The 54,385-nt window shown below is 44.5% G+C and carries 65 protein-coding genes and 1 pseudogene (2 of these 66 running past the window's edge); 43 read left to right on the top strand and 23 right to left on the bottom strand.

The window, feature by feature from the left end:
* From ICN16_RS07795 to ICN16_RS07755, 9 genes are all read left to right on the top strand, one after another.
* Positions 1 to 771 carry the 3' portion of a glycosyltransferase gene (locus tag ICN16_RS07795; protein ID WP_216136322.1) on the top strand. 375 nt of this gene lie to the left of the window's left edge, so 771 of the gene's 1,146 nt are visible here — the last part of the coding sequence; its start codon lies beyond the left edge, outside the window; the stop codon is at positions 769 to 771.
* A gap of 144 nt (positions 772 to 915) precedes the next feature.
* Positions 916 to 1,770 carry a GHMP kinase gene (locus ICN16_RS07790; protein ID WP_216136320.1) on the top strand — a complete coding sequence of 285 codons (855 nt, stop codon included), beginning with the start codon at positions 916 to 918 and terminating at the stop codon, positions 1,768 to 1,770.
* A complete protein-coding gene (locus tag ICN16_RS07785; RefSeq protein ID WP_216136318.1) occupies positions 1,770 to 2,483 on the top strand; it encodes a nucleotidyltransferase family protein in 714 nt (237 codons plus the stop codon). The genes ICN16_RS07790 and ICN16_RS07785 overlap by 1 nt, the downstream gene beginning before the upstream one ends.
* Positions 2,480 to 3,079, top strand: coding sequence for an SIS domain-containing protein (locus tag ICN16_RS07780; RefSeq protein WP_216136316.1), 600 nt, complete (start codon positions 2,480 to 2,482; stop codon positions 3,077 to 3,079). Before ICN16_RS07785 ends, ICN16_RS07780 begins: the two co-directional genes overlap by 4 nt.
* A gap of 3 nt (positions 3,080 to 3,082) precedes the next feature.
* Positions 3,083 to 3,625, top strand: a complete 543-nt coding sequence (locus ICN16_RS07775; RefSeq protein WP_216136314.1) for an HAD family hydrolase — start codon at positions 3,083 to 3,085, stop codon at positions 3,623 to 3,625.
* Positions 3,626 to 4,342: a transaldolase gene (locus tag ICN16_RS07770; protein ID WP_216136311.1), complete on the top strand. Its 717-nt coding sequence runs from the start codon at positions 3,626 to 3,628 to the stop codon at positions 4,340 to 4,342.
* Between the two features lie 96 nt (positions 4,343 to 4,438).
* Positions 4,439 to 5,173 (top strand): FkbM family methyltransferase, encoded by a 735-nt coding sequence (locus tag ICN16_RS07765; protein WP_216136310.1) that lies wholly within the window; start codon positions 4,439 to 4,441, stop codon positions 5,171 to 5,173.
* Positions 5,174 to 5,203: 30 nt separating this feature from the next.
* Positions 5,204 to 6,463 (top strand): glycosyltransferase WbuB, encoded by a 1,260-nt coding sequence (locus ICN16_RS07760; protein WP_216136307.1) that lies wholly within the window; start codon positions 5,204 to 5,206, stop codon positions 6,461 to 6,463.
* A gap of 66 nt (positions 6,464 to 6,529) precedes the next feature.
* Positions 6,530 to 7,264: a sugar transferase gene (locus ICN16_RS07755; protein ID WP_216136303.1), complete on the top strand. Its 735-nt coding sequence runs from the start codon at positions 6,530 to 6,532 to the stop codon at positions 7,262 to 7,264.
* 30 nt (positions 7,265 to 7,294) lie between these two features.
* On the opposite strand, the gene ICN16_RS07750 is transcribed toward ICN16_RS07755, so the two are convergent.
* From ICN16_RS07750 to ICN16_RS07735, 4 genes are all read right to left on the bottom strand, one after another.
* Complete coding sequence (locus ICN16_RS07750) at positions 7,295 to 8,374, bottom strand: glycosyltransferase (RefSeq protein WP_216136301.1); 1,080 nt, start codon at positions 8,372 to 8,374, stop codon at positions 7,295 to 7,297.
* A gap of 84 nt (positions 8,375 to 8,458) precedes the next feature.
* Positions 8,459 to 9,487, bottom strand: a complete 1,029-nt coding sequence (locus tag ICN16_RS07745) for a calcium:proton antiporter (RefSeq protein ID WP_216136299.1) — start codon at positions 9,485 to 9,487, stop codon at positions 8,459 to 8,461.
* 238 nt (positions 9,488 to 9,725) lie between these two features.
* Positions 9,726 to 10,097 (bottom strand): hypothetical protein, encoded by a 372-nt coding sequence (locus tag ICN16_RS07740; RefSeq protein ID WP_216136297.1) that lies wholly within the window; start codon positions 10,095 to 10,097, stop codon positions 9,726 to 9,728.
* Positions 10,098 to 10,130: 33 nt separating this feature from the next.
* A complete protein-coding gene (locus ICN16_RS07735; RefSeq protein ID WP_216136295.1) occupies positions 10,131 to 10,358 on the bottom strand; it encodes a hypothetical protein in 228 nt (75 codons plus the stop codon).
* A 185-nt stretch (positions 10,359 to 10,543) separates the two neighbouring features.
* Between ICN16_RS07735 and ICN16_RS07730 the strand changes: the two genes are divergently transcribed.
* The 5 genes from ICN16_RS07730 (at position 10,544) to ICN16_RS07710 (ending at position 13,776) form a co-directional block, all read left to right on the top strand.
* A complete protein-coding gene (locus tag ICN16_RS07730) occupies positions 10,544 to 11,122 on the top strand; it encodes an HdeD family acid-resistance protein (RefSeq protein WP_216136293.1) in 579 nt (192 codons plus the stop codon).
* Between the two features lie 30 nt (positions 11,123 to 11,152).
* The gene (locus ICN16_RS07725) at positions 11,153 to 11,332 is read left to right on the top strand and encodes a hypothetical protein (RefSeq protein WP_216136290.1); all 180 of its coding nucleotides are present in this window, start codon (positions 11,153 to 11,155) and stop codon (positions 11,330 to 11,332) included.
* A 12-nt stretch (positions 11,333 to 11,344) separates the two neighbouring features.
* Positions 11,345 to 12,421: an acyltransferase gene (locus ICN16_RS07720; protein WP_216136287.1), complete on the top strand. Its 1,077-nt coding sequence runs from the start codon at positions 11,345 to 11,347 to the stop codon at positions 12,419 to 12,421.
* 291 nt (positions 12,422 to 12,712) lie between these two features.
* Complete coding sequence (locus ICN16_RS07715; protein WP_255533697.1) at positions 12,713 to 13,189, top strand: helix-turn-helix domain-containing protein; 477 nt, start codon at positions 12,713 to 12,715, stop codon at positions 13,187 to 13,189.
* Positions 13,190 to 13,191: 2 nt separating this feature from the next.
* Positions 13,192 to 13,776: a putative toxin-antitoxin system toxin component, PIN family gene (locus ICN16_RS07710; RefSeq protein ID WP_216136284.1), complete on the top strand. Its 585-nt coding sequence runs from the start codon at positions 13,192 to 13,194 to the stop codon at positions 13,774 to 13,776.
* 2 nt (positions 13,777 to 13,778) lie between these two features.
* Here ICN16_RS07710 and yjgA read toward each other — a convergent pair whose 3' ends face one another.
* The gene (gene yjgA, locus ICN16_RS07705; RefSeq protein ID WP_216136282.1) at positions 13,779 to 14,306 is read right to left on the bottom strand and encodes a ribosome biogenesis factor YjgA; all 528 of its coding nucleotides are present in this window, start codon (positions 14,304 to 14,306) and stop codon (positions 13,779 to 13,781) included.
* A 112-nt stretch (positions 14,307 to 14,418) separates the two neighbouring features.
* On the opposite strand from yjgA, the gene ICN16_RS07700 reads away from it, so the two are divergent.
* From ICN16_RS07700 to ICN16_RS07675, 6 genes are all read left to right on the top strand, one after another.
* Positions 14,419 to 16,062 (top strand): GMC family oxidoreductase, encoded by a 1,644-nt coding sequence (locus tag ICN16_RS07700; protein WP_216136280.1) that lies wholly within the window; start codon positions 14,419 to 14,421, stop codon positions 16,060 to 16,062.
* Positions 16,063 to 16,099: 37 nt separating this feature from the next.
* Positions 16,100 to 16,984, top strand: a complete 885-nt coding sequence (locus tag ICN16_RS07695) for an EamA family transporter (protein WP_216136876.1) — start codon at positions 16,100 to 16,102, stop codon at positions 16,982 to 16,984.
* 145 nt (positions 16,985 to 17,129) lie between these two features.
* Entirely contained in the window at positions 17,130 to 18,314 is a 1,185-nt protein-coding gene (locus ICN16_RS07690; RefSeq protein WP_216136278.1) for an ABC transporter substrate-binding protein, read from the top strand.
* Positions 18,315 to 18,455: 141 nt separating this feature from the next.
* The gene (locus ICN16_RS07685; protein WP_216136276.1) at positions 18,456 to 19,334 is read left to right on the top strand and encodes a branched-chain amino acid ABC transporter permease; all 879 of its coding nucleotides are present in this window, start codon (positions 18,456 to 18,458) and stop codon (positions 19,332 to 19,334) included.
* Complete coding sequence (locus ICN16_RS07680; RefSeq protein ID WP_216136274.1) at positions 19,334 to 21,262, top strand: ATP-binding cassette domain-containing protein; 1,929 nt, start codon at positions 19,334 to 19,336, stop codon at positions 21,260 to 21,262. Before ICN16_RS07685 ends, ICN16_RS07680 begins: the two co-directional genes overlap by 1 nt.
* 31 nt (positions 21,263 to 21,293) lie before the next feature.
* Positions 21,294 to 22,022 (top strand): ABC transporter ATP-binding protein, encoded by a 729-nt coding sequence (locus ICN16_RS07675; protein ID WP_216136270.1) that lies wholly within the window; start codon positions 21,294 to 21,296, stop codon positions 22,020 to 22,022.
* A gap of 79 nt (positions 22,023 to 22,101) precedes the next feature.
* Here the strand turns inward: ICN16_RS07675 and ICN16_RS07670 are convergent, their stop codons facing one another.
* Both ICN16_RS07670 and ICN16_RS07665 read right to left on the bottom strand, forming a co-directional pair.
* The gene (locus ICN16_RS07670) at positions 22,102 to 22,599 is read right to left on the bottom strand and encodes a hypothetical protein (protein WP_216136268.1); all 498 of its coding nucleotides are present in this window, start codon (positions 22,597 to 22,599) and stop codon (positions 22,102 to 22,104) included.
* A 59-nt stretch (positions 22,600 to 22,658) separates the two neighbouring features.
* Positions 22,659 to 23,483: a sulfite exporter TauE/SafE family protein gene (locus ICN16_RS07665; protein ID WP_216136266.1), complete on the bottom strand. Its 825-nt coding sequence runs from the start codon at positions 23,481 to 23,483 to the stop codon at positions 22,659 to 22,661.
* A gap of 66 nt (positions 23,484 to 23,549) precedes the next feature.
* On the opposite strand from ICN16_RS07665, the gene ICN16_RS07660 reads away from it, so the two are divergent.
* Genes ICN16_RS07660 through ICN16_RS07650 form a run of 3 tightly spaced genes read left to right on the top strand, consistent with a single transcriptional unit; the run spans position 23,550 to position 25,006 of the window.
* Complete coding sequence (locus tag ICN16_RS07660) at positions 23,550 to 24,422, top strand: MBL fold metallo-hydrolase (RefSeq protein ID WP_216136264.1); 873 nt, start codon at positions 23,550 to 23,552, stop codon at positions 24,420 to 24,422.
* 19 nt (positions 24,423 to 24,441) lie between these two features.
* Entirely contained in the window at positions 24,442 to 24,753 is a 312-nt protein-coding gene (locus ICN16_RS07655; RefSeq protein WP_216136873.1) for a metalloregulator ArsR/SmtB family transcription factor, read from the top strand.
* A gap of 40 nt (positions 24,754 to 24,793) precedes the next feature.
* On the top strand, positions 24,794 to 25,006 hold the full coding sequence (locus ICN16_RS07650) for a DUF2892 domain-containing protein (protein WP_216136262.1): 213 nt from the start codon (positions 24,794 to 24,796) through the stop codon (positions 25,004 to 25,006).
* Between the two features lie 60 nt (positions 25,007 to 25,066).
* On the opposite strand, the gene ICN16_RS07645 is transcribed toward ICN16_RS07650, so the two are convergent.
* The 5 genes from ICN16_RS07645 to ICN16_RS07625 all read right to left on the bottom strand — a co-directional run bounded on the left by ICN16_RS07645 (position 25,067) and on the right by ICN16_RS07625 (position 28,065).
* Complete coding sequence (locus ICN16_RS07645; protein WP_216136260.1) at positions 25,067 to 25,492, bottom strand: hypothetical protein; 426 nt, start codon at positions 25,490 to 25,492, stop codon at positions 25,067 to 25,069.
* Complete coding sequence (locus ICN16_RS07640; RefSeq protein WP_216136258.1) at positions 25,489 to 26,316, bottom strand: FAD:protein FMN transferase; 828 nt, start codon at positions 26,314 to 26,316, stop codon at positions 25,489 to 25,491. Before ICN16_RS07640 ends, ICN16_RS07645 begins: the two co-directional genes overlap by 4 nt.
* Positions 26,313 to 26,867 carry an FMN-binding protein gene (locus ICN16_RS07635; protein ID WP_216136255.1) on the bottom strand — a complete coding sequence of 185 codons (555 nt, stop codon included), beginning with the start codon at positions 26,865 to 26,867 and terminating at the stop codon, positions 26,313 to 26,315. The genes ICN16_RS07640 and ICN16_RS07635 overlap by 4 nt, the downstream gene beginning before the upstream one ends.
* Before the next feature lie 68 nt (positions 26,868 to 26,935).
* Positions 26,936 to 27,094, bottom strand: coding sequence for a hypothetical protein (locus tag ICN16_RS07630; RefSeq protein WP_216136253.1), 159 nt, complete (start codon positions 27,092 to 27,094; stop codon positions 26,936 to 26,938).
* A gap of 56 nt (positions 27,095 to 27,150) precedes the next feature.
* The gene (locus tag ICN16_RS07625) at positions 27,151 to 28,065 is read right to left on the bottom strand and encodes a DUF6662 family protein (RefSeq protein WP_216136250.1); all 915 of its coding nucleotides are present in this window, start codon (positions 28,063 to 28,065) and stop codon (positions 27,151 to 27,153) included.
* 135 nt (positions 28,066 to 28,200) lie between these two features.
* Here ICN16_RS07625 and ICN16_RS07620 point away from each other — a divergent pair, with 135 nt between their 5' ends.
* Entirely contained in the window at positions 28,201 to 28,440 is a 240-nt protein-coding gene (locus ICN16_RS07620) for a DUF3820 family protein (RefSeq protein WP_216136247.1), read from the top strand.
* A 4-nt stretch (positions 28,441 to 28,444) separates the two neighbouring features.
* Here the strand turns inward: ICN16_RS07620 and ICN16_RS07615 are convergent, their stop codons facing one another.
* On the bottom strand, positions 28,445 to 29,464 hold the full coding sequence (locus ICN16_RS07615) for a DNA/RNA non-specific endonuclease (protein ID WP_216136244.1): 1,020 nt from the start codon (positions 29,462 to 29,464) through the stop codon (positions 28,445 to 28,447).
* Positions 29,465 to 29,982: 518 nt separating this feature from the next.
* Here ICN16_RS07615 and ICN16_RS07610 point away from each other — a divergent pair.
* Positions 29,983 to 30,966, top strand: coding sequence for a transglycosylase SLT domain-containing protein (locus ICN16_RS07610; RefSeq protein ID WP_216136242.1), 984 nt, complete (start codon positions 29,983 to 29,985; stop codon positions 30,964 to 30,966).
* A 77-nt stretch (positions 30,967 to 31,043) separates the two neighbouring features.
* Here the strand turns inward: ICN16_RS07610 and ICN16_RS07605 are convergent, their stop codons facing one another.
* Positions 31,044 to 31,391, bottom strand: coding sequence for an FKBP-type peptidyl-prolyl cis-trans isomerase (locus ICN16_RS07605; protein WP_216136241.1), 348 nt, complete (start codon positions 31,389 to 31,391; stop codon positions 31,044 to 31,046).
* A 75-nt stretch (positions 31,392 to 31,466) separates the two neighbouring features.
* Between ICN16_RS07605 and ICN16_RS07600 the strand changes: the two genes are divergently transcribed.
* Positions 31,467 to 32,483: a DUF6352 family protein gene (locus ICN16_RS07600; RefSeq protein WP_216136240.1), complete on the top strand. Its 1,017-nt coding sequence runs from the start codon at positions 31,467 to 31,469 to the stop codon at positions 32,481 to 32,483.
* Here ICN16_RS07600 and ICN16_RS07595 read toward each other — a convergent pair.
* A complete protein-coding gene (locus ICN16_RS07595) occupies positions 32,480 to 33,682 on the bottom strand; it encodes an MFS transporter (RefSeq protein WP_216136239.1) in 1,203 nt (400 codons plus the stop codon). The genes ICN16_RS07600 and ICN16_RS07595 overlap by 4 nt on opposite strands.
* A 258-nt stretch (positions 33,683 to 33,940) precedes the next feature.
* Here ICN16_RS07595 and ICN16_RS07590 point away from each other — a divergent pair, with 258 nt between their 5' ends.
* The gene (locus ICN16_RS07590; protein WP_216136238.1) at positions 33,941 to 36,175 is read left to right on the top strand and encodes an NADP-dependent isocitrate dehydrogenase; all 2,235 of its coding nucleotides are present in this window, start codon (positions 33,941 to 33,943) and stop codon (positions 36,173 to 36,175) included.
* A gap of 68 nt (positions 36,176 to 36,243) precedes the next feature.
* Here ICN16_RS07590 and ICN16_RS07585 read toward each other — a convergent pair whose 3' ends face one another.
* A complete protein-coding gene (locus ICN16_RS07585) occupies positions 36,244 to 36,891 on the bottom strand; it encodes an energy-coupling factor ABC transporter permease (RefSeq protein ID WP_216136237.1) in 648 nt (215 codons plus the stop codon).
* A gap of 131 nt (positions 36,892 to 37,022) precedes the next feature.
* Here ICN16_RS07585 and msrP point away from each other — a divergent pair, with 131 nt between their 5' ends.
* From msrP to ICN16_RS07565, 4 genes are read left to right on the top strand one after another with little or no spacing between them, the layout of a single operon-like run.
* Entirely contained in the window at positions 37,023 to 38,018 is a 996-nt protein-coding gene (gene msrP, locus ICN16_RS07580) for a protein-methionine-sulfoxide reductase catalytic subunit MsrP (protein WP_370625634.1), read from the top strand.
* Positions 38,019 to 38,041: 23 nt separating this feature from the next.
* Positions 38,042 to 38,629 (top strand): protein-methionine-sulfoxide reductase heme-binding subunit MsrQ, encoded by a 588-nt coding sequence (gene msrQ, locus ICN16_RS07575; protein WP_216136235.1) that lies wholly within the window; start codon positions 38,042 to 38,044, stop codon positions 38,627 to 38,629.
* A 12-nt stretch (positions 38,630 to 38,641) separates the two neighbouring features.
* A complete protein-coding gene (locus ICN16_RS07570; protein WP_216136232.1) occupies positions 38,642 to 39,217 on the top strand; it encodes a lipocalin family protein in 576 nt (191 codons plus the stop codon).
* Between the two features lies 1 nt (position 39,218).
* Entirely contained in the window at positions 39,219 to 40,157 is a 939-nt protein-coding gene (locus ICN16_RS07565; protein ID WP_216136229.1) for an MBL fold metallo-hydrolase, read from the top strand.
* Between the two features lie 8 nt (positions 40,158 to 40,165).
* Here ICN16_RS07565 and ICN16_RS07560 read toward each other — a convergent pair whose 3' ends face one another.
* Complete coding sequence (locus ICN16_RS07560) at positions 40,166 to 40,999, bottom strand: hypothetical protein (RefSeq protein ID WP_255533696.1); 834 nt, start codon at positions 40,997 to 40,999, stop codon at positions 40,166 to 40,168.
* A 52-nt stretch (positions 41,000 to 41,051) separates the two neighbouring features.
* On the opposite strand from ICN16_RS07560, the gene ICN16_RS07555 reads away from it, so the two are divergent.
* Positions 41,052 to 41,822 (top strand): SDR family oxidoreductase, encoded by a 771-nt coding sequence (locus ICN16_RS07555; RefSeq protein ID WP_216136226.1) that lies wholly within the window; start codon positions 41,052 to 41,054, stop codon positions 41,820 to 41,822.
* A 6-nt stretch (positions 41,823 to 41,828) separates the two neighbouring features.
* Here ICN16_RS07555 and ICN16_RS07550 read toward each other — a convergent pair whose 3' ends face one another.
* Entirely contained in the window at positions 41,829 to 42,368 is a 540-nt protein-coding gene (locus ICN16_RS07550) for a DUF2889 domain-containing protein (protein ID WP_216136224.1), read from the bottom strand.
* A 101-nt stretch (positions 42,369 to 42,469) separates the two neighbouring features.
* On the opposite strand from ICN16_RS07550, the gene ICN16_RS07545 reads away from it, so the two are divergent.
* A complete protein-coding gene (locus tag ICN16_RS07545; RefSeq protein ID WP_216136222.1) occupies positions 42,470 to 43,204 on the top strand; it encodes a pseudouridine synthase in 735 nt (244 codons plus the stop codon).
* Complete coding sequence (locus ICN16_RS07540; RefSeq protein WP_216136220.1) at positions 43,188 to 43,499, top strand: 4a-hydroxytetrahydrobiopterin dehydratase; 312 nt, start codon at positions 43,188 to 43,190, stop codon at positions 43,497 to 43,499. Before ICN16_RS07545 ends, ICN16_RS07540 begins: the two co-directional genes overlap by 17 nt.
* A gap of 6 nt (positions 43,500 to 43,505) precedes the next feature.
* Here ICN16_RS07540 and ICN16_RS07535 read toward each other — a convergent pair whose 3' ends face one another.
* Genes ICN16_RS07535 through ICN16_RS07525 form a run of 3 tightly spaced genes read right to left on the bottom strand, consistent with a single transcriptional unit; the run spans position 43,506 to position 44,867 of the window.
* Positions 43,506 to 43,724, bottom strand: a complete 219-nt coding sequence (locus ICN16_RS07535) for a hypothetical protein (protein ID WP_046329638.1) — start codon at positions 43,722 to 43,724, stop codon at positions 43,506 to 43,508.
* 58 nt (positions 43,725 to 43,782) lie between these two features.
* Complete coding sequence (locus tag ICN16_RS07530; protein WP_216136218.1) at positions 43,783 to 44,325, bottom strand: isochorismatase family protein; 543 nt, start codon at positions 44,323 to 44,325, stop codon at positions 43,783 to 43,785.
* 11 nt (positions 44,326 to 44,336) lie between these two features.
* Positions 44,337 to 44,867, bottom strand: a complete 531-nt coding sequence (locus ICN16_RS07525; RefSeq protein WP_216136216.1) for a GNAT family N-acetyltransferase — start codon at positions 44,865 to 44,867, stop codon at positions 44,337 to 44,339.
* 71 nt (positions 44,868 to 44,938) lie between these two features.
* Here ICN16_RS07525 and ICN16_RS07520 point away from each other — a divergent pair, with 71 nt between their 5' ends.
* From ICN16_RS07520 to ICN16_RS07500, 5 genes are all read left to right on the top strand, one after another.
* A complete protein-coding gene (locus ICN16_RS07520; protein WP_216136214.1) occupies positions 44,939 to 46,306 on the top strand; it encodes an APC family permease in 1,368 nt (455 codons plus the stop codon).
* A 38-nt stretch (positions 46,307 to 46,344) separates the two neighbouring features.
* Positions 46,345 to 47,124, top strand: a complete 780-nt coding sequence (locus tag ICN16_RS07515; protein WP_216136212.1) for a sulfite exporter TauE/SafE family protein — start codon at positions 46,345 to 46,347, stop codon at positions 47,122 to 47,124.
* Positions 47,125 to 47,137: 13 nt separating this feature from the next.
* Complete coding sequence (locus ICN16_RS07510) at positions 47,138 to 47,455, top strand: hypothetical protein (RefSeq protein WP_216136210.1); 318 nt, start codon at positions 47,138 to 47,140, stop codon at positions 47,453 to 47,455.
* 49 nt (positions 47,456 to 47,504) lie between these two features.
* Positions 47,505 to 48,323 carry a peptidyl-prolyl cis-trans isomerase gene (locus ICN16_RS07505; protein WP_216136208.1) on the top strand — a complete coding sequence of 273 codons (819 nt, stop codon included), beginning with the start codon at positions 47,505 to 47,507 and terminating at the stop codon, positions 48,321 to 48,323.
* Positions 48,324 to 48,468: 145 nt separating this feature from the next.
* Positions 48,469 to 49,038: a phasin family protein gene (locus tag ICN16_RS07500; RefSeq protein WP_216136206.1), complete on the top strand. Its 570-nt coding sequence runs from the start codon at positions 48,469 to 48,471 to the stop codon at positions 49,036 to 49,038.
* Positions 49,039 to 49,043: 5 nt separating this feature from the next.
* Here ICN16_RS07500 and ICN16_RS07495 read toward each other — a convergent pair whose 3' ends face one another.
* On the bottom strand, positions 49,044 to 50,012 hold the full coding sequence (locus tag ICN16_RS07495; RefSeq protein ID WP_216136205.1) for a sodium-dependent bicarbonate transport family permease: 969 nt from the start codon (positions 50,010 to 50,012) through the stop codon (positions 49,044 to 49,046).
* 3 nt (positions 50,013 to 50,015) lie between these two features.
* Complete coding sequence (locus ICN16_RS07490; protein WP_216861907.1) at positions 50,016 to 50,888, bottom strand: LysR family transcriptional regulator; 873 nt, start codon at positions 50,886 to 50,888, stop codon at positions 50,016 to 50,018.
* Positions 50,889 to 51,007: 119 nt separating this feature from the next.
* Between ICN16_RS07490 and ICN16_RS09880 the strand changes: the two are divergent.
* The 4 genes and pseudogenes from ICN16_RS09880 to ICN16_RS07475 form a co-directional block, all read left to right on the top strand.
* A pseudogene (locus ICN16_RS09880) lies at positions 51,008 to 51,676 on the top strand (TerC family protein); the annotation flags it as partial.
* A gap of 51 nt (positions 51,677 to 51,727) precedes the next feature.
* Positions 51,728 to 52,279: a universal stress protein gene (locus ICN16_RS09875; RefSeq protein ID WP_370625633.1), complete on the top strand. Its 552-nt coding sequence runs from the start codon at positions 51,728 to 51,730 to the stop codon at positions 52,277 to 52,279.
* Between the two features lie 806 nt (positions 52,280 to 53,085).
* Positions 53,086 to 54,348, top strand: a complete 1,263-nt coding sequence (locus ICN16_RS07480) for a TolC family protein (RefSeq protein ID WP_216136202.1) — start codon at positions 53,086 to 53,088, stop codon at positions 54,346 to 54,348.
* Positions 54,348 to 54,385, top strand: partial view of an efflux RND transporter periplasmic adaptor subunit gene (locus tag ICN16_RS07475; RefSeq protein ID WP_216136200.1) — the beginning only. It continues 1,309 nt past the right edge of the window; the window shows 38 of its 1,347 coding nt (coding positions 1-38); the start codon lies at positions 54,348 to 54,350; its stop codon lies beyond the right edge, outside the window. The genes ICN16_RS07480 and ICN16_RS07475 overlap by 1 nt, the downstream gene beginning before the upstream one ends.

Genomic DNA, 54,385 nt, shown 5'->3' with positions numbered 1-54,385 from the left:
CCTATAAAACATCTTAAGAAGTGGCTTTATTGGCCTTGGGCTGAGTATGTAGTGCTAAAGAACGCAAGGGCAGTATTATTTACAAGCGAGGAGGAGCGATTGCTAGCTCGGAGCTCTTTTTGGCTATATCGTTGTAACGAAATGGTTGTTAATTTTGGTATCAAAGGATTTGTCTCTGATAGTTCTGAGCACATAAATTTTTTTTATAAGTCGTACCCCCACTTGCAAGATAAAAGAGTGATTTTATATTTAGGTAGACTACACTTAAAAAAAGGGTGCGACCTATTAATTGATGCATTTTCTAAAATTGTTCTTGCCGATAAAAATTTGCATTTAGTTTTTATCGGCAATGACCAAGATGGTTGGCGAAGTAAGTTGGAATCAAAAGTAGAGCAACTGGGTATTAACTCCTATGTTTCTTGGCTTGGCATGGTTGATGAGCAATTAAAATGGGGGGCTCTATTAGCTGCAGATGTTTTTATTCTTCCCTCCCACTCGGAAAACTTTGGGGCTTCTGTTGTCGAAGCTTTGAGCTGCTCAACTCCAGTATTAATTTCAAATAAAGTCAATATTTGGAGAGAAATAAAAAATTCAGAAGCAGGATTTGTTGAGAGTGACGATCTTGAGGGAACCGGTAGATTGCTCAATAAATGGCTTTCATTAAAAAATAATGAAAAAGATGAAATGATTAAACGTAGTAAAGAATGCTTTACTAAAAATTTTGAAATAACCTTAGCTGTTAAAAATTTGATAAATGCTATTGCTAAATAGCTTTAATGCAAAAATATGATAATTACTAGAGCGCCGTTACGCATTAGCCTGGGCGGTGGAGGCACTGATTTACCATCCTATTATGAGGCCCACGAAGGGTTTTTGATTGCTGGGGCAATTGATAAGTATGTTTATATTAATGTTATGCGACCATTTACCGAGGGAATCTACCTTAAATATAGCCAGCTGGAGTGTGCAAAGAGTATTTCTGAGGTGCGCCATCCAATTATCAGGGAGGCGCTGAATTTACTTGGGTTTCATACCCCTCAGGTAGAAATTACCAGTCTTGCCGACATACCATCTGGCACTGGTCTTGGGTCATCGGGGAGCTTTACTGTTGCATTACTAAAGGCACTTTATACCCATCGTAAACGCCATATCCATCAGGAGGAGTTGGCTGAACTGGCATGCCACATTGAGATTGATCGCCTTGGTGAGCCCATTGGCAAACAAGATCAGTATATTGCGGCAGTAGGCGGTCTAACTTGTTTTGCTTTTCATCGGGATGGGAGGGTAATCGCTACTCCATTAAAAGTTAGCATGGAAACCATGTTTGATCTTGAAGATAACTTACTTCTCTTTTTTACTGGTTTTTCAAGAAGCGCCAGTGGCATTTTAAAAGATCAAAAGGTCAAGTCGCAACAAAATGATACTGATATGATCGCAAATTTACATTATGTAAAGAATTTAGGTTATAAAAGTAAAGCGGCATTGGAAGAGGGGGATACCAAGTTATTTGGTGAACTTATGCATGAGCATTGGGAGCATAAGAAGCGTCGCTCAGGCGGCATGAGCAATCCCAAGATTGATGAGTGGTATCAATTAGCCATGAATAATGGCGCGATTGGCGGTAAGCTGGTTGGTGCAGGCGGAGGTGGTTTTTTGATGTTTATGGCACAAGACCGTACTCAGTTGCGTAAAGCGATGGCTAACGCTGGCTTAGAAGAGGTGCGTTTTAAATTCGATTTTGAAGGCGCCAAAGTCATGATGTCTTCCTAATGTTCTCGGTTGCAATATTAGCGGGTGGTTTGGCTACCCGCCTACGCCCTATAACTGAAGAAATCCCCAAGTCACTCATTGAGGTAGTTGGAAAACCTTTTATTTGCCATCAACTGGAATACCTTCGTAAACAGGGTATTAACTCGGTTGTTTTATGCATTGGATTTTTAGGTGAAATGATTCAAGAAGTTGTGGGTGATGGCTCTCGATGGGATATGCACGTTAGCTATTCACAAGATGGTTCAACCCTCCTGGGGACGGGAGGCGCACTCAGACAGGCTTTGCCATTGCTGGGGGAGCATTTTTTTGTTCTATACGGTGACTCTTATCTACCCATTGATTTTTCTGATGTGGAAAAAACCTATGCAGCTAGCGGCAAAAAGGGGCTAATGACCGTACTGAAGAATCAGAATCGCTGGGATAAAAGTAATGTGGAATTTGATGTCGGTCAGATTGCTGAATATAACAAGACTGTAATTCGACCTCAAATGCATTACATCGATTATGGTTTGGGTTTACTACAAAGTGCCGCACTACAAGCTTATCCTGCTAGACAGTCATTTGATCTTTCAAAAGTTTATAATGATCTATCTCTATCTGGCGAGTTAGCTGGCTACGAAGTTTTTGAGAGATTTTATGAAATTGGGTCTCGCCAAGGAATTGCGGATACTCAAGCCTATTTATTAGAAAAAACAGCAAGGGGTATTTTATGAGTTACGCAAAACAACATTTGAATGAAGCAGTTGAGATCATCGAAAAGATGGATGTGGACGTAATTGAAAAAATGGCAGATCTTTTAGCTCAAGTTAAAACAGAAGGTGGCCGAATCTTTTTTTTAGGCGTAGGGGGTAGCGCGGGAAATTGTTCGCATGCTGTAAATGATTTTCGGAAAATTGTTGGTATTGAATCTTATGCCCCCACAGATAACGTATCAGAGTTGACAGCGCGCACAAATGATGAGGGATGGGCTTCAATTTTTTTTGAATGGCTCAAAGTTAGCAAACTTACCTCTAAAGATATGCTGTTCATTTTTTCTGTTGGTGGCGGCAATCTAGAAAAGAATATTAGCCCTAATTTAGTTGAAGCTTTGAAGTATGCCAAATCTGTAAGTTCTAAAGTAATCGGGGTGGTGGGTCGTGATGGGGGGTATACCGCCCAAGTTGCTGATGCTTGCCTGATTGTTCCAACGGTGAATGCCGACAATGTGACCCCACATTCAGAAGCCTTTCAGGCAGTGGTTTGGCACCTCTTGGTTTCACACCCCAGGTTAAAAGCAAATCAAACTAAATGGGAGTCTACGGCTAAATAAGCTGTGGATATAAATTCATTGAAGCGCGCAGTTTTCTTAGATCGGGATGGTGTAATTAATCGGGCAATTGTGCGCGATGGCAAGCCCTATCCTCCAGCCTCTTTAGTAGAGTTAGAAATTTTGCCGGGGGTTCACGAGGCCCTCCAAAAACTTCATCATGCAAATTACTTATTGGTAGTGGTAACTAATCAACCCGATGTAGCGAGAGGCACCGTTAAGAGGGAAGATGTCGAGCTGATAAATGCTTTTTTATCGTCTCAATTGCCAATAGATGATTTTAAGACCTGCTATCACGATAGCGGTGATAAATGCAGTTGCAGGAAACCATTTCCCGGTGCATTACTTGAGGCAGCCCAAGAGCACAATATTGATTTGTCTAAAAGCTTTATGGTTGGGGATCGTTGGCGTGATGTCGAGGCAGGAGCTTCTGCTGGATGCAAAACTTTTTTCATCAACTATGGTTATGAGGAGCAAAAGCCAGATACGCCAGATTTTATTGTGACTTCTTTATTGGAAGTAAAAAAAATAATCCTTGGAGAGTTTTAAATGAAAAAAGTAGAAGAATTAAAGGTAAAGATTTTTGCTGACGGCGCTGATAAGGTGGGGATGCTTGAGATGTACAAAAAGTCTTTTGTGAAAGGCTTAACCACCAACCCCACATTAATGAAAAAGGCGGGCGTTACAGATTATCGAGCATTTTGTAAAGATATTCTCTCATCTATAAATGACAAGCCACTCTCGTTTGAGGTGTTCTCTGACGATTTTGCAGAAATGGAGCGTCAAGCGCTTGAGATAGCTAGTTGGGGTGATAACGTTTATGTGAAAATCCCTATTACTAATACTAAGCAAGAAACTTGTTATTCGCTAGTAGAAAAACTTGTAAATCAAAAAGTTAAATTAAACGTTACAGCGCTGATGACCCTTGATCAGGTGCGTAATGTGGTGGCAGCTCTTAATCCAAGTATTCCTAGTTATGTTTCAGTCTTTGCTGGCCGCATTGCTGATACTGGCTATGATCCAGTGCCCCTTATGACAACTGCTGTAGAAATATTGAAAGCTGCACCTGCGGCTGAGTTAATTTGGGCAAGCCCTCGAGAGTTATTAAATATATTCCAAGCGGATGAAATTGGTTGTCACGTTATTACGGTCACCAATGATATTCTAAAGAAATTATCTCTTGTTGGTTACGATTTAAATGAATATTCCTTGGATACCGTCAAGATGTTTTATGCTGATGCGGTAGCTGCTGGTTTTAAGCTTTGATTGATTCTGATTTTTGTGGGGTAAATCTAGAATCAATAGCAACCTAAAAAAATCTGAATAGATTTTTTTAGGTTTATCTGGGATTAATCAAAAAAAATGAGCTTCGATTTATATATCACTCGCATCAAAAAGGCTGTCCGGATTCTGATATATCCTAAGCTAGTGCTAGCATTTTTTAGACATGGAGTCTTTGCTGGCGCTGAGCATTACCCTGTTTTAAGTTCTGAGTTTAAGACTATTGTAGATGTAGGGGCCAACAAGGGGCAGTTCGCACTAGCATGTCGAGTGTGGGCTCCCAATGCGCGGATTATTTCCTTTGAGCCTTTAAAAATTCCCGCAAAGATATTTAAGACTTTATTTGACGGTGATGCTAAAGTCTCTTTATATGAAGTGGCGATCGGTCCACAAATTCAACGTTCAGTTATTCATATATCTGAGCATGAAGATTCTTCATCCTTGTTGCCTATTGGCCCAAATCAGATTGCGCTCTTTCCTGGCACTATAGAAAAAGGCATGGCTGAAGTTGATGTTGCTCCATTGTCCTCATGTTTGATGTCAGAGGAAATTAAATCTCCAGCAATGTTAAAGTTAGATGTGCAGGGATACGAAATGGAGGCCCTAAAAGGCTGTGAGTCATTAATCGAAAAATTTGATTTTATTTATTGTGAATGTTCATTCATTGAATTGTATTCAGGGCAAAAAATAGCTTATGAGGTTATTGAGTGGCTACATAAGCGGAAATTCATTTTTGTTGGAATATTCAATACAAGTTATGCCCCTTCAGGCCAAGCCATTCAAGCAGATTTCTTATTTAAGCAAGAAGTTATCTAGCCAGCAGCTGATACTTTAATATTTTTATAAATGAAAATAGTTATTCAATCTATTAATTTTCATCCTGAGCTTACTGGGATTGGTAAGTATGCTGGCGAAATGGCTCGCTGGCTTACGTCAAAGGGTCACGAAGTTCGCGTAATTACTGCCCCCCCTTATTATCCAAAATGGAAAATAAGCCCGGGGTATAAAAAATATTTCTGGAGTAGTGAGGTATGGTGCGGCGTTAAAGTTTACCGCTGTCCAGTTTGGGTTCCATTAAAGCCAAATGGGCTTACAAGAATATTCCATCTAGCTAGTTTTTCTCTTAGCAGTCTTCCAATTATGTTGTGGCAAATATTTTGGCGTTCAAATATCATTTTTACTATTGAACCACCATTATTTGCAGCACCAGCTGCGCTGGTGGCCTCTCGCATCAGTGGTGCTAGATCTATATTACATATTCAAGACTTTGAGGTTGATGCAGCATTTGATTTGGGATTGTTAAAGGGTGTACGACTTAAAAAATTAGTTCTCGGCATTGAGAAATTTATATTAAGACGATTTGATTTAGTCTGCACAATTTCTGGTCGAATGGTGGAAAGGGTTATCAGTAAAGGCTTAGTTGCTGAGAATATTTTTTTATTTCCAAACTGGGTAGATGCTCGGACTGAATTTAAAACTTCTCATCAGGATTATGTAATCAAGGCTACACCAGAATTTTCTTATCGAAAACACTTAAATCTTCCTCCAGACGGAGTTATAGCCATGTATTCAGGAAACATGGGTGCAAAGCAGGGGCTTGAAATATTGGGCCAGGTTGCTAGAAAATTTCAGTACGCCGATGAAAATTTACCTTTAGTACATTTTGTTTTTTGCGGTGATGGCATTGGTCGCGAAAAGTTGATTGAGCAATGCAAGGGTTTAAATTTTGTTCATTTTCTAGATTTGCAGCCAGCAGAAAATTTAGCTTGTTTCTTAGCGATGGCTGATATTCATCTACTGCCTCAGCGTGCTGATGCCTCTGATTTGGTAATGCCCAGTAAGTTAACGGGGATGATGGCAAGTGCAAGACCTATACTAGCTAGCGCACACAATGGAACTGAGTTAGCCAATGTAGTTCAGTGTTGCGGGTTGGTTGTTCCACCAGAGAATCCCCAATCTTTCTACGATGCCTTGTTGAGTTTGATTTCTGACAAGGATTTAAGGAATAGACTTGGGGTATCGGGATTTAAATATGCTATCAATAATTTAGATCGGGATCGTATATTACTAAGCTTTGAATCGAAGCTAAAGACGATTATTTCATAATACAGATCATTCCCTTTATTGCCCTGAAGTTATTTTAAATTAACATGAATAGAATTAATTTGATAAATGAGTAAGTTAACTGGAAATATTGCTGAACCATCGGAAGCTTTTCCATATAAACCTCCAACAGAAGAAATTCTTCTTAAATATCCACATTTATTTGAGCTAAGTGATCCACTCCCGACCCGTTTTTTTAAAGTTTTTTTTGATAAATTGGTAGCGCTATTTTTATTGCTAGCATCATTACCAATCTTTTTGATTCTTAAGCTTGCATTTGTAATTGAGGGTTGGATATTTCCCGAGAATAAAGGCCCAATGTTTTTTTACTACAACGGGGTCAGTGCAGGAAAGATAATTCCAAAATATAAAATTCGCTTGATTAAAGAAAAGTATATCGATCCAGAGGGAGCAAAGTGCCATGATTGGATCGCCTACTCAGCCGAGTGGACCCCCGACAGCCGTACTTATGTTGGACAATTCGTTAAAAAATTTTATTTGGATGAGTTACCACAATTTTGGAGTGTGCTAAAGGGCGACATGAGTATCGTGGGACCTAGACCATTATCCGTTCTTCATTATGAGCGCGATCGGTCACAAGGAAATGTAACGAGATTTTTACTTCGCGGTGGCCTCTTAGGGTTGGGGCATATCAATAAGGGCACATCTGAAATGGGTAACCCGGTTTATGAATATGAATACGTAGACCAATATCTTAAGAGATCTTCTTTTAGCTTGCTTTGCCTGGATCTTTGGGTGATTTGGAAAGGTATTTTAGTAATCGCTAAAGGCGGCGGTCATTGATTTTTTGATGCCTAATTTCATAGACATTTTTTAGATGCGCAGCCAATTTGGCGTTTTGAAAGTCACCATTTTTTTGTATAGCCACATGTAAGAAATTGTAAATAATATAAAGAATCCAATCAATGTCTGGGTTGATTGCCAAAATAATATCGCTGGAATTGTTGCAAGACTGCTCAGTATCCATAAATATGGTGATGTTCTTGAGTTAGCATTAAACCAATCCAATTCGGTATTGATGCGTGTTCTATTCAGAATACGTCTAAAAATGAGTGAGTGAAAATGAATTCCATCTGGGTGGCCCGGACTTTTTCCTTGATGAAATTTTCTGCGGTATATAGTGAATAAGGTTTCCATGATTGGGTATGCATTGACCATTAATGCAAACCATGGAGAAATTTCTGGATGACGACTTACCAATAGCACGCTTAGTATCGCTACCCAAAATCCAATCAGATAGGCGCCACCATCCCCCAAGAATATGAGCCCTCTAGGATAGTTAAGCACAAAGAATCCCAGAATTGCGCTGGCCATAGCAAAGCTCAAGAAGATAATGGTTGTATCCCCAAACTTGATGCCCATATATCCGAGTGCTAATAAGGTGATGATGCCCACCATGCTAGACAGCCCGTTAAACCCATCAATGATGTTGTAAGCATTAGCAAGCCCGGTGACGGCAAAGATAGTAAAAATCATTGCGATGACTGGCACGGTGAGCGCCAAATCAATACCAGGAATATCTAGCCTAGTGATTAGTGCATTCAAAAAGAGGGAGGCAAGCAACGCGCCAAAGGCAGTAAAAATAAGGCGAATGCGAACACTAACTTTTTTGGTGAGATCTTCTGTTAAACCAATGCCGAAAGCAGGCAGCGCACAAAACAATGTTAGGAATTTTTCATAACCTTGGGGGGTGATTTGATGGTTAATGGCAATGGATGCAAAAATACCTAAACCAATTGCTAAACCACCGATTCGGGGAACAGTTTTAGTATGAAATTTTTGTGGCCCATCAAAATCCTTGTCGCCGCTGATTGCCCCATGTAGTTTTTGGGTGCGAATAATGAGTATCGTGGAGATAAAAGAGGTAAAAAAGGCGAGCAATAAACTGATCATGATTTGATTATAAATAGTAATACTGTTTTCATTGTCAGTATTTCATGGCTTTAACGCTCCTTATTGAATCACTTGTGCGCCTCTTTAGGGCACCAAACTCAAGAAAAGATACTCAAAGAAAATAATCAAATGCACCACACCCTGCAGCAGGGTGGTTCTTCCAATGGCCAGTGTGAGTGCGCCAATAAAGAATGACAAGTACATTAGTGTCATATTTAAGCTGCTAATGCCAAGACTGATTGGTAAATCAAAGAAGATCGCAAATGCAGCTACCGTGGGAATAGTTAAGCCAATACTGGCTAGAGCTGATCCCAGTGCTAAATTTAGACTGCTTTGTAATCGATTGGCTCTAGCTGCTCGGATTGCTGCATATCCCTCAGGCATTAGAACCAGCATTGCAATGGCAATACCCACTACTGTTTTAGGTGCACCAACTGCTTTAACACCCGCCTCAATTGATGGGTTGAGTGCTTCAGCTAAGCCGACCACTATCGCAAGAGAAAGCAGCAGCAGAAAGACGCTGACACCAGTCTTGAGATTGCTGGGCTTGTCTGCATGAGCATCGCTATCAGTTTTTTGATCCTGGGCTTTTGGCAGGTAGTAGTCGCGATGACTCACTGTTTGAAAGAATATAAATGCGCCGTACAAAGCAAAAGAGGCGATACCCGCAAATGCAAGTTGACTCTTCGTGAAGTCTGGCCCTGGAGTGCTGATAGTGACTATGGGCATCACCAGAATAAAAGTTGCTAATGCTGTGAGGACTGCTAGCGCAGAATTTGTCCCCTCGTTGCGGAAAGTCATTTCATGATGCTTAAAGCCGCCCATAAAAATACACATACCAATGACGCCATTAACCACAATCATGACCGTAGCAAAGACGGCGTCACGAGCGATAAATTGTGAGCCTTCATGGCCAGCAAACATCATGGCAATAATGAGTGACACCTCAATAATGGTGACGCTGATAGCGAGCACTAAGGTGCCATATGGCTCACCGGTCTTATGGGCAATGACCTCTGCATGATGGACTGCAGATAAGACCGCCCCAATTAATGCGACAGCCATTAAGGTGATAAACCAAGTCTGGCTAAGTAAGGGGGCTAAAGATTGCATAAGTGAGGAATTCTTTTTGAATGGGGTGGCAATGACTGCTGAATATGGAGTGCTAGTGAGTCACTTACTTTACAGGGCTATTTTAAGGCGATTTGACTAGGGATTATTTAAAGTGGCTTGTTTTTGGCCCCATGAGGTCCTATATGAAAGATAGATTCTGGTTCATCATAGCGCCCGCCTCAAATGAATAAAGCCCCAATTAACTGGGGCTTTATTCATTTTTTAGCTTGGAAAATAGCTAGAAGCTAAATTCTCGATAGTGCCTATAGAGGTTAGCAATAGAAGCAAATCCTAAAACAACAATCAGCACAGCGAACAAGTAATCAATAGTGAGGTAGGTAAAGACTCCCGACTGTATTGCAACAGCTGCTGCAATAAAGGCGGTAATAGCACCAAAGACCACTAATTTGAAGTTCGGGATAAAGGCGCCCAGAGTGATTGCCACAAATAACAAAATGAGATCTGAAACTAATTGATCGGCAGTTTGAAAGATGCTGTTTGTGAACTCGGGGTTAGTTAGCTTACCCAATACTGCAAGCACCAGGATGCTAGCGAGCACTGCAAAATTCAGCTTGGCTTTATTGAAAATCGATTTGAGTTGATCGTTCATGCTTTGGCTTGAAGGGAATGAGATTGGTTCGGATTAGTAATTTGGGCTGCCGCTAAATACCAGGCTGATGCCAATCCACAAAAGGATAAAAGCAACCAGAATAGTGAAGCCAATTTTCTTCAGGAAATATTCCAGGCTATCCATGTAGGCCTCGTCATTACGACCAAAATACTGATCAAAGCGCTTCCATACCAAGCGGCCTACAACGAGGGGTAGCAACATGGCAACAATGCCAAGAACAACAGTTAGCGTGGTATCCATCTCAACTCAATACTTTCTTATGCTTGCGGCCAGTCGCCTGACCATATAAAAGAAGTAAGAATACCCGTTTTTCTTGGACAACTATTGGGCTTTAGGTGTTGTTTAGCCTGATTTATGCTCTAAAACCCTGAGATAATAGGGGTAATAGAGTTTTTCATAACCAATTCTTCTTCGAAAGCCTGCAAATGACTGATTTATCCATGACTCAAGTGAAAGAAATCCGTGCTGCCGTATTGGGCGCCGCTGCTAAAGTGCCTGGCGCTCTCATTGGTATGGGAGTGTTATTTATTGCGTTGGGAATGATTGGTATCGCTGGCCAAACACTATTTTCATTTGTGACAATTAATGTGCTGGGCGCATTCTTAATCTTTGGTGGTGCTGTGCAGTTTGCCCATGCGCTGAAGTCATCTGGCTGGAAGAGTGTCGGAATTCAGATGGTGTTGGCTGTTTTGTATATCGCTGCTGGCATCTACACTTGGGCCTTCCCAATCCCGGCTCTAGAGGCAATCACCTTATGGCTCGCCGCCATCTTTTTTGTGACCGGTTTCTTACGCTTGATCTCTGCATTTCAGCACCGTCATTTCCGTGAATGGTTCTGGTTGGTATTGTCATCTGCGATTTCTATCTTGATGGGCGTGCTCATCATGAACGGTTATCCAGAAAGCAGCTTGTGGTTGCCGGGCTTGTTAATTGCAATCGAATTGCTCTTGCAAGGTTGGTCATTATTGTTCTTGGGTCTAGCAGCACGCTCATTGACTAAGTAATCCTGAGATCTATTTAGGAATTTCATCACCATGACCATGAAAAAAACGGATCTCTACAAAAACCTGGCCCTGACGACCGCTCAGCGTTTGAAGAATTCCAAGAAAATACCCAAACCTGGGGCAGCTGAGAGTGTGGCTAAGACCAAAAAAGAGCTGGCTAGCAGTAATCCCATGCTTGCCTCTTTGATGGGTAAATCTAAATCTAAATAGTCACAACTCCTTTTGAAGCAAACTTCATCACTATTGTTGATAGACCTGCTGAAGGTCTTCGCTGCTTTAACCATCATCCTGCATCACCTGTCTAGTTATGGCCAAATAGCGATAGATGCGCGCTCAGTATTGCCGGGAGTAATGACTTTCTTGTTTGAGTACGGTCGATATGCCGTGCAAATCTTTTTGGTGATGGCGGGATACTTGGCAGCTCAGTCACTCACGCGATTTGCTAATGCAAAATTCAGTAGCCAGAATTTGCTGCGAGTCATTATCAATCGCTATCTTCGCCTGTTTGCACCTTATATTGCTGCTTTAGTTTTTACTATTCTCTGCGCTTGGATTGCACGCCATTGGGTGAATGATGAATTTGTTGGTGAGCAAGAGACGCTGAGCCAATTTCTAGCTCATCTCTTTTTTCTGCAGGGCATCCTAGGTCTTGATTCAATTTCAGCTGGCGCTTGGTACGTAGCGATAGATTGGCAACTATATTCAGTATTGGCAATACTACTATTTACCTTCTCCTCGTATCAAGCCTTGATTTGGCTGATCAGCATCGTTGCGGTGAGTTCTTTGTTGTACTTCAATCGCTCTGCCCAGTATGAGGCTTACTTCATCTACTTTATTGGCTCTTATGGTTTAGGCGTATTAGCTTATCTTGCCAAGAACTTTTCAGACAAGAAGATTCAAGGCTTAGCCAAGTTTGCGCTGATTGCTATCGGGGTGCTCATTGCGGTTTCCACATTGCAGCAAGTGTGGTTGCGTAACTTCTTAGCTTGGTTTGTAGCCTTACTATTGTTTGTATGGGGCAATACGACCTATCCTGATATCGGGCTCGCAGCGTCTAGATTGAAGGCATCAATATTGCGCGCAATTGCTTGGGCCAGCCCCCGCTCATACTGCGCCTTCTTAATTCACTTTGCCTTTATCTTGCTAGCGAATACGCTCTACATTGCCACTGGGATGCACGCTCATGAGAGTGGGTTGATTGCAATCAGTCTCATGCTGGGAGTTGTGGTGTGTAGCACGATTGCTGCTAGCTACATGTATCACTGGGTAGAGCTTCCTTCGACGAAGTTAAAAATTTAGAAGATTATTTTTTATATTTACCGGTTGAAAACCATTCAATATTTAGGTGAATTTCTTGATCTTCAAAAGGCGCATAATTCACGCACAACTCACCCAATAACCACTCGTTAGAACCGATTGCTTTTTGGGCGACAGACCACCTTCGGGTGGTTTTGTCTTTTGAGAAATGGATGGTTCGTGTAACCCTATCGTCATTACAGATATTTCAGTTATTTCTTTTATTTCACTTAATGGTTTAAAATAGCGCTACGTGTTAGCTGTATTAAATAAGTTCTGGGTGACGAGGTGCAAATGACAGTTTTAGATAAAAGCGTTGAAGAGCCAGTTTTGAGTGAGAGGGAATCGGTATTGGTCCGCTCAGCTCAGCGTTGCATTATGGCTGCCCTCGATCATTCAAGAGCGGGAAAAATTGCACTCTTATCGGATGCAAAAGCTGTCATAGATAAAGACACGCCAGTACTCGAGCTTCCACCAAAGGTATTGCGTTTTATTGCCAAAACCTTAGGTGCTATGGCTGAGGGTAAAACAATTTTGTTGATGCCTAAAGACCACGAGCTAACAACAGTGCAAGCAGCGCATTTATTGCAGGTCTCAAGACCATTCTTATCGAAGTTACTTAAAGAGGGAAAGATCCCTTTTCGTATGGTTGGCTCTCATCGAAGGGTGAGTCATGAAGATTTAATGGCTTACAAAGACAAAATGCGAGAAGCTCAAGAGCTTGCCATGCAGGACCTAACCAATCAATCCCAAGAGTTGGGTATTGAGTAAGAATGGCAGGGTCATCAAGATATATCGCCGTGCTCGATGCTTGCGTGATGTACCCAATTACAGTTACTAACGTTCTGGCCCAGCTGGCAGTTGATGGTTTGTACACTGCTAAATGGACTAGGCGAATAGATGTGGAGTGGGTAGGCGCCCTTCTGAAAAACTATCAAAACTTTTCTCAAGAGCAAGCATCCAGAAGATTGGATGCCTTGCACGCTGCGATTCCCGACTGGGAAATTGAAGAAGAACGCTATCTAGATTTAATAGAGATATTGGATCTACCTGACCCAAAGGATCGCCACGTTTTGGCCGCTGCAATAGCGGGGCATGCAGACTGCATTGTTACGTTTAATACAAAAGATTTTCCGTTTTTAGAAATGGAAAAGAGGGGGATAGAGGTTTTGCATCCAGATGATTTTATTTCTTTACAACTCACTCTGGAACCGGTTCTGGCGCTAACATCTATAAAACATATACGCGCGAGATTTAAAAATCCACCTAAGACGGCGCAAGAATTTATAGCGTTATTAGAACGAGTTGGTTTAGTAGGTTTTGCTGATAAGTTAAAAGACGCGGTAGAGTTAATCTAATTTTAAATACCCATATCTTTTAAGACGCGAAAGATTTCTCGATAAGCCTTAGGAGGTTTATTACTTTCTTTTTCTTTGCGGGCGTTACGGATGAGGGTGCGCATGTTCTGAATATCCATATCGGGATATTGCTCAATCATCTTGGTAAAGGTTTCATCATTCGCAATTAAGCGATCACGGTAAGACTCTAAATGGTGGAGCTTTGCAGTCTCTGCTTTGCTAACACCCTGAATTGCATCCAAACGCTTTTGAATAGCATCAAGCTCTTCTTCATCCAAGAAACGCATGAGTTTGCCAAGGTATTGCTTGTGTCGACGAATTGCCTCAAAACTCTTAATCTTGTTCGTTTCTGCAATAGCAGCCTTAATAGCCTCATCCAGGGGAATAGTCTTTAAAGCATCACTACTCAATGCTGCCAGAACCTCGGCCAGCTTTTGGCGCTCAGTCATCTGACGCTTTAGCTCGGATTTGCTTGGCCCCTCATCCAAATCTTCTTTCTTGGGGGTGCGGTTCTTTTCATTGACGTGCATGTGGCTATTTTAGACGGGTATTTGCTGTTTCTAGCTTAATTACCTAATTTCTTACTATCAGAAGATTTGGTAAATAATAGAGTTTAAAAATAGACATCTATAAATTAGAGACATGAGCACAACAAGTCATCCAAACACCTACGACTACATCATCATCGGCGCTGGTAGTGCTGGCTGCATGTTGGCCAAGCGTTTGACCGAGAATCCCGCTAAACGCGTACTCCTGATTGAGGCCGGCAAAAACGATAATTACATCTGGATACATGTGCCAGTGGGTTACTTGTATTGCATTGATAACCCAAGGGCCGATTGGCGTTTTAAGACTGCTGCAGAAAAAGGCTTAAATGGTCGCTCATTGCTGTATCCGCGTGGCAGGGTATTGGGCGGGTGCTCTTCAATTAACGGCATGATTTATATGCGCGGTCAGGTTGGTGACTACGACTCCTGGGTAGCCGCAACTGGCGATGACTCCTGGTCATGGCAAAACGCATTACGTCGCTATAAATCCTTTGAGGACTATCACGGTGATGCAAACCAATGGCATAGCAAGGGTGGCGAATGGACTGTGTCTAAGCAACGTTTGCGTTGGCCCATCATGGATATCTTTAGGGAGGCCGCAGTACAAGCTGGCATTCCTGCATCAGATGACTTTAACCAAGGCGATAACTTCGGAGTAGGTTACTTTGATGTGAGTCAGCGCAAAGGTTGGCGCCTTAATACCTCCAAAGCATTTTTGCGTGATGCTGCCAAGCGATCCAACCTCACTGTAGTTACTGAGGCCATGGTAAATAAATTATTAATTGATGATGTGACTAAAAATTGCTACGGCGTTCAATACAGCAAAGATGGCAAAACAGTTGATGTGCATTTAAGTAATAACAATGCCGGCACTCATGGCGAAGTTATTTTGAGTGCAGGCGCTATTGGTAGTGTGCAGGTCTTGGAGCGCTCAGGCATTGGTTCGGCCTCGCATTTAAATAAGCTAGGCATCCCCGTTATTGCCGATTTACCAGGCGTGGGCGAGAACTTGCAAGACCATTTGCAATTGCGCATGATTTATAAGGTCAATGGTATTAAGACTCTTAATACCAAGGCAAACTCTTTGCTGGGTAAGCTATTCATTGGCATGGAGTATGTATTTAAACGCTCTGGCCCGATGTCGATGGCCCCATCGCAATTAGGTGCTTTTGCCTATAGTTCGCCTGATCAAAAGTCTGCCAATGTGGAATATCACGTGCAACCGCTATCGCTAGAAAAGTTTGGCGAAGATTTACATTCTTTTAATGCGATTACAGCCAGCGTTTGTAATTTACGTCCTACATCCCGCGGTAGTGTGCACATCAACTCGATCGATCCAGAGGCGCCGCCAGTGATTGCGCCAAATTATTTATCGACCGATGAAGATCGCAAAGTAGCTGCTGACTCATTGCGTCTCACGCGCAAGATCGTGGAGAGTCCTGCACTCAAGCCCTACAGCCCTGATGAGTACAAGCCAGGTAAGCAATTTCAAACTGATGAAGAGCTTATTAAAGCCGCTGGCGATATTGGCACTACGATCTTTCATCCGGTGGGTACCTGCAAGATGGGGCGCGATGATGACCCAATGGCAGTGCTCGATTCTCAATTGCGCGTGAGAGGTGTTCATCATCTGCGCGTAGTAGATGCATCTGCAATGCCAACGATTACCTCTGGTAACACTGCAGCTCCCACCATGATGATTGCGCAACGCGCCGCTGAATTGCTCACCAGTGAGTAGATTGGAAAGTTCTCAAGGTGGTGAGTTGCACCAGCAGTTGCCAGCAAGTCATTTGCTGCTAGCCCTGGGAATTGTGGCGGTATGGGGTACGAACTTTGTCGTCATCAAAAATAGTCTGTCATCCTTTCCGCCGTTTTACTTTGCGGCATTGCGCTACATCTTCGTTTTATTGCCCTTGGTGTTTTTTATGCCTAAGCCAAAGGTAGCTTGGGGCAATCTCTGTATTTACGGATTAGCTACCGGAGTGGGGCAATTCGGCGTCATGTACTACGCTGTGAATAGTCAGATTTCTCCGGGGCTAGCCTCATTGGTAGTTCAGACCCAAGTATTTTTTACGATTGGCTTTGCCATGCTATTTGCCAAAGAGGGTCTCAAGCGCTATCAGGCAGTCGCAGTCGGCATTGCTTTGCTTGGCCTTGTAATTATTGCGCTGCACACAGACTCCACGACCACTTTCTTGGGTTTAGCACTCGTGGTCTTTGCGGGCCTCTCCTGGGGGATTGCCAATACAGTGAGTCGCCAGGCGGGCTCAATCAATATGTTGTCTTACGTGGTGTGGGCCAGCGCATTCTCCATTCCGCCATTAGCGCTGATTGCGTTGATCTTTGAGGGTGGTACTGCCCATTTATGGCAGGTGACCCTAGCCGCTCCTCTGGGGGCGTGGGTTGGCGTCCTGTGGCAGTCTTGGGCGAATACCTTATTTGGCTATGCCGCATGGGGCTGGTTGCTGTCAAAACATCCCGCCGCGCTGGTAGCGCCAGCACCTTTACTGGTGCCCATCTTTGGAATGGGGGCATCCGCCTACTTTTTGGGCGAGGCTTTACCACCCTGGAAAGTCGAGGCTGCCAGCTTGGTGATTGCCGGCCTCATCATCAATCTCTTCTGGCCCAGCCTACAAGCTCAAGTTCGTAAGTTTTTTTAAAACGACTTATATCTTTCAGGGCTAATGTAAAACCCTAATACAAAGCTCTTTTTTTGCCCCTACATTGACTGTAAGATGATTGTTCGTTTCAAGTCGTACCTAAAAAAGAATTTATTTAATTAGCATTTTTAGTCATGGAGACTTTATGAATATTCGTCATCACATTTTTGCTGTAGCTGCTGCGGCAATGTTAACAACTGGCGCTTACGCTGCCGATATCAAATTAGGTGTTTCAGGCCCGTTCACTGGCGGCTCTGCCTCTATGGGTGTGAGTATGCGTGATGGTGTGCGCTTAGCTGCAAAAGAAATCAATGCTGCTGGTGGTATCAACGGCAACAAAATTGTTTTGGTTGAGCGCGATGACGAAGCTAAAAACGAGCGCGGTGTACAAATCGCTCAAGAATTGATTAACAACGAAAAAGTGGTTGCTACTCTCGGTTATATCAACACTGGTGTTGCCTTGGCTTCACAGCGCTTCTATCAAGATGCGAAGATTCCAGTAATGAACAACGTTGCTACTGGTTCAATCTTGACTAAGCAATTCCCTAACGCACCTGAAAACTATGTTTTCCGTAATGCTGCCCCTGACAATATCCAAGCACCATTGATTGCTAAAGAAGCGGTTGAGAAGCGTGGCTTGAAGAAGGTGGCAATCTTGGCTGACTCTACAAACTACGGTCAGTTGGGTCGTGAAGACTTAGAGAAGGCATTGAAGGGCTATGGCGTAACACCAGTGGCAGTTGAGAAATTCAACATTGGTGACGTTGATATGACTTCACAATTGCTCAAAGCAAAAAATGCTGGTGCTGATGTGATTTTGACTTACGCAATTGGACCTGAGTTGGCACAAATTGCTAACGGTATGGCGAAGTTGGGTTGGAAGAAGCCAATGATCGGTTCATGGACATTGTCTATGGCTAGCTTCATTGATACAGCTGGTAAGAATGGTAACGGCGCAACAATGCCACAAACTTACATTCAAACTCCATCTACAACTGCTAAGCGTAAAGCTTTCCAAGCAGCTTACTTGGCCGAGTTCAAGCCTAAGAACAACAACATTGCATCTCCAGTTTCTGCAGCACAAGGATATGACTCTGTTTACCTCTTGGCCGCAGCGATCAAGCAAGCAAACAGCACAGAGGGACCAAAGATTGTTGCAGCATTGCAAGATCTGAAGACTCCAGTTGATGGTGTTGTGATTACTTACAACAAGCCATTCTCAGCAACTGATCACGACGCTATCAAGATGAAAGACGTAGTGATGGGCGTAGTTGAAAATGGTCGCGTTGAGTTCTTGAATGCTGAGGACGCAACTCCGAAGAAGAAGTAATTCAGAGTTACTAGCAGGCAAGCTTTTATCTTTATTGCACTGCAACATTAGAAAAACAAAACGCCGCCCAAAAAGCGGCGTTTTGCTTACAATGTCGGATTCGTTAATAAAACTGTTTTAAGTATCTTTTAGGCCAAAAAAATGGACATGCTTGCACAAATCCTCTCAAGCGGTATCGCGGTGGGGATGATCTATGCGGTAATCGCTTTCGGTTTCCAGCTAACTTTTGCCACATCAGGCACTTTGAACTTCGGTCAAGGTGAAGCGCTGATGTTGGGTGCTCTAGTAGGTTTAACCTGCGTAGACACTTTCGGTATGAACTATTGGGTCATGATCCCCGTAGTTTGCTTATTTGGAATGTTGCAGGGTGGCTTTGTTGAGCTCATCGGTGTGCGTCCAGCTATCAAGATTAAATCTGAGTTTGGTTGGATTATGTCCACTATCGCACTCGGTATTATTTTCAAGAACGTCGCTGAAAATATCTGGGGTCGTGATGCATTGCCATTCCCATCACCATTGCCAATGGAGCCAATGGAATTCCTTGGAGCAAATATTTTGCCGATGGAAATTTTGGTAGTAGTTGGTGCTTTAGTAATGATGATGTTGGTAGAGTTTTTTAACCGTAAAACAATTTACGGCAAAGCGGTGGTTGCAACTGCAAACGATCGCGATGCAGCAGGCTTAATGGGTATCAACACTAGCGTGGTAATTACCTTCTCTTATGCGCTATCTTCTTTGACTGCAGCGTTTGCTGGTGTATTGATTGCGCCTCTCACTTTGACTGGTGCAAGTATGGGCGGAGCCTTGGGCTTAAAGGCTTTTGCGGTAGCGATTATTGGCGGCCTCTCAAGCGGTATGGGAATCATTGTGGGTGGTTTGATTCTGGGTATCGTTGAGACTGCAACCGGTTTCTATATTTCTACTGGCTATAAAGATGTGCCAGGTTTGATCTTGCTCTTGCTAGTGCTTGCATACAAACCATCCGGCCTCTTTGGTAAATCTGCAATTAAGAAAGTTTAATGATGAAGAAGTCCCTAATACCTCTATTAATTGCGATCGCGGCACTCTTTACCCTGCCGTTATTTATTCACAACCCTTATTACATTCACTTAGTTGAAACCATTCTGATCTACACCATTTTGTTATTTGGTTTGGATATTGTGGTGGGTTATGTGGGTCAGGTTTCTTTAGGTCACGCAGCACTATTTGGTATCGGTTCATATACTGCTGGTGTGCTGTACTTCCACTTTGGTTGGACTATTTGGGGAACACTACCTGCGTCTATCGTCGTGACTTCCATCTTTGGTGGCATCTTGGCATTGCCTGCGTTAAAGGTAATCGGACCTTATTTGGCGATGGTGACCTTGGCTTTCGGAACCATTGCTCAGATTCTCATTAACGAGATGACTTGGTTGACTGAAGGCCCATTGGGCATCAAGATTCCTAAGCCTGACTTAATGGGCGTGCCGATGACCAAGGCAGAGTACTTCTGGATGGTTGGCATTATCTTGATTATCTCCATGATCATCGTGGATCGTTTTGTGAAATCACAAATTGGCCGCGCTTTCGAAGCTTTGCGCGATAGTCCAATTGCTTGTGACTGTATGGGTGTCTCCGTATATCGCTTTAAAGTGATCGCGTTTGTGATTAGCGCTGGCTTTGCTGGTTTGGCTGGTTGCTTATATGCTTATTCAGAGCAATATATTTCACCAAACACTTATAACAACGAACTCGCTGTGTTGTTCTTGCTGGGCATCATCATGGGTGGTCGTAAGTCACGCCTTGGTGCAGTGATTGGTGCAGCCATCATTGTGTTGTTGCCAAAGCTTTTGGATGACATTAACTTATTCCGTATTGTTGCTTCGATCATTGCAGTCGTTGTAGTAATTGGTGCGGCAATGGCGCTATCCAAGAAGGTCACAACAGTAAGACGTGTAGCCGTTCCTATCGCTGGTGTTGTTGGTCTGGCAGGATTCTCATTCTGGCTCAATACGATTTCTGACTGGCGCCTTAGTATTTTCGGCTTCATGATTTTGTTGGTGGTGTACTACTTGCAAAACGGTATTGTTGGTTTTGCGAAGAGCTTCTACCAATCGATTCTTGGTAAGGCAAAAACCACTCGTGGTGGTGATATTGAGGTGGTTGATGATTCCATCAGCTTTATTAGCAAAGTCAGCGATCAAAATACCGGCGCTGAGCTCTTGAAGGTTGACTCTGTATTGATGCAGTTCGGTGGCTTGAAGGCATTGAACAATGTTGATCTGAGCATCAAGCGCGGTACGATTCATGGTTTGATCGGTCCTAACGGCTCTGGTAAGAGCACCATGATGAACGTGTTGACTGGTATTTATGTGCCTACCGCCGGTAACGTTCTCTATGCTGGCGAGAGCGTTGTTGGTAAGACGTCATCTGACATTGCTTTGTCAGGTATTGCACGTACCTTCCAAAACGTTCAGCTCTTCGGTGAAATGACAGCGATCCAAAATATTTTGGTTGGCTTGCACCACACCTTTAAATCGAACATGGTGGAGATTGCCTTAAATCTGCCACGTTACAAGAAAGAAGAGGCTGAAGCCCATGCTCGCGCAATGGCTCTCTTGAAGTTTGTTGGCTTAGATGACCTGGCAAATGAAGAGGCACGTAACTTGCCATACGGTAAGCAGCGCCTCCTGGAAATCGCCCGTGCCTTGGCATTGGATCCAGAGTTGCTCTTGTTGGATGAGCCGGCTGCTGGTTTGACAGCGCCTGATATTAAAGAGCTCTTGCGCATTATTCGTAAGATCCGCGATAGCGGTATTACATTCATCCTGATTGAACATCACATGGACGTGGTGATGTCAGTTTGCGATACCGTTTCTGTATTGGACTTCGGTCAGAAGATTGCAGAAGGTAAACCAGCTGAAGTTCAGGCAGACGAGAAGGTGATTCATGCCTACTTGGGTACTTAATCACTAGAACTATATTGAATCGGTAAATACCATGTTATCTATTAAGAATCTTGAAGCAGGCTACGGCAAAGTAAAAGTTCTGCACGGCATCAACATTGATGTTCCTAAGGGGCAAGTGATTACTTTGATCGGCTCAAACGGCGCTGGTAAAACAACTACCATGCGTGCTATTACTGGCATGATCAAGCCTACAGCGGGTGAAGTAACCTTGGGTGGCGAAAAAATTGATGGTTACGACTCTCATAAAATCGCCCGTTTAGGTTTAGCTCACAGCCCAGAAGGCCGTCGTGTCTTTACGACGATGTCAGTCAATGACAACCTTTTGTTAGGTGCATTCCCACGCTTTACAGGTAGCCGTCCAAAAGGCGATATTAAGAGCGATCTTGAGCGAGCTCTAGAAATGTTCCCTCGCTTAAAAGAGCGTCGCAACCAATTGGCCGGAACATTGTCAGGTGGTGAGCAGCAGATGTTAGCGATGGCTCGTGCCGTGATGTTGAATCCAGAGATCATTCTCTTGGATGAACCATCAATGGGTCTTGCACCAATTTTGGTTGAGGAAGTATTTAAGATTATTTCTAATCTCAAATCTCAAGGTGTAACGATGTTATTGGTTGAGCAGTTTGCTGCTGCAGCCCTCAACGTTGCTGATTACGGTTACGTGCTTGAGAACGGTAAGATCGCAACTCATGGCCCAGCGGATAAATTGATGCATGATCCAGCTGTAAAAGCAGCTTATTTAGGTGGAGCTGGTGGTCACTAAGATCTAGCAGCGCCCTGTATTTAAAAAGCCCTCGAAAGAGGGCTTTTTCTATTGAGTTGGAATAAATCTAGTCGGGTATCTAGCCCTTTAGTAGTGAGATTGCCTCACGAATGAGTAGGGCGCGATATCCCATATAAAAAGCGACGCCTACAAAGCCAATTAGAAATAGCTTGGGCACTAGGGCGCCATCAGCTACTAACTCTGAGTTGAGGAGCCCAAGGGCAACTGCCAAAAAGAAGAGGGCACCAAAGCCTAGAACAATCCAATTCTCATGCTTACTGACTTGCTGAGTCTGATTGGCATAAGCAAGCACCTGAAAGCCATTGCCCTTTTGATAGCCGGAGACTGTTATCGCATCGCCATTACTTACTACCATCGGCGTTGAGAATTTGGCTTCAATCGCGCGATCACCTAAATTGAATTGAGAGATAAAAAAGCGTTGGTAAGAAACGGATGAGTGATCGTGAGTAGGTTTTTCTGGGTTCACGTATTCCAAGCGCTCATTATTGAGATTGCTCACGGTTCCAGAAATGGCGCTCACCGAGCTGGTTAAAAAAGAACTGGGTTTTAGAGACATGAGTAGAGCTCCCAATAGTGCGAGAGAAAGAACCAAAAGAAGGGATGTGAGAGGGCGTTTCACGAATTCAAAATGAGAACGCCTTTAATTAGTAGGCTGATAGCAACTGCTAATGTAAAGATCGAGAAAATGAGCTGAGTATGCGGGCCACTTAATTTTTTACCTAATAGCATCCCAAGTAATAGTCCGCCCAATGCAGCAAGTGCGAATGGTGCAGCAACTGCAATATTTAAACCGCCACTGGCTGCCGAGAAAATTGCTCCACCGCCAGTAATGATAGCTAGTACCCCAAGCGAAGTGGCCACAATAGATTTGACTGGTAAGTCGGTATAGCGCTTGAGGGCTGGCACGATGATGAATCCGCCACCAACACCCAGTAATCCCGATAAAAACCCAGCCAGACTGCCAGCGAACATGAGGGCGCGCGCACAGGGTAGGGTCCATTGGAGTTTTCCAATAGCGGGGTTGATAAGACATGGAGGGGGTTTTCGGCTTTCTTCAGGAACGCCGTTGATCTGATTGCGAGCCTGGGTCAACAAGCGAATAGCAACATACAAGAGGATTAAGCTAAATACGATCTGCAAGGGCGCATTCGGAATCTGCGGTGCGATCCATAGTCCTAAGGGTGATAGCGCCAAGCCAAAGATCGCCATAAAACCTGCTGCCTTGTAGCGCAAAATCTTGTTCCTGAGGCCTAGGATGGCCCCAACGCTAGAAGCAAGGGCAACAGCACACAGTGCAATTGGGGCTGCTTCTGCAATCGGTAGTCCTAGAAAGAAGACCAGCAGGGGCACTGACAAAATCCCACCCCCGGCACCAGTGAGGCCCATAAGGACGCCCACTAGGATGCCTAGTGCTGGGCTGATGAGGGTTGAGTAGTCCATTGCAATTTATTTTAGATTAATATAGTATATAAATATATATTATATTTATTCAACTGAGAGAATATCTTGACTACAAAGCACACCCCTCTGATTAAAGACTTTTTTGATCCAGAAACCTGGACCTTCACCTATGTAGTCTATGAGGGTGATGGTAGCCCCTGCGTGATCATTGACTCTGTGCTGAACTATGACCCTAAATCAGGCAGAACTAGCACTAAATCAGCTGATGAGGTCATTGCCTTCGTTGCAGCTCATCAACTCAAGGTAAGTTGGATATTGGAAACCCACGCCCATGCAGATCATTTAACTGCTGCCCCTTACCTGCAAAGCCACTTGGGTGGCAAATTAGTGATTGGGGATCACATCACTAATGTCCAAACCGTATTTAAAGGCGTCTTCAATCTGGGCGATAGCTTTAAGGCAGATGGTGGGCAATTTGATCAACTGCTGAAAGAGGGTGAGTCACTTACCTTCGGAAATCTTTCCTTAAAAGCGCTCTTTGTGCCCGGCCATACTCCTGCTTGCATGGCTTATGAAATCGGCGATGTAATTTTTGTAGGTGATACCTTATTCATGCCGGATGTTGGCACAGCGCGCTGTGATTTTCCGGGTGGTGATGCGAAGACGCTCTATCGTTCGATTCAGAAGATCTTGTCTTACCCTGGTCAGACCAAGCTCTATATGTGCCATGACTATCCACCCAATGGCCGTCCTGCGAATTGCATGACTACGGTTGCTGATGAGAAGGCAAACAATATTCATGTGCATGATGGCGTGACTGAAGAGCAGTTTGTGCAGATGCGGACTGCACGAGACAAAACTTTGGAGATGCCAGTGCTGATCCTGCCGTCGATCCAGGTCAATATACGTGCTGGACACTTTCCTGAGCCAGATGCCAATGGCGTCGCATATTTAAAAATCCCATTAAACGCACTCTGATCAAGGAATGATGATGAATATGCCCATTACTAAGGCAGAGTTAAAGAAGATGCAATCATCGGCAGATGATGCTTGCAAACTGATGAAGGTCTTATCTAATCGGGATCGCATGATGCTCTTATGCGAAATTGGTCAGGCTGAAAAATGTGTGGGTGAGCTAGAGGCCGCGCTAGATTTACATCAACCAACTCTTTCACAGCAGCTCACGGTATTGCGTAAGGAGAAGCTTGTTAAAACACGTAGAGAAGGTAAGCAAATTTACTATTCCCTATCAAGTCAGGTGGCTGTATCCGTGATGAGTTTGCTATACAAGCATTACTGCAAAAAATAGCAGCAAGGAATTATTTAATCGTTTTTAAAGGGAGTTCAATATGAAATGTAACGTCGGTGGTATCGATCGTATTTTAAGAATCTCAGTAGGTATTGTGCTGGTTGCGCTTGCAGCCAACGGTATCGTAGGCTGGTGGGGCTGGCTTGGACTGATTCCTTTGGCAACTGGTATTTTCCGTTTCTGCCCAGCGTACCCATTATTGGGAATCAATTCTTGTGGAACATCTTGCGGCAAAGACTCTTGCTGTAAGTAAATCTTCTTTAGTTTGATGAAGGCGTATTGAGAAACACCGCTCAATGCGCCTTAATTGCATTTAGGGCGCCAACTTTTTGGCATAAATGCCATGCAGCAGAAAAATAGCGAAGAATGCGAGACCAACTAGCCAATGTGTAGTGATGACATTCTCTCGAATTTCTTCAGGACCGTAGTACAACAAAGCGCCTGATATCAATAAAGTAGCTAAAAAAACCAATTGGCTTAATCCGCTATACAGCTTTCTCTTAGACTTTAGGCCTGCCTTTAGGTGAAAAGGTAAGACTGAGCCCAATGCCAGCGTGGCTATCATCGCGGCAATGCCATGCCACATTAAAACGGAATGAGCCCCTAATATGGCGCGTTCAATATGAAACTCATGGCCAAGTAAATAGGCTGAGCCGGTAAGGGAGCAGCTCAACATGCCAATGAGGACAAAATTTCTTTGCCAGGCTGGCATCTTGCCAAGGCGACTGGTATTTTTCATGAGATGGGTGGGTTGGGAATTCTGATTGCTTGTGCAGAAAAATGACTTAAGCAGGGGTGCTGGGTATCTCCAGTAACGCTGACTAGCTTGGTTAATGCATCTGCGTAGACGCACTCATCAGCAATCACTGAGTAAGACTCTAAAAATTCAACATGATCTTGATTAATTGGGTTAACCATATAACTTTTTGCATCAGCGTCGCGCTTTGAAAAGTAGAGGCTGCTAGTCGCAATCGCACCCGCCCTCATGCTGCCAATCTGAATAAGTTCGTGGGGATTTGAAGGGCTGCGTATTTGAATGTCCTGAGCGAGATCCCCAAAAATGCGCATGTCACCCCCAGCATTAACGGATCCCGAATGAATGCCGTGATCAACTAAGACCTCTACTGCCTTATCTACTGCATAGCCTTTGGCAATGCCACCAAGATCAAGGCAGAGCGGGAGCTTGGATTGAACCAAGTTGGGCTCAATAAATCGGAGATCTTCAATGCCACCAAATGAGTGATTGCCTAAGCTGAAACACTTTGGAAGTAGACCTACCTCTACTAGTAGATGACCAACTCCGCAATTAAATATGCCTTGAGACTCAATCTGAATTTCTTGGGCAATAGTCAGCACTTTAGCCGTCCAGGAGTGAATGCGAATCGGCTCTAAATAAGACCTAGCATTGATTTGTGAAAGCTCACTGTCGGGGTTATGAAATCCCATCAGGGACTGAACCTGCTCAATGGCTGTGAATGCCATCTCTATTGCATGGAGTGAGTGCTTTCTATCTTCAGCTGAAATTTCAACAAAGGTACCTAAGAGGGGTTTGCAGCGAATCATTTTGCTTTGAGAGCTTCAGATTGTTTTTTGAGTGCAATGTCATACAACACTGCAACTCGCTTGACGCCATCGGTGAGATGTTTGCAGGAAAGGGTGGCGCCACCAATATTCTGTATATCTTGGTTCAGCTTAATAGGGTCTGCTGCCGTTTTGCCTACGAACTGCTTGCGCCACTGCACTTCAGCCACCTCATAGCCATAGGATTCGACATAGTCCAATATCTCAATTCCAGTGACTGTGCCAGATGGGCTGAGAGCCACCGCATATGTAATCATTTCATGCTTACCAACCACCTCATCTACGATGAACCAGCTGCCGTCAGATGCTTTCCAAATGCGATCACCTTGAAAGGGGTGACGAATGCTCGACGCAGAGCGCATTTTGTCCTGCAGCTCTTCTGTGATGATGATGGGATTTTTGATCAAAGCTTTGTTGGGGATGAGTATTTTTTGCGCCTGCTCAACAGATACATATATCTTCGCTTGTGCAACGATTGGTAGCGTTACTGCAGCTAGACCAACAATCAATAAGGGGTTGGGTTTCCAAAGCATATTGTTAATTTTGTGTTTGTGTTTGTGTTTTTGTTTGAGTGTGAGGGGCGTTTGAATAGGCCAATGTATTAGCTAGTGAGTAGTGCATTCGCTTCAAGGCAGAGATTGTCCAACTCTGCATTGCTTTCGTTTAACTGAGAGAGGGCATCAAACATCATTAAAGCCCGCTCTCTTGCAGTTGCACAGTGGGTAGACTGAAACTGAACTAGATGTATGAGTGCTGCCATTAATAAATTTTGCTTTTCCATAATTACCTTTAACTTAACGATTGAAGAGATTGGATTTAGTTCAGCGGGAAACCGACTTTGACAATGAATTCATTGACGGAGTGACTATCCCAAACGCGTGCATTGGAACACTCCGCCTCACCACCACCCATACAGGTTCCACCCTTCAGCTGATAGCGCCATGCACCAGTGACCCACCAATCTTTTGCGGCGTAGTGCATATTGGGTCCAACAAAGGTTGCGCGCTGCACTTGATTGCGTAAATTTAATTCTGAGTAGTCGTTATGGAAGCGTGCCTCGACACCGGCGGACCATTTGGGCGCAAATCGATAACTGGCGCCGACAAGGAAGTCGAGCATGGATTCGGGGACATTCCCATTCTCAATAAACTTCAAACGTTCATTGGCCACTACTACGTTACCTGCCAAGACCAGGCGGTCATCAATGAAATTGGATTGCAGTAGTAGGCGAGCCTCAATTTCATCTTTATTTCTCCCCCATGTTGGTTCCAGATAGAGTCCGACACCAACTGGAGATGTGACTGGATTAGTCAGTCGATAGATGGCCTCTAAAGATCCGCCTTCAATCCCGCTTTTTCTATATGCAGTAGCAGGGTCATGTCCCGAGGGGACTCCATAACCACCCGTACAAGTTGGGCTATCACCACAAGCTTCCGGGTTGGTGTAATTCTGATTTGCGCTGGTGTAGTAGGAGTTGATGTAGCCAGCAATTTGTAAATTATTGGTAAGCCCATATTCCAATTCAGTTCTAGCGGTCCAGGCATCGTAGGTGCCGGCTGCCTGCTGTTTATTGAGTTGTAAGCGCTGTTCAAATTCGACCTTTCCTTTAGGCTGAAGGTCGAGGGTGTAAATCCATCCAAATGCTCCTTCACCCGCATTGGCGAAAGAGAAGTGCAAGGCGGTGGCTAACAGGATGGTGAAGGCAATCAGTCGTTTGATGGTGAGTTTCATGGTGATGGGGGGCTGGTTAATAAAGGTAAATGAGAATGATTCGCAATATACAGTAAATGAGAATGATTCTCAATAGATAAATTGCCCCTATTAGATCTAGTGTTGAGGTTTGCCGAGCTTGTAAGATCCATACCTATGGATTCAGAAGCCCTCGTAAAGCTGGTAACAATAAAAATGCCTTTTGGTAAGCATGCTGGGCGTTCACTTGCGGACTTGCCAGGCAATTACTTGGCGTGGTTTGCTCGCGAAGGTTTTCCCAAGGGCGAGCTTGGTCAGCTACTAGAGTTGATGCACACCCTAGATCACAATGGATTACGAGGTTTGTTGGCGCCCATTCAGCGGGCCCATGGAATTACTCCCCGCACTCGGGGGTAGTAATTTATTTGGTGCGCACTATCGCAATGACGCGATTGCGTTCATAACTCACGCTGGGTGAGTCTGGCGGACTGCTTTGAGAGAGTGTGACCTGCAATGTACTTTTCGATCCAATCTCTTGAGCTAGGTTTTGGGCTAACTTCAGGTTGCGGTCGTATTGCAGTTCTATGCTGGCAACTCTTCCGGCCTTGATATTGGAAATGATTGCCGCCACCTTATCGGGTGAGTATTCATCAAAAAAGACTGGGTACCAAGCGCCGACCCGCTGTCTGGGTTCTGATGCGCCCTTTTCAGCTGGCTTGCCAGTTGCACTATTAGTCGCCTCTATCGGTAAATGAAAGTCGATTCCCGTCTTTTGAATCAGCTCGGCATACGAGATGGGTGCACTCATTTGCGCATCATTGGTGTTCTCAACCCAGTAAGCCCAAGCCAATTTTTTATTAGGGTCATAGACCAGCTTATACAAATGACTCGGAATGGTGACCTTGCTTTTGCCAATACTGCCGGCGTGACCAACTGACCCAGTAAAGACGTAGACATCACCTTGTGCGCGCTTGATATACATTCTCGTGGGTTCCTCAACCCGTTTTGACCAGATTCCCTGATTGTTTTGCCGGGCTTGCGGCATCATATTTGCCAAAGAGAAGGATTGCGCCATTCCCCGGTCTTGCGTCATGTCGCCTGCTGGTACGTTATGCCCGCGATCATAGCCGCTGCCACGATAGTCTGCCAGTAGGGCGCGTTCACTCAAGGGCAGTCTAGCTTCCTCATAAAACTGATTGGTGCGACGCGGGCGAGATGTCTGAAACTGCTCGCTATTTAATCTTTCTACCGTGTAGACCGGCTTTTTATCTAAAGGGGAGTAGTAGATCGCAAAATCATCAAAGCAAAGATCTCGCCCCACCTGGCTAGTACTGGGGATTTGCTGAGCTGGAAATAGATCCCTGCATTGATCAAAGAGGGCGGAGGCGCTCAGGGGAAGCCAAAGGGCGCTAATTAAGAGGAGTTTGGCTAGCGATCGCATTGCATCTCAGTGTAATGAGTGGCGAAACTAATGACTAAGATTTGGAACTTTTTAAGTTGATAAGTTAGCCCTAGGGCTAGTGTGTACACCACTTGAAAAGTTTTTTAGGAGCGGATTTGTGGGGTAGTGGGTTGTAAAAAAACGCTGGAGTGTCTGATGGTAGTGAGGGGCTGCAGAACACTACCGGTAGAAAATCCAAGCCATTGGAATACTAGATGTATGGGTCGGACAGCTCATTTGAAGTTGAAAAATAGTAAAAAAGTTGGAATTTCAACACTTTTTTATTATATGAAATAAGTCCCCACTAACTTCTTTAAGTTATTGAAATTAAAGGAGTAAATATCAAAATTAGGGATCGTCCTAGGGATCATCCTGATTTCAGGACCAATAAGTTATGGAAATAGAGTTCTTTATTCTTGACTTGATATAAGAACCTTCTTAGGATGGCTCATGTTTTTTACTTATTGCATCGCAGCATAAATCAGAAGTTTGGTTTTTGGTGTTCTGCAAGACCATGAATGATTAAATGTTTTTCTGCCAACTCGAGTGATCTGCAACTAGCTCAGCCAGCAACGGCTCATGCTAAAGAGTTGTTAGCTCACGCACTATCCCCAGTGTATCGGGTGATGAATGGCCTATTGATTGTGACTGTTTTCATGATCGTGGGACTCTGGCTCTCCGGTAATGGGACTCAAGCAGGTGCATTTGATTTAGCCCGTATTCTGGTTCCGGATGAAGCTCGCCACATGGTTTGGCAGAATGGTTTTGGGGTACTCGATCAGTATCAAGAGGAGGCCCCTAAGGCGCTAGCTGATAAAGAAATCGCTAATGTGATTTATGGCAAGGCTTCGGCTAGCTCCAATAGTGGTCTGACAAGCGCTAAGCAGCAAACTGTTGCCCTCTTGATGCCTTCAGTGGCCCATGCCCAGGTGAAGCCGATTTCTCATTTATCAGATCGCATCCCAACTTCAAAAATTGACCCTCAAGCACTTGACTCAAAGTTAATGGTGTCGATTCAGAATCAACGTGCTGTTGCTGACTTCTTTGAAAAAAAGTACAAGCTCGATCGTGCCAAGATTGAGGAATATGTTTCCAATACAGTCTTGATTGCAAAAGAGGTCAACATTGACCCAGTTCTCTTGCTTGCTGTCATTTCGGTTGAGTCAAACTTCAATCCGCTGATAAAAAGTCATGCTGGTGCTGAAGGTTTGATGCAGGTGATGACTGCGATTCATAAAGATAAATACGCTTTGTATGGCGGAGCTACTGATGCAGTTAAGCCTGAAGTCAATATTCGGGTAGGTGCGTATATCTTGAAATATTTGATTGCTACCAGCGGCTCATTGCGCAATGGCTTGAAATACTATGTTGGCGCTGCAAATGCGGAGAATGATGGCGGTTATGCTGACAAGGTGATGGCTGAAAGAAATCGTTTGATTGGCTTATGTCAGCCAGCAACGCAAAATAAATTAACGCTCAACGGTAAAGATTTACGCTCATAAGCGCTTCAGTTTTTTTACCGGTAAAAATAAAGGCCACTCATTGAGTGGCCTTATTACTTATGGATGCAGATGCGGCATTAATTCACTCCGTGTAGCTCCACATCGAATACCAATGTTGCATTTGGGGGAATCACGCCGCCAGCACCACGAGGGCCGTAACCCATCTCTGAAGGAATAATCAGGGTACGTTTGCCACCAATCTTCATGCCTTGTACGCCTTGATCCCAGCCTTTGATGACATGGCCTGCGCCCAAAGGAAAGCTAAACAGTTGACCGCGATCGAGGGAGCTATCAAACTTCTGACCTTTATGATCAGGCGCTTTATCGTCAAATAACCATCCGGTGTAATGTACGTCTACATGATTGCCGGCGGTCGCTTCTTTGCCATCACCAACAACGGTATCTATTTTTTGGAGTTCACTCACGTTTATCTTCCTCTTTGGCTGAAATTGAAGGGCTAGTATATTCTGAGCATAATCTTTTTGTTCGAGCAAACTCACATGACACACTTTTGGCCCCATTCTGCGTACCAAACCCTGACAGTGGGCTCGGACAATCAATTGCTGGTGACCGATGATTTTCTGCGCACTTACTTATTGCGACCAGAATTAAATCTTGTCCCTGAATCTTGCAATGCTGAACGTGCCCTGCATCAACGCTTGAGCGAGAATCCTCGAGCAGTCATTTCTGATCAAGATATTGCTGCAATGGCAGATCCAGATATTCAGGTGAACTATCAAGTTTGGCTTAGATACCGAACTAAATTGCTGGCAGCAAGCTCTTTAGAAAACTTTTATATGAGTTTATTTAAAGGTGAGGGTGTAGATGTTCCACCACTATTTATTGCTCAGCTGGCGCAAATATTTATTCGACATATCTTGGGTGATGATTGCGATCCCCTGGATGCGCGTATGGGAGAAATTTTCTTCCGGACTCAAAAGATCACTGTGCTGGAAGATGGCGTTGTCATGGGCGCGGATGATGAGGTGGTTACTCGCAATGCTCAGGCAGGTGAGACAGGCAATATTCTGGATCTTTTGAAGAGTAATTCGATGTCCATGCGCTCAATTGATTTAGATGTGCTGCATGAAGAAAATGCCGATCTCTACTGGGAGAAAAGCGAAGACTACGACTTTGCGGTGCAACTGAATTTTGGTCAGCCACCCATCAATCATTTTTGCCGTGTCCTTGAAAAATGGGTGCAACATTTTTTAGGTGCGCAGGTCCGTATTACGCCAATGCAGCAAATCAGTGACCCTAAATGGTCTTGGCATGTGGGCCTCGATGCTGCTGCAACTGAGATCTTGAATAAGCTTTACAACAAAGAGCCGGTGGATGCTGATGAGCTTGAGAAGGTCATTTGCTTATTCCGTTTGGACTTTATCGATGAGGCTGCCGTCACTCAATCTCAGGCCGGAAAACCGGTTTATATGGCCATTGCCATGAATGATGAAAAGCAGCTCAAGCTCAAACCGCAAAACTTACTTTTCAACCTGCCCTTAGCTAAGGTTTCTTAGGTCGCGGAAGAGGCGCTTGCCTTCTTGCGATTGGCGCCAAGCCAAATCAAAGCACCTGCTGTTACAGCAACAGGAACTATTGATCCGAGATTCAGGATATTCCAGCCCTGTGAGGTGATTAAAGCTCCCGAGCCAAATGAAGTGAAAGCCATAGTGCCAAACACAAAGAAGTTAATTGTGGCCTGAGCTTTATCACGTTCTTCAGGCCTATAAGCAGTCATCGCCAAAGAGGTGGAGCCCGTAAATAAGAAGTTCCATCCAACACCCAATAAAAATAGTGCAATTAAGAATTGGTGAAAGTCGACACCGGTTAGGGCTATAGCAATACAGAGCAGATTGAGGGCAACACCGACACCCATGATCTTGAGTGTGCCAAAGCGTTGAATGAGTGATCCGGTAAAAAATCCGGGCGCGAACATCCCAATCACGTGCCACTCTAAAACTAGAGCAGTATCAGAAAAGGGCAGGCCACAAATTTGCATTGCTAGTGGAGTTGCTGCCATGAGAAGGTTCATGACTCCGTAGCCCAATGAGGCGCCGATCACTGCCACCATAAAGACGGGTTGGCGAAGAATGGTCTTTAGATCTCTGCCATCTGAAAGAGCGTGCTGAGTTTTGAACTCCTCTGGAAAGTGGATGAACTGCATCACGATGATGCCGATAAAGCCGGCTATCGATAAAGTGAGATAGGCGCCCAAGAAGGCGGTATCAAAGAAGTCTTTGGTCCATGAGGCCAGGTTGGGCCCAATAACGGCCCCAAGAATTCCGCCAGCAAGCACCCAGGAGACCGCTTTATCTCTCTGGCTGGCAACCGTTAGCTCAGCAGCTGCAAATCGATAGAGTTGCCCATTTGCACTGTAATAGCCAGCAATAAAGGTACCGAGTACGAGGAGCCAAAAGTTTTTCGAAATGGCGGCATAGGCGCACAGGAGTGCTGAAAAGACTGCTACCAAGAGGCCCAACTGAAAAGATACCTTGCGACCAAAATAATTTTGGGTTTTAGCCACAATAGAGGTCGAAAAGGCTCCCCCTACAACATAGCCCATTACAGGCAAGGTGGCCATCCAAGCAACGGGGCTCAGACTAAGCCCAACTAGGCCATTAATGGCGATAAAGGTCACATTATTGGTTAAAAACAAGCCTTGGCAGAGGATCAACAGTACGAGGTTTTTGTTGAGTAAGGGGTGCTTGTTAGTCATGTATCGCAGTTTACGTTGTCAGCGGATGGGGGGGGGGGGGTTGGCTTGGTGGATTCCCTTAAATTGACCGACTTCAGCCAATTTGGTGCCTAAAAGCCCTTAAATCGCCGGGGTCGATGATTTAAAATAGCTGTCTCGGTCCAGTGCGAGAAGTTACACCCAAGACAGTCAAAAGCGCCTGAAGTGTTGCGTGCTGAATGCGAGAGTGGTTCGGTATAAGACCGGGCCCTAATATTTATCCATATCGAGGAAACATCAATGGCTTCAGAGAAATCAAAGATCATTTACACGCTGACAGACGAAGCGCCCTTATTGGCGACCTGTGCATTTTTACCAATCATTCGTACATTTACAGCGCCAGCTGGAGTACAGGTTGTAGAGAGCGACATTTCTGTTGCGGCACGTATCTTGGCAGAGTTCTCTGATTGCTTAACTGCTGAGCAGAAAGTTCCTGATAATTTGGCCGAGCTTGGCCGCATGACTTTATTGCCTGATACCAACATCATCAAGTTGCCGAATATCAGCGCTTCAGTTCCACAGTTACTTGCCGCTATTAAAGAGTTGCAATCTAAGGGTTACAAGATCCCTGATTTCCCAGAAGATCCTAAGGACGACGCTGAAAAATCAATCCGCACTCGTTACTCCAAGTGCTTGGGTAGTGCGGTAAACCCAGTATTGCGCGAAGGTAACTCAGATCGCCGTGCGCCTAATGCGGTTAAGCGTTATGCCCGTAAGAACCCACACTCGATGGGTGAGTGGAGCCAGGCTTCTCGTACGCACGTATCCCATATGCATGGTGGCGACTTCTACGCAGGTGAGAAGTCAATGACCATGACTAAGGCATGCGATGTGAAGATGGATTTGGTAACGAAGAGTGGCAAGACAATTGTTCTGAAGCCAAAAGTCTCTTTGCTTGCTGGTGAAATTATTGACAGCATGTACATGAGTAAGAAAGCACTCTGCGAGTTCTATGAAAAAGAAATCGAAGATGCTTACAAGACTGGCATGATGTTGTCCTTGCACGTCAAGGCAACCATGATGAAGGTGTCACACCCAATCGTGTTCGGTCACGCTGTCAAGATTTTCTACAAAGATGCATTTGAAAAGCATGGTAAGTTGTTTGAAGAGTTGGGCGTTAATCCAAACAACGGTATGAGCAGCTTGTATGACAAGATCAAAACTTTGCCAGAATCCAAGCGCGAAGAGATCATTCAAGATTTGCACGCCTGTCATGAGCATCGTCCAGCATTGGCGATGGTGGACTCCGCCAAGGGTATTACCAACTTGCATTCACCAAGCGATGTGATCGTGGATGCATCGATGCCGGCGATGATTCGTGTTGGTGGCAAGATGTGGGGTGCTGATGGCCGTTTGCATGACACGAAAGCAGTTATTCCAGAAAGTACTTTTGCCCGTATTTACCAAGAGATGATTAACTTCTGTAAGACTCACGGTAACTTCGATCCAAAAACCATGGGTACAGTGCCAAACGTGGGCTTAATGGCTCAGCAGGCAGAAGAGTACGGCTCACATGACAAGACTTTTGAGATCCCTGAAGCTGGTGTAGCCCGCATCGTTGCGGATGACGGCACAGTATTGCTCGAGCAGAATGTGGAAGAGGGCGATATCTGGCGTATGTGTCAGGTTAAAGATGCGCCGATTCGTGACTGGGTCAAGTTGGCAGTAAACCGTGCGCGTTTGTCTAATACTCCAGCAGTATTCTGGTTGGATGAGTACCGCCCACACGAAGCTGAATTGATTAAGAAGGTTCAAACCTATCTAAAAGATTACGACTTAACTGGTGTAGATATTCAAATCATGTCTCAGACCCGTGCAATGCGCTTTACATTAGAGCGTGTGATTCGTGGCAAAGATACGATCTCTGTGACAGGTAATATTTTGCGTGACTACCTCACTGATTTGTTCCCAATTATGGAGCTCGGTACCAGCGCCAAGATGTTGTCTATCGTGCCTTTGATGGCTGGTGGCGGCCTCTTCGAAACTGGCGCGGGTGGCTCCGCTCCTAAGCACGTTCAGCAGCTGGTTGAAGAGAACCATTTGCGTTGGGATTCTTTAGGTGAGTTCTTGGCTCTAGCTGTTTCCTTGGAAGATATTGGCGATAAAACCAATAATCCAAAAGTGAAGATCTTGGCGCGCACTTTGGATGAAGCTACCGGCACATTGTTGGATAACAATAAGTCACCATCACCACGTACTGGTGAGTTGGATAACCGCGGTAGTCAGTTCTACTTGGCGATGTACTGGGCTCAAGCCTTGGCTGCACAAACCGAAGACAAGGAGCTACAAGCTCACTTTGCTCCGATCGCAAAAGCCTTGACCGAGAACGAGCAAAAGATTATTGCTGAGCTCAAAGCAGTACAAGGTAAGCCAGCGGATATCGGTGGTTACTTTATGCCTGATCAAGCTAAGTTCAAAGCCGTGATGTGCCCAAGTACAACACTCAATGACATCTTGAAAAAAGCAGCTGCTTAAGCTGAGTTGGTTTCACAAAAAAGGCAAACCGTTTGGTTTGCCTTTTTTCTTATGCAAAGCTGAAATAGTTAAGCATTCATATACTGCTCTTCTTGATACGTGCTGACCCATTGCGGTCTGTATACGAGAAGAATGGCTAGCAACATTCCTGAAAGCGAACCCTCCATAAAGGATAGGACAATCAAACCCAAAAACCAGCCTAAGGGATCACTGGTTCCGAATGAGTTAATTTGAAAAATTTGCTGTAATCCATAAATGAGTAGACCAGTTGCAAAGGTGCTAATGAACCCTGCAAGATAGCCGTTGCCTAATATAAGAACAAATAGATGCTTTGGTAAAAATCGATCCACTGCTCGAATGACTAGATAGGCAAAGATTGCCGGAATCACGCTCACCATGATGTAGTGACTGGTGGCCTCTACCAAATCTCCGCTGAAAGTAAAAATACCCGCTAGGGAAACAATAAAGAGCAGAGTAATGGCGCTCCAGAATCCAAAAAGAGCCACTAGGAGAGATGCGCCAAAAAAGTGGAACGATAAATCAATGATATTTTGAAGATTGCTATTGGGCATATGGGCGCGAATATTCCAAGCAATAGCCAATAGGATGATGCAGCAAATAAAGAGGTTCCGGAGTCGGGGTTGTAAAAGTACGCCGCCCCGACTTTTAAAGATGCCTAACAAGAAAATGGCACATGCCAAGAAAATCCAAGCCATATTCATCTCTCAAGGGACTAAAACCATTATTTAACTGCGTAATATAGCCTTCAGCTATCAGATTTAACCCTATTATCTGGAGAGGCGTTCAGCAATAAATCTTTAGGCGTAGGAGAATGAACATATTCATCATGAAGTTTGACAATCATCAAAGAGATATTGATATGCCTAAAAATAACCCAAAGTTACTTTCTCAAGAAATCACGCCTAAGGCAGTTTTTGAGAATCGCCGCGAATTAATCAAGTCTGCAGCGGCGGGGGCATTTGGGTGTGCTTTAGCACCTTGGTTTTCTCGTGAAGCTGTGGCAGCAAATCCGCAGAAGTTGGCCGCCACTCCAAACCCTGCTTTTATGGCAAAAGATGAGCCCACCAGTTATAAGTATGTAACAACCTATAACAACTTCTATGAATTCGGGACCGACAAATCTGATCCCGCCACTTATGCCCATACCCTCCAAACAAAGCCATGGACGGTGAGTATCGAGGGTTTGGTAAAAAAACCTGTCACTCTCGATATCGATGCATTACTGAAGTTAGCCCCGATGGAAGAGCGTATTTATCGCATGCGTTGTGTCGAGGGTTGGTCCATGGTGATTCCATGGGACGGCTATTCCTTATCAAAGCTACTGAATTATGTGCAGCCACTAGGTTCGGCAAAGTATGTGGAATTTATTTCCTTGGCAGATAAAAAACAGATGCCGGGACTTGGGGACAATATTATTGATTGGCCCTATCGGGAAGGCTTGCGTTTAGATGAGGCAATGAATCCACTAACCCTGCTGACCTTTGGTCTCTATGGTGAGATGTTGCCAAAGCAAAACGGAGCTCCAGTGCGTATTGTGGTGCCTTGGAAGTATGGTTTTAAGAGTGCTAAGTCCATTATCAAAATTCGCGTAACGGAAGAGATGCCGAAAACCAGTTGGGGCAGAATTGCCCCTCGTGAATATGGCTTTTATTCCAACGTAAATCCTTTGGTCGATCACCCACGCTGGAGTCAGGCTACGGAGCGCCGGATTGGTGACTCTAAGGGGGTGTTTGCCCCGAAGATTAAAACGGAAATGTTTAACGGTTATGGCGATCAAGTCGCAAGTATGTATTCCGGGATGGATTTGAAGAAGTTTTATTAACGCCAGGCAATCGGTAAAGTTTGATGAAGTTATTGATTTTCTTGTTAGCACTGCTGCCGTTAGACCGCTTGATCTGGCTAGGCTTTACCGATGGTTTGAGTGCTAATCCAATTGAGTTCATCACTCGCTCGACAGGAACTTGGGCATTAGTCTTTTTATGTCTGACTTTGGCGATGACGCCATTACGTTTGCTGACAAATGCAACAGTATGGATTCGGTATCGCAGAATGTTGGGCCTCTTTAGCTTTTTCTATGCCTGTCTGCATTTTGGGATTTGGCTTTGGTTGGATCAAGACTTTGATCTAGCAGAGATGCTCAATGATGTGGTGAAGCGGCCATTTATTACCATGGGCTTCATTAGCCTTGTTTTATTGATCCCATTGGCTGTGACCTCCACGCACTGGGCCCAAAGAAAATTGGGTCGTCGGTGGGCTCAACTACATCGACTGATTTATTTTATTGCCTGTACCGTGATTCTCCATTATTGGTGGCATAAAGCAGGCAAGAATGATCTCGATACAGTGACAATCTATGCAATTATTTTGCTATTGCTGTTATCTTGTAGGATTCCTTATATTCGCAAGCTCTTAAGCAGGCGATCTACAATCTAATCCTATTCTCCTATGACTCTGTTTCCATATTCTCGCGCTTCACTCATTTCCATATTAGGCTTCCTGTTGATTTGTCTTGGGTCTATTCAGGCTCATGCTCAGCAAGGTGATCAGGCTGTCAAAACTATAGCTTCCTTAGATGTCCCTCGTTACCTGGGAACTTGGTATGAGATTGCTAAGTTTCCAAACTGGTTTCAGAAGAAATGCGTTTCGAATACCAAGGCTGTATATACCGCTAAACCTGATGGCAATCTGCGAGTGCTCAATAGCTGCAAAACTGCTGGTGGAGAGACTTCGGAAGCAGAGGGTTCAGCCCGCCAGATTGGCGCTAAGGACTCACCTAAGCTAGAAGTGCGTTTTGCTCCAGAGTGGCTTTCATTTTTACCAATGGTATGGGGTGATTACTGGGTGATTGATTTGGATTCGCAATATCAGGTGGCCGCAGTAAGTGATCCGAGGAGAGAGTACCTTTGGGTTTTGTCGAGAACGCCTCAACTTGATCCTAAAGTCTATGCTGATTTATTGCAGCGCCTAAAGCTGCAGCAGTTTGATATTCAAAAACTTGAGCCAACTATTCAGAAGAATTAAGATGCCTCAAAAGCGGATCGGCAGTTACTTGCTTCCACCTGGAATCGATATCTTTGAGCGGGGGTGGTTATCAGCAAATAATATTTTGCTCTTCGGCGAAGAGGATGTTTCCCTGGTTGATAGTGGGTACTGCGCTCATCAGCAGATGACTGTGGATTTAGTAGCTAATGCGCTCAAACAGCATGGCTTGAAAAAGCTGAATAAAGTAGTTAACACCCATCTTCATTCAGATCATTGCGGTGGTAATGCAGCTTTATCAGAAGCATTTGATTGTGCTATATGGATACCCGAAGCTGAGGCGCTTGCTGTACAGCATTGGGACGAGAATTTACTCAGCTTTCAGCAATTGGGACAAGAATGCCCGCGCTTTAGTTATAAAGCTCTCCTGATTCCTGGCGAGGAAATTGTATTGGGTCGCTATCGTTGGCAAATTCTTGCGGCACCTGGACATGACAATCATTCAATCATGCTGTATCAAGAACAGCATCGCATCTTAATCTCCGCGGACGCACTATGGGAAGAGGGCTTTGGGGTTATCTTCCCCGAGCTCTGGGGTGAGGGTGGCTTTGAAGAAGTGGCGCAGACCTTGGAGTTGATAGAGAGCATCTCGCCTGCCTTGGTTATTCCGGGGCATGGCAAGCCATTTACTGAAGTAAATAAGTCGATCGAAACCGCAAGATCTCGCCTCGACTATCTCTCAAGCGACGCCGATCGTAATGCCCGCCATGGTGCTAAGGTACTCCTCAAATACAAGCTTTTAGAGTGGCGTAGTCAGGAGATGGCAAAGGTTAAGCAATGGATTTCTGACACGCCAGTATTGAAAAATATTTCCAAGCAGCTCAATTTGGGTGACGAAGATTTTCAGATTTGGTTGGTGGAGGCTTTGGTTAAATCGAAAGCAGCGAACATTGAGAATGAGTGTCTAGTTAATCTTGACTAAGACGCCGTTCAGAAATTAAACGATAGCTTCCCGTAAAACGACCAGTCATAAACGGGATAACTCTGTACCACCTGTTTACTGGCGCCAACAGCAAATAGGAAGCTTTTATTGAGGCGGTGGGTCACCATGGCATCAAGTGGAACGAACCAGCCGCCCCCTCCACCAGTATTCCATACGGCTCCATTCTCATCCCACAATCGAAGTTGAGTGCTAGGTGAGAGATTAAATCCCAGTGTCGGGAAAATATTGAGATTGCGAACTAGGGGTGGTTGATTAGGGTTGTTCGCAAATGAATTACCTTTGGTATCAAATCCATACATGTATCTCAAAAGGGGTGAAAAGTCTGAGAGACGTGAATCACTTCCTTTGCTCGGTACATATACGGTACCAATCTGAGGGCCTGCCGCCCATTGCCCATAATTGCCAAATGGAAAAACGATTCGGCCACCCAATGTGCCTTCCCAGTTTTTCAGGACACCAGGATGATTTCCCCAAACGGTTAGCATCGTATTGCCGGCACTGTAAGTGCCAGTCTGATGTTGTGGAAGTTCGGGGCCGTAAGTTGAAACATAAGAGGTATCGAGTCGCATAGTGCCGCGCCACCGATCAAAGTGAAGGGGCTGGTAGTAACGCAACTTTAGGGTGTCGGCTTGAGTTTGCTCTCCAAACGTATCGTGGTAGCCCCAAAACTCAAGAATGCGCTGACTCGAGTACTGGTCTGATGCTGTCTCTAGGTTTAAGAATCCACCCGAGAACTTGCTTTCATCCGCCATCACCCCTCCCATGAATCCCAGAAGAATCAATGAAGTAAGTGGGCGGGTCAAAATACGCAACAATCTCATATACGCAGTAATATAAATGACTCAGTCAATTACAAACAATAAGCAGAAGATTATGGAACATACAGTTTTAGTGACCGGTGCCACAGCTGGCTTTGGAGAAGCAACCGCCAGACGATTTCTGGCAAATGGCCATCAAGTCATTGCCTTGGGTAGAAGGGTTGAGCGTTTAGAGGCTTTGAAAGCATCCTTGCCCGTAGAGCAACAGAAAAAATTACTCACCTTGGCTGTGGATGTTTGCGATAGTACAAGAGTTGATGACCTTGCGGCTTCCTTGCCTGCTGACTTTGCCAAAGTCACTGTACTGGTGAATAACGCTGGGTTGGCTTTGGGTCTGGAGCCGGCGCATCAAGCCTTCCTCTCTGACTGGGATCGGATGATTGATACCAATATTAAGGGCTTGGTCCATATGACACGCGCTTTCTTACCGGGAATGGTAGAGCGTAAATGCGGCCACGTCATTAACCTAGGTTCTGTAGCTGCAAACTACCCTTATCCAGGTGGAAATGTTTACGGCGGAACTAAAGCATTTGTGCAGCAATTTAGCTTAAACCTGAGAGCAGACTTAATTGGCACGCCAGTGCGAGTTACTTGTGTTGAACCGGGGATGTGTTCAGGTACAGAATTTTCCAACGTACGCTTTAAGGGTGATGACGATAAGGCGGGCAAGGTTTACAACGGCGTGAAAGCATTGAGCGCCGATGATGTTGCTGAAGCGATTTACTGGTCTGCTAACTTACCAAGTCATATGAATATTAATTTGCTAGAGCTGATGCCGGTGCAACAAGCTTTCAGCCCTTTCAATATTCACCGCGGTGAGTTTTAAGAAAAGTTAGACAGTCGGCTTCCATTTGTAAAACTTGGGATAGACACGCATAACTACTGGCCCATCAAAATCCCAGGATTTGCAGGTTCCTAAATAGAGTGGCGGCTTGTTGTCATCTGGATCAAATAGAGCTCCCGGGATGGACTGAAAAGCAGCTGTAGCAATATTGCTGAGCAGTTCGCGTAAATGCGTGCAGCCCTTAATGCCGCCAAGATGCTCATTGATAGTTTTACGCCAACCTTTGCCAAGGCGCGCTCCAATCAGCGCATCCATAGGTGGAATAACTTGAGGGCATTCTGGGTGAGGGTGGCTATCCATTGCGACCTCAATTGCTTGAATGACTAGTTCAGTGTTGACGGTAATGCGAACCCACATATCGTGAAAAGCTTGACCCGGCTCCCAGGTTTTTCCGCCTGTGGTGAAGGGGTGAAATTTGAAATCTCGTAAATGGGCTTCAATATCCCATAAACCGTCTTCTCGGGCATAGCCCTGAAAAGTAATTTCGCGGGTGTGAAGTGGGTTTCTCGGTACTGGGGCTGAGAGCATGGTGGTGGTAAGTTATTAATAATGAAGCGGTATGCCTCAATCATAACGACTTCATTTCACAGTCGCTCAGTCTATTGGCTTTGTAGTATTCTCGGCAAGATATGGCCAAACCAATCTCTCTCGAAAAAATATTATTTAGCCAAGGATTCGGCACCAGGCGCTATTGCAGCGATTTGGTCTATGCCGACCTAGTGAAAGTCAATGGTGTTTTGGCAGAAGACCCCGAAGAGCGCATTGCTACTGAGGGTTTGATGCTGAATGTAGAGGGCGAGGATTGGGAGTTTCATGAAAAAGCTTATATCGCCTTTAATAAGCCGCCAAACTATGAGTGTTCTCATAAAACTACGCATCATCCTAGTGTCTACAGTTTGTTACCAAAACCTTTTGTAGAGAGGGGCTTGCAGTGTGTCGGACGTTTGGATTTTGATACCACCGGCCTGATTTTGATTTCAGACGATGGCCAGTTTATTCACAAAATGACTACGCCAAAGAAAAATATTGGCAAGGTGTATGAGATCACTACTCCTGAGCCAATTACTCAGAAGCAAATGGATCACTTACTCAATGGCGTTGTTCTCGATGATGATCCAAAGCCCTGTTTTGCTACAGCATGTAAGCAGCTGGGCGAAGATATTTTGGCAATGACGATTGTTGAGGGCCGCTACCATCAAGTAAAGCGAATGATGGCTGCGGTAGGCAACCATGTAGCTAGGCTTCATCGGACTCAAATTGGACAATATGCCATGCCTACTGATTTAGCTGAGGGTGAGTGGCGCTGGCTCTATCCAGATGATTTGCAGAAGCTATCCAAGAGTGTGGATGCTCCCATTGTCTAAGCCGAAAATTCTTGCAAAGGATTTTGACTTTGCAGCAACATTGCCTGACTGGAGGGTGAATCTAGTGACTCAAGAGTTGGAGCGGGTATTTGTATTTGTAGATTTCAAGAGTGCATTTCAATTCATGACTCTGTGTGCAAACTTCGCTGAGGAGCTAGACCACCATCCGGATTGGTCTAATTCTTGGAATAAGGTATCTGTTCGCTTGAGCACCCATTCAATGAAGGCTTTGACTGAGCTCGATATCACCATGGCAAGCGCCATGGATCAATTCGCTCTACAAGTCTCGCCTTAGTTTGTCTTACTGAACTTCCTCGTCATCTTCATCTTCTGAAGTAATACTCATGAGGATGGTTGCTAGGAGGCCATAAACAACTTCAGTGGCGATCATGCCATCCTCATCAAGCTCATCAATCAGATCATTTAAGCAATCTTCAGTTGGCTCATTTAAGAGGGTCATGGCGCATTCGCACCCATAGTCAAAATCTTCGTCGTTTTGGGTTTGAGTGTCGTTCGTCATAAGAATCCTTTAAGTGATGCTGCAGAATAGCAAATAAAGTCTCACTAGCCCAGTCCTATTATTTCAGCAGAGCAAGAACTTCTTTGAAGACTGGATTTTGAGCGCTCTTTAGCCATTCAAATCCTAGCATTTCTGCTGTAATCAGTCTGGCGCCAGCCGACTCTAGTCGTTGCAGTGCGACTTGCTTATCGAGTGCTCGGCGTGAGCCAACCCCATCCACCACCACTGATACGTCATAGCCTTCATCGATGAGTTTGAGTGCTGTTTGCATTAAGCAAACATGGGTCTCGCATCCCATCAGAATGCATTGCCTTCGATGATCAGGGATCGCTGCTGTGAGGCCATCAGCACAGGCATTGAAATGCTCTTTGTCGATAGTTTGACTGCAAAAAGACCGAATGGAATCAATATTGCTTCCTAGGCTTTTTGGGCTTTGCTCTGTACCAATAATCGGGATCCCCATTAGTTTGGCGATCTTGGCGGTGCGAATACATTGATTGAGGACTCCCTCGCCGTGATCAATTGCAGGCATTAGGCGCCCTTGCAGATCAATCAAAATGAGAATGGATGAATCTGAATTAATTTGATTTGATGTTTTCATAGATATGGAGTTCACAGAAGGAGGCTAGCAGTCTTAAAGTCAGGGTCATCATCGAGGTTACTGATTTGAAATCCTAACTCAGAAACTAAATGCAACATTTTTATATTTTTGCTTAAAACGTACCCAAGCATTTCTTGCAATTGATTTTCTTTTGCATATGCAATCAGATCAAGCATCAAATGCGTCCCAATTCCATGAGTGGCATAACTATCACTGACGCTGAGTGAGAATTCGCAAACCTGCTCATTCGGTGGAGTTACGTAACGTGAAATACCAACAATCTCCTCAACGCCCGTTTGACTTTGGATGACTGCAACCAAAGCCATTTCTTTTGTATAGTCCAACTCTAAGATTTCATCTAAAAAGGCGTCTGGAAGCTTGGAGATGGCATGAGCAAATCTTAGGTAGCGGCTCTCAGGCGAGAGGTGATTGAATAGCTCAATAATTCGCTCTCGATCGTTGGGTTGGATTGGGCGAATGGCATAAGTTTTTCCATCGCCCAGGGGGTATACCTTTTGGGGATGCGTTGCCGATAGATTCATGGAGATTCACTCAATATAGCGCGATGGTTTAGGATACCCTCATTACTTACTTGTATAAAGCATGATTTGATATGTCCAAGCAACCAGAATTAGCAAAAAATACACTTGGCGGGCTCGAGTCTTTTGTAATGGGTATTGCTGGAACTGCGCCTGCTTTTAGTGTTGCCGTCACTACAGCAACCATCGTGTCCGCAGTTGGAGTTTTGTCAGTCGCTAGCGTTTTGTACTGCGGCCTCATCATGTTTGGCATTACCTTAGCTTTCATTCATTTGAGTAAGATCACGCCGAATGCTGGCGCTGCATACGCATGGGTGGGCTATGTATTTGGTCCTATCTGGGGGTATTTTGCTGGCTGGGGGCTCTTAATTGCTTCAGTGTTTTTTATGGTCTCAGCGACGATTCCGGCGGCCACTTCAACGCTCTTATTGCTTGCCCCCGCCTATACAGAGAATACTGAGGCAGTGGCTGGGGTTGCTGCCATCTGGTTGGCGCTGATCACTGCGGTGGTTACTCGCGGTATTAAGCATTCAAGTTATGTGCAAATTACATTTACTATTTTTGAGACGGCCATATTGCTTGCGCTCATCATCGGAGGCTTTATTCATTACTGGGATGTGCCGGCGCACCCGCCCTCAGTAATTTGGTTTTCACCATTTGAATTCTCCCCGCAATTATTTGCAACGGGAGCACTAACCGCCATCTTCTTTTTTTGGGGGTGGGATGTCACCATGAATTTGAGTGAGGAAAGTAAATCCAGCGCCAAGAAGGTTTCTGGAGCTGCCAGTACGGGCGCTTTTTGGTCAGTACTCAATATGATGCTGTTTTTTACGATCATGATTGTGGTGATATTGATTGTGCTGACTGATGCGGAAATTGCGAATGCAGATACCAATATCTTATTTGCTGTGGCTACTAAACTATTTCCAGAGCCTTGGAACTATTTGGCAGTCTTTTGTACGATCTTGAGTACTGTAGGCACTATCGAGACGCAAATTCTGCAATTTAGTCGAAGCCTGTTTTCCATGTCACGGGATGGAATGCTGCATTCTAGATATGCCAAAATTCATCCCGAATGGCAAACGCCTTGGACTGCAACCTTAGTCATTTGGGGTCTGGGAATGTTGCTACTATTTACCTCCTCCTATATGCCTTCGGTAAAAGTTATTCTATCGAGCTCAATTCTGGCAATTGGATTCCAAATTTGTTTCTATATGAGTCTGGCTGGATTTGCCTGTGCTTGGCACTATCGTGAAAAGATGCGCGCGGGGTTAGGGAGTGCTTTTGGATACGTGCTGTGGCCCCTGATGTCGGCGCTATTCATGGTATTTATAGCTCTGTACAGCATCCCCACCTTTGATTTACTAACGAATCTCATTGGCTTGGGTGGTCTTTTGATCGGCTTTATCCCACTAATATTCAATCGCAGACTGAAGCTCTAATATGAGTCTTCATTCATCTCGCATTTGGTAAACCTTTCATGATCTCTTTGGTTCAGGCATATGCCGACCACTCCTCAACCTTCTTTGTATTGGCCGCTATTAGCGTCTTAATCGTGGGGATCTCTAAAAGTGGGTTTGGTGCGGGCTTGGGGGTGCTGTCATTACCGCTCATGGCAAGTCAGTCCAGCATCAATGAGGCCCTTGCAATTTTGTTACCTCTCCTGATTGCGATTGATTTGGTAGGGTTACGCCGATTTCTCAAAAACGCAGATTGGCGAATATTGAAGCTGGTTTTATTGCCCGCCGCATTGGGAATGCTTTTGGGTTACCTCTTCTTTTCTGCCATCACCCCTAGAATACTTTCTCTTTCGATCGGTATCTTTACCTTACTTTTTTTGATCCAAAGCTTGGTGATGTCGCGTTTAGATCTGAAAGAGGCAAAACCATACCCATGGTTGGGAAGGCTGATGGGGGGTGTATCTGGGTTCACCTCTTTTGTTGCTCATATTGGCGGCCCCCCAATCACAATCTACATGCTCAGAGAGAAGGTCTCTCCAATTGTGTACACCTCTACCTTGGGAATATTTTTTACTCTCATTAATTTCGGGAAGTTGGTTCCCTATGCTTATCTCGATTTGCTGAATTTCAATCAACTGGCTACCTCAATTTTATTCTTGCCCTTGGTACCACTGGGTGTCTATCTCGGGTTTTATTTAGCTAAGAAGATTTCGGCTAAATGGTATTACCTCATTGTTCAATTTTTCTTATTGGTAGCAAGCATTAAATTAATAGCTGATGGCTTGCTAGCCTCAACATAAACAAGAAAGAGTTATGCATATTTCAAATCAGCGCAAAACGATCAATGTCTTTTCTTTGATCTTCAGTATTACCATCTCATTCGCTGCGATTGCGCAGACCTTCTCACCCTATACCCCCTCGCAGATACAGGAGTTTAATAATCAGCCTATTGCGCCGATAGAGACACCTGCGGGCCCAGTCTACTTAGAGACACCTCCTGTTATCCAGAAGCCAAAGGTACCTTTTGATTCTCGTTACATCAAAAATCCAGATGGTGAGGAACAGGCTGAAGCGCAGGGCGCTGAATCTGCCGCACCTTTTGAGCCAATCCCAGCAACCTTCACCTTTTAATAATGGCTAGCTGTTAAGATTTCTTCTACATTTTAGAAAAGAGTTATTCATGAAATCCCACTCCATTCGTTTACTTTCAGGCGCAGTGATGGCCTTGGCCTTGGTAACTGCAGCACACTCTCAGGATGCCTTGCCGCCTAATGCCGCCGCCTCTGTTAATGGATACATCATTTCCAATGATGCTGTGGAGCAAGGCATTCAAGCAGCCCTCTCTCAAGGTCAAAAAGATTCGCCAGAACTTCGTAAAGCAGTCTTGGGGAAGATGATTGAAATTTCTCTCTTATCTCAACAAGCCGATAGAGACGGGCTCGCAAATTCTGATAGGGCTAATACTCAGTTAGCTTTGATTCGTCAAAACTATTTAGCGGATTTAGAGCTTTCTACTTATATGTCGAAAAATCCAGTAAGCGATGCTGATATTCAGGCGGAGTACAACCGAGAAATTGCCTCATTGGGCCCTCAAGGCATGATTGTCGAATATAAGGTCAGTGATATTGTTGTGGCTACCGAATCTGATGCACAAGCTGCTCTAGCTAGAATTAAAAAAGGCGAGTCTTTCGATAAAGTGGCCAAGAGTATTTCATTAGCCCCAAATAAAGTTCAGGGTGGAGCGGTGGGCTGGGTGCAGGCAGGTGAAACCTTACCGCAAATATCTAGTGTTCTCACAACTCTTTCTAAGGGTCAAGTTTCTCCAGCGCCAATTCAAATGCCACAAGGTTGGTATTTAATCAAATTGGAGGATAAAAAATCCAGCAAGCCGCCGACTTATGAGCAGGCTAAGGCAGTCATTCGGAATGGCTTAATGCAGAAGAAGCAATTTGAGTTCTTATCCCAATTGCGTCAGGGTGCGAATATCGTCGTACGTTAAGCCAAGAGAAACCCATTTGGTTTGAAAAAGGGTGCCTGAGGGCGCCCTTTTGCATTTCTGTCGATCTCTAGTGGTATTTCTCTATCTCCATCTGGGTCATTCGGGAGTAGATTGAAAAAACTACTGATTAAATAAGGGAGCGCAGATGAGCAAGAATCCATTTGATTTAGGTGCCATGGCAAATCAGGCTAAAGGTATGAAGGCAGCTCAAGCGGTTGGCCAGGCAGCGCTGACCAGCGCTCAGGAGATTGCTCAATTAAACCAGCGCGCTGCGCAAGAACTCTCTACTCGTTTACAGGCCAAGGTTGCTGAGCTGATGAAAACCCAAGATCCTAAGGCTGCCTTTGATTATGTTCATGCGGAGGTCTTGCAAGATGCCGCCAAGGAAGTAGCCGAGTATCAAGCTCAACTTTTTCAAGCTCTAGCCAGTGGCAATAAAGAGTTGGCAAAAATTGCTGAGTCGATGATTAAAGACTCTCAGCATGACTTAATTCATTTTGTGAATGAAGCCACTCAAAATGCCCCGGCAGGAACTGAGCCGTATACCTCAGTATTCAAAACTTCATTTAATAATGCACTTCAAAATTTTGAGTTGATCCGCGCGGCAATGGCAGACTCATTTGTGAACTTTGAAAAGAGTGTAGAAAACATGAGTCAGTTTTCAGCCGTACAAAAAAATAATGCTACACAAAAGCCGAAAAAGAAATCAGGCTAAACGATTTACATGACCAGTTTTGCAATCATGGCGTATAGCGGAATACCTAAAATAATATTGAATGGGAAGGTAATGCCCAGCGACATGCCCATATAGAGAGCTGGATTCACCTCGGGTAGGGCGTGCCGTAAAACTGCTGGTACTGCAATATAAGAGGCGCTTGAAGCAAGAACCATCAGCAAAATGGTATTGCCAAGCGGCAGGCCAATCAGCTTGCAGAATATTAATGCAATGAGCGCGTGCGCAAGTGGGGACGCAATCGCATAGATGAGGGTGATAGGTGGTTTTCCATAAAGACCCTTCATATTTCTGGCTGCCATGAGCCCCATGTCTAATAGGAAAAATGCGAGCATTCCTTTGAAAAGATCAATAGAGAATGGCGCCATGAGTTTTTGACCTGCATCCCCACTTACCAAGCCAACTACCATCGATCCTAAAAGAAGGAGTTGTGCGCCATCGGTAAATGATTCATGCAGTATTTTTGAGATACCTGTTTGTTGATGCCCGGCTTGAGTTTGGGTTGTGTTTGTGGCTCTTGCCTTATTTGCCAAAACAATTGCAAAGATGACTGCTGGAGATTCCATGAGCGCCATGGCGGCGGCCATATGCCCACCATAGCTGACATTAAATTGATCTAAGTATTGCGTAGCCGTAATGAACGTGACCGCACTAACGGACCCATAGGTAGCGGCAATGGCTGCCGCATCATATGCATTTAATTTGGTTCTCAGAATTTGATAGCCAATGATAGGGATGAGGATTGCGAGGAATACAGCAAGACCAAGGCTGAGAGCAATCTCTAGTGTGAAACCAGATTTATGGAGGGCAAAGCCACCCTTGAGCCCTAATGCCATTAACAAGTAGAGCGATAGAAAACGCGCAATGGGTTGCGGAATTTCTAGGTTGGATTTAATGGCGCCAGCAAATGCACCAAATATAAAAAACAGAATTGCTGGATCTAGAAAATTTGTCATAGCCTAACGCTTAATGATTGCCTCTATCAGTGGGTGCTGAATTTTCTTCTCCGACCGAATGGCATAAAAATATTCGTAGATATCTTCACATTTACCAATCATTTCAATGTGATATGTGTCTTGCAAATCTTTCTTAATACTTTCTCCAGCTGGAAATACCCCAAGGCCGCTAGCTGCAAAGGTCTTTAGGAGGGCACTATCCTCAAACTCGCCTGCAATATTGGGATTAATTCCATTTTCAGCAAACCATTGATCGATCAAATGGCGGACCTTTGAGTGCGAGGTTGGCAGCAGAACGGGTAGTTCATTAAGGCAGGCAGGAAATGGTTTCTTGGACTGCTTCAATAGCTTCTTGGGACCAAACCAGGCAATCGATGACTTGATTAACTCTTCACTGTAGACATGAAGATTTTTGTTGGCAGGTGCTGGTCTGTCAGCAAGCACGATATCTAATCTATGTAAGGCGAGATCTGCTAAAAGATCTTCAAATTCACCTTCATGTGCAATGAGCTGCACATCATTTTTTTCGAGGATCGGTTCTAGTAGTTGCCTGGTCACTAGCTTTGGCAGGCCATCGGATACGCCAACCGTAATTTTGGTTTTAGGTGAACTTGCCGCCTCTCTGACTGCCTCAGGCAGTCGCTCCCCCAGGAGAAAAATTTGATCGGCAATTTCTAGGGCCGCATAGCCGGATTCGGTTAAGGTGATACCGCGTCCAGCTGGCTTGAAAAGCAGATATCCAAGCGATTTTTCTAATTCATGCACTTGAGCGCTGATCGTCTGTATCGCAATATTGAGGCGTTCGGCGGCCTTAGACATGCTGCCCTCTTTAGCCACTACCCAGAAGTAGTAGAGGTGTCGATAGTTATAGAGCATTTTAATTGTCAGTTTTTTACGAAATTAATGTCAATATATCTCTGCTTTTTACTAATAGCAAATCAGCCTACATTAACCCCATGGAAATCCATGGAATTCATGGGTAATTAAATGAGGAGATGAAATTGGAACTATTTAGCCCGGAATTTTTTTCGGCATTGCTGGCAATTATTGTGATTGATCTGGTACTTGCGGGTGATAACGCGATTGTTATTGCGATGGCTGCCAGAAACTTGCCAGCACATCTTCAGAAGAAGGCAATTATTTGGGGTGCCGTAGGTGCAATTGCTGTCAGAAGTGCTATGACGCTGTTAGTGGTGTATCTGCTCAAGATCCCTGGATTAATGCTGATAGGTGGATTGTTGCTGGTTTGGATTGCTTACCGCTTGCTTAATCCCGAGCAAGAGAACGATGAGCATGGCCAGGCTTCTACAACCTTTTGGGGTGCAATGAAAACCATTGTGATTGCTGATGCGATCATGGGTCTGGATAACGTTCTTGCGGTGGCAGGCGCATCACACGGCAGTTACGTGCTTGTTGTCCTTGGCTTGTTGATCAGTATCCCTGTAGTTATCTGGGGCTCCACACAAATACTGAAGCTTGTTGAGCGCTACCCTTCTGTGACCTATTTGGGTGCCGGTGTGCTTGCATGGACGGCCGCAAAAATGATGGTCTCTGAGCCCATCTCTAAAGACTGGCTGGTATCTCAGAGCCCGGCTTTGGAATACGTGATTCAAGTTGCTGTTGTATTGGGTGTATTAGCTAGTGGTTTTATTAGAAGTAGGCGTGCGCTTGAAGGTGTGATTGCTCCTTCGGTTGTAGTTCCGGAGTCTGCAAGTATGGTTTCACAAGAGCAGTCCCCTAATTTTGGAGAAAACAAAATGAATAAAATTTTAATTCCTGTGGATGGTTCAAAAAATTCAGATATGGCAGTAAAGCATGCCGTGAAGACATACGGACAAGATCCTAACGCACGTTTTTACTTATGCAATGTACAGCCTACTTTATATCGCCATATTGGCAAATTCTTGAGTAAGCAAACTATTAATGAGTGGCATGCTGAGCGTGCAGCTCAGGCTGCAGCATCAGCATCTGCTTACCTTGAAAAGCATGGCCTGAATTTTTCCTTTACCTACGTATGTGGTGACAAGGGCAGCGCCATTCTTGATGAGGCTATGCGGCTTGAGTGCAATCGCATTGTGATTGGCACTTCAAAGAAAAATTCTCTTACCCGTTTGTTTGAGAACTCTACTACTGCCAAGCTGCTAGAAATCAGTGATATTCCGGTGGAGGTGGTAACCGGCAGTTCATTGCCAGCGCTTGAGCGTTGGGGTATTCCTGCCCTGGGTGCTGGTGCTGCAACCGCGCTGATGGCTGTAGTGATCGATTAGTTGTAATCCGGCTGTTCTCTTTTATGCCCTCGATTTGAGGGCATTTTTTTTATCTTCAAATATTCAGTTAAATACTGAATTAAAATCAATTAAACTCTTCTTTATTAGGAATAACCATTGATCTATTCTGTGTTCGTGTTCAACAGAAGGGGATGTCAATGAATGTGATCTTAGATACCAGGGATGATCTTGAACCAGAATTAAAGACTTTCACAGAGAATCGGGTAAGGTTCTCCTTGAAACGACTGTATTGGATGGTCCGCAAAATTAAGATTCAATATTCCGCAGTCTCATCGTCACAGTCGACTTGCAAGCAATATTGCTTGATCAGATTGGAGACATTTGATCACCATCAAATCGAAGTGAGTATGGCGGCGCGAGATAAGCGGATGGCTTTGGAAATGTGCCTTAAGAAAATTTACAAGCTAGTTCAGAAGACATTTCATAAAAGCCAAAAATACGGGCGATTTTCAAAACATGTTTATGCATGAGTAATAAGCTCCCAATTCAATTTATTTGTCATAAGTATGATCTAATAGGCTCTATACACATGGGGAGTAGCCTGCTCAGTCAACTGAGTCCTGTATATCGTCAATTCGGCCTTTGGGCCCGGTATATAGGTGGATTAATATCAAGGCAAGACCATTTTAATTTTCATAAATGGTTATATTTTGAATTTGCAGCCCCAATCCTGGATTTACCCCATCAAAACCGTGCCAAGATCCCTTATTTGGGGAATTCTGCCTATTTTTGCCTTGCCTCGGCTGGATAATGGGATTTCTTATTTATTCTCTAAAATTGCTTTGATGAATCGCTTAACATCCGCATCGATACTTGCTGCTTGCATCTTATTTGCAGGGGGAGTCAGTGCGCAAGTTCAAAAGCCGCTTACATTAAATGAGTTAATTGAGATTGCATTGGATTCAAGTCCTCAAGTACTGGCAGCACGCGATCAATCTAAGGCAGTTAAAGGGCAACTTTCTTCCGCCCGGGCGATTCCAAATCCTGACTTTGAATTAAATACTGGACAACAGCGATCGGTATCGGGCCCATTGACTACAGGCAATGTGTCGTCGTGGTCAGTGACGCAGCCCTTAGACATGCCATACACCCGCTATCCAAGGGTAAATGCGGCTGAGGCTAATGTGCGTGCTGCTGAAGCGACTCGAGTTGCCTTTGAAATTGAAATGATTTCCAGGGTGCAGCAGCGTTTTTATGAGTTGATGCGTCGTGAAGCAGAATTAAAAGCCGCAGAAGAAGATTTGAGTCTGACGAAACAAATTCGCGATCGCATGCAAATACGTTATGACGTCGGTGAGACTGCTCGATTTGAATTGATTCGTGCACAAACGGAATTTCTGAATGCGCAAATTAATACTGAATCTAGCAAGCTCAGGGTAGAGCAGGCTAAAGGTCAATTAAGACAGGTCGTAGGGCATAACTTACCTGCCAACTATGAAGTAGTTTCGCAGCCTGTCAAGATCGAGACTCTGCCTGCTTTGCCAGTCTTGTTGAGTGAGCTGCATGCTCAAAGTCCTGAGTTACAACGGGCAAAAGCAGAGGTTGAAGCTACCGAATCTAAGTTAAGTTTTGAGCAAAACTCTCGCTTACCAAAGCTATCTATCAAGGCTCAGCAATATAACGACCCTAATTTCACCGATCGCTTATATGGCTTAGTGGTGAGCATTCCCATTTGGGACTTCAAGGGCGGCCAGATTGCAGAAGCAGAAGCTAATGCATCCAAGGCTAAGAACCAACTGAATGCGCAAAGCCAGAGTTTGGAGCAGCAGTTAGAGACTGCTTATAAGCTTTATCAGATGACGAGTTATCAGGTAAAAATCTTAGATCAAGAAGTGGTTCAATTGGCGTCCAGTGCCCGACGGATTGCTGAAGTTTCTTATCGTTATGGTGAGCGGGGCATGCTCGAGTATTTGGATGCGCAAAGAACATTTAGAGTGGCTCGTAATGATTTGATCAAAGCGCGCTTTGATTTAGCTTCAGTCGTTACTGAGATTCAGCGTTTAAGAGCAACCCCAGAGTGGATTGCAAAAATTGAGAGTGGAAAGTAATGAAGCAAGAGTTCACGGCAAAGATGGATAAATTAAA

Origin of the sequence: Polynucleobacter sp. es-MAR-4, assembly GCF_018882055.1 — a bacterium.
In the GTDB taxonomy this organism is placed as follows: domain Bacteria; phylum Pseudomonadota; class Gammaproteobacteria; order Burkholderiales; family Burkholderiaceae; genus Polynucleobacter.
This window is presented reverse-complemented; position numbering and strand designations above follow the sequence as displayed.

Bases quoted from the DNA above. Each gene is read 5' to 3' on its own strand.
- ICN16_RS07790 (WP_216136320.1), top strand. From the start codon at position 916: ATGCGACCATTTACCGAGGGAATCTACCTTAAATATAGCCAGCTGGAG.
- ICN16_RS07785 (WP_216136318.1), top strand. From the start codon at position 1,770: ATGTTCTCGGTTGCAATATTAGCGGGTGGTTTGGCTACCCGCCTACGC.
- ICN16_RS07780 (WP_216136316.1), top strand. From the start codon at position 2,480: ATGAGTTACGCAAAACAACATTTGAATGAAGCAGTTGAGATCATCGAA.
- ICN16_RS07770 (WP_216136311.1), top strand. From the start codon at position 3,626: ATGAAAAAAGTAGAAGAATTAAAGGTAAAGATTTTTGCTGACGGCGCT.
- ICN16_RS07765 (WP_216136310.1), top strand. From the start codon at position 4,439: ATGAGCTTCGATTTATATATCACTCGCATCAAAAAGGCTGTCCGGATT.
- ICN16_RS07760 (WP_216136307.1), top strand. From the start codon at position 5,204: ATGAAAATAGTTATTCAATCTATTAATTTTCATCCTGAGCTTACTGGG.
- ICN16_RS07755 (WP_216136303.1), top strand. From the start codon at position 6,530: ATGAGTAAGTTAACTGGAAATATTGCTGAACCATCGGAAGCTTTTCCA.
- ICN16_RS07750 (WP_216136301.1), bottom strand. From the start codon at position 8,374: ATGATCAGTTTATTGCTCGCCTTTTTTACCTCTTTTATCTCCACGATA.
- ICN16_RS07745 (WP_216136299.1), bottom strand. From the start codon at position 9,487: ATGCAATCTTTAGCCCCCTTACTTAGCCAGACTTGGTTTATCACCTTA.
- ICN16_RS07740 (WP_216136297.1), bottom strand. From the start codon at position 10,097: ATGAACGATCAACTCAAATCGATTTTCAATAAAGCCAAGCTGAATTTT.
- ICN16_RS07735 (WP_216136295.1), bottom strand. From the start codon at position 10,358: ATGGATACCACGCTAACTGTTGTTCTTGGCATTGTTGCCATGTTGCTA.
- ICN16_RS07730 (WP_216136293.1), top strand. From the start codon at position 10,544: ATGACTGATTTATCCATGACTCAAGTGAAAGAAATCCGTGCTGCCGTA.
- ICN16_RS07725 (WP_216136290.1), top strand. From the start codon at position 11,153: ATGACCATGAAAAAAACGGATCTCTACAAAAACCTGGCCCTGACGACC.
- ICN16_RS07715 (WP_255533697.1), top strand. From the start codon at position 12,713: ATGACAGTTTTAGATAAAAGCGTTGAAGAGCCAGTTTTGAGTGAGAGG.
- ICN16_RS07710 (WP_216136284.1), top strand. From the start codon at position 13,192: ATGGCAGGGTCATCAAGATATATCGCCGTGCTCGATGCTTGCGTGATG.
- yjgA (WP_216136282.1), bottom strand. From the start codon at position 14,306: ATGCACGTCAATGAAAAGAACCGCACCCCCAAGAAAGAAGATTTGGAT.
- ICN16_RS07700 (WP_216136280.1), top strand. From the start codon at position 14,419: ATGAGCACAACAAGTCATCCAAACACCTACGACTACATCATCATCGGC.
- ICN16_RS07690 (WP_216136278.1), top strand. From the start codon at position 17,130: ATGAATATTCGTCATCACATTTTTGCTGTAGCTGCTGCGGCAATGTTA.
- ICN16_RS07685 (WP_216136276.1), top strand. From the start codon at position 18,456: ATGGACATGCTTGCACAAATCCTCTCAAGCGGTATCGCGGTGGGGATG.
- ICN16_RS07680 (WP_216136274.1), top strand. From the start codon at position 19,334: ATGATGAAGAAGTCCCTAATACCTCTATTAATTGCGATCGCGGCACTC.
- ICN16_RS07675 (WP_216136270.1), top strand. From the start codon at position 21,294: ATGTTATCTATTAAGAATCTTGAAGCAGGCTACGGCAAAGTAAAAGTT.
- ICN16_RS07670 (WP_216136268.1), bottom strand. From the start codon at position 22,599: ATGTCTCTAAAACCCAGTTCTTTTTTAACCAGCTCGGTGAGCGCCATT.
- ICN16_RS07665 (WP_216136266.1), bottom strand. From the start codon at position 23,483: ATGGACTACTCAACCCTCATCAGCCCAGCACTAGGCATCCTAGTGGGC.
- ICN16_RS07655 (WP_216136873.1), top strand. From the start codon at position 24,442: ATGCCCATTACTAAGGCAGAGTTAAAGAAGATGCAATCATCGGCAGAT.
- ICN16_RS07650 (WP_216136262.1), top strand. From the start codon at position 24,794: ATGAAATGTAACGTCGGTGGTATCGATCGTATTTTAAGAATCTCAGTA.
- ICN16_RS07645 (WP_216136260.1), bottom strand. From the start codon at position 25,492: ATGAAAAATACCAGTCGCCTTGGCAAGATGCCAGCCTGGCAAAGAAAT.
- ICN16_RS07640 (WP_216136258.1), bottom strand. From the start codon at position 26,316: ATGATTCGCTGCAAACCCCTCTTAGGTACCTTTGTTGAAATTTCAGCT.
- ICN16_RS07635 (WP_216136255.1), bottom strand. From the start codon at position 26,867: ATGCTTTGGAAACCCAACCCCTTATTGATTGTTGGTCTAGCTGCAGTA.
- ICN16_RS07630 (WP_216136253.1), bottom strand. From the start codon at position 27,094: ATGGCAGCACTCATACATCTAGTTCAGTTTCAGTCTACCCACTGTGCA.
- ICN16_RS07625 (WP_216136250.1), bottom strand. From the start codon at position 28,065: ATGAAACTCACCATCAAACGACTGATTGCCTTCACCATCCTGTTAGCC.
- ICN16_RS07620 (WP_216136247.1), top strand. From the start codon at position 28,201: ATGGATTCAGAAGCCCTCGTAAAGCTGGTAACAATAAAAATGCCTTTT.
- ICN16_RS07615 (WP_216136244.1), bottom strand. From the start codon at position 29,464: ATGCGATCGCTAGCCAAACTCCTCTTAATTAGCGCCCTTTGGCTTCCC.
- ICN16_RS07610 (WP_216136242.1), top strand. From the start codon at position 29,983: ATGATTAAATGTTTTTCTGCCAACTCGAGTGATCTGCAACTAGCTCAG.
- ICN16_RS07600 (WP_216136240.1), top strand. From the start codon at position 31,467: ATGACACACTTTTGGCCCCATTCTGCGTACCAAACCCTGACAGTGGGC.
- ICN16_RS07595 (WP_216136239.1), bottom strand. From the start codon at position 33,682: ATGACTAACAAGCACCCCTTACTCAACAAAAACCTCGTACTGTTGATC.
- ICN16_RS07590 (WP_216136238.1), top strand. From the start codon at position 33,941: ATGGCTTCAGAGAAATCAAAGATCATTTACACGCTGACAGACGAAGCG.
- ICN16_RS07585 (WP_216136237.1), bottom strand. From the start codon at position 36,891: ATGGCTTGGATTTTCTTGGCATGTGCCATTTTCTTGTTAGGCATCTTT.
- msrP (WP_370625634.1), top strand. From the start codon at position 37,023: ATGAAGTTTGACAATCATCAAAGAGATATTGATATGCCTAAAAATAAC.
- msrQ (WP_216136235.1), top strand. From the start codon at position 38,042: ATGAAGTTATTGATTTTCTTGTTAGCACTGCTGCCGTTAGACCGCTTG.
- ICN16_RS07570 (WP_216136232.1), top strand. From the start codon at position 38,642: ATGACTCTGTTTCCATATTCTCGCGCTTCACTCATTTCCATATTAGGC.
- ICN16_RS07565 (WP_216136229.1), top strand. From the start codon at position 39,219: ATGCCTCAAAAGCGGATCGGCAGTTACTTGCTTCCACCTGGAATCGAT.
- ICN16_RS07560 (WP_255533696.1), bottom strand. From the start codon at position 40,999: ATGAGATTGTTGCGTATTTTGACCCGCCCACTTACTTCATTGATTCTT.
- ICN16_RS07555 (WP_216136226.1), top strand. From the start codon at position 41,052: ATGGAACATACAGTTTTAGTGACCGGTGCCACAGCTGGCTTTGGAGAA.
- ICN16_RS07550 (WP_216136224.1), bottom strand. From the start codon at position 42,368: ATGCTCTCAGCCCCAGTACCGAGAAACCCACTTCACACCCGCGAAATT.
- ICN16_RS07545 (WP_216136222.1), top strand. From the start codon at position 42,470: ATGGCCAAACCAATCTCTCTCGAAAAAATATTATTTAGCCAAGGATTC.
- ICN16_RS07540 (WP_216136220.1), top strand. From the start codon at position 43,188: ATGCTCCCATTGTCTAAGCCGAAAATTCTTGCAAAGGATTTTGACTTT.
- ICN16_RS07535 (WP_046329638.1), bottom strand. From the start codon at position 43,724: ATGACGAACGACACTCAAACCCAAAACGACGAAGATTTTGACTATGGG.
- ICN16_RS07530 (WP_216136218.1), bottom strand. From the start codon at position 44,325: ATGAAAACATCAAATCAAATTAATTCAGATTCATCCATTCTCATTTTG.
- ICN16_RS07525 (WP_216136216.1), bottom strand. From the start codon at position 44,867: ATGAATCTATCGGCAACGCATCCCCAAAAGGTATACCCCCTGGGCGAT.
- ICN16_RS07520 (WP_216136214.1), top strand. From the start codon at position 44,939: ATGTCCAAGCAACCAGAATTAGCAAAAAATACACTTGGCGGGCTCGAG.
- ICN16_RS07515 (WP_216136212.1), top strand. From the start codon at position 46,345: ATGATCTCTTTGGTTCAGGCATATGCCGACCACTCCTCAACCTTCTTT.
- ICN16_RS07510 (WP_216136210.1), top strand. From the start codon at position 47,138: ATGCATATTTCAAATCAGCGCAAAACGATCAATGTCTTTTCTTTGATC.
- ICN16_RS07505 (WP_216136208.1), top strand. From the start codon at position 47,505: ATGAAATCCCACTCCATTCGTTTACTTTCAGGCGCAGTGATGGCCTTG.
- ICN16_RS07500 (WP_216136206.1), top strand. From the start codon at position 48,469: ATGAGCAAGAATCCATTTGATTTAGGTGCCATGGCAAATCAGGCTAAA.
- ICN16_RS07495 (WP_216136205.1), bottom strand. From the start codon at position 50,012: ATGACAAATTTTCTAGATCCAGCAATTCTGTTTTTTATATTTGGTGCA.
- ICN16_RS07490 (WP_216861907.1), bottom strand. From the start codon at position 50,888: ATGCTCTATAACTATCGACACCTCTACTACTTCTGGGTAGTGGCTAAA.
- ICN16_RS09875 (WP_370625633.1), top strand. From the start codon at position 51,728: ATGGTTTCACAAGAGCAGTCCCCTAATTTTGGAGAAAACAAAATGAAT.
- ICN16_RS07480 (WP_216136202.1), top strand. From the start codon at position 53,086: ATGAATCGCTTAACATCCGCATCGATACTTGCTGCTTGCATCTTATTT.